Genomic DNA, 57,671 nt, shown 5'->3' with positions numbered 1-57,671 from the left:
GGTGCCGGCGACGCTGCACGTGGACGAGCCGTCCCCGCACATCGACTGGACCTCGGGCGCGGTGGAACTGGCGACGGAGTCGCGGCCGTGGCCGGCGGTGGACCGGCCGCGTCGGGCGGCGGTGTCGTCGTTCGGCATCTCCGGCACGAACGCCCACGTCATCATCGAGCAGGCCGACGAGCCGCAGGCCGTGGCCCCCGCCGAGCAGGGCCCCGGGCTCGTGGCCTTCGAGGCGGTGCTGTGGTCGCTGTCGGGACGGTCGAAGGGCGCCCTGACCGGCCAGGCGGCCCGCCTGGCGGAGTACGTGCGCCAGCACGGCGAGGTCGACCCGGCGGCGGTGGGTTGGTCCCTGGCCACGACCCGGTCGACGTTCGACCACCGCGCCGCCGTCGTCGGGTCGAGCACGGAGGACCTGCTGGCGGGGCTGGACGCGCTGGCGTCGGGGTCGCCGGCCGGCAACGTCGTCGCCGGCACGGCCTCGTCGCACGGTGCGGGCCCGGTGTTCGTGTTCCCGGGGCAGGGTGCGCAGTCGGCGCGGATGGCCGCCGGCCTGGTGGGTCGGACGCCGGTGTTCGACGCGCGGCTGGCCGAGTGCCAGCGGGCCCTGGCCCCGTATCTGGACGTCGACGTGGTGTCGGTGTTGACGGGTGAGGACGAGTCGTGGTTGGCGCGGGTCGAGGTCGTGCAGCCGGTGCTGTGGGCCGTCGGCATGGCCCTGGCGGCGGTGTGGCAGCACGCCGGTGTCACCCCGGCTGCCGTGATCGGTCACTCGCAGGGCGAGATCGGCGCCGCGTGTGTGGCCGGCATCCTGTCCCTGGAGGACGCGGCGAAGGCCGTGGCGTTGCGCTCGCGTGCCCTGACGGTGCTGCGGGGCACCGGGACTATGGCGTCGGTCGACCTTTCCGCCGAGGCGGTCGCCGGGCGGCTGTCGGCGTTCCCGGGTGTCGGGGTGGCGGCGGTCAACGGTCCGTCCACCGTGGTGGTCTCGGGTCCGCCGCAGCCGGTCGCGGACCTGGTGGAGGCGTGCCAGGCCGAGGGTGTGCGGGCGCGGTTGATCCCGGTGGACTACGCGTCCCATTCCGCCGCCGTGCAGGAGGTCGCCGAGCAGCTCCGCGCCGACCTGGCCGACGTGACTCCGCAGCCGGGACACACCCGGCTCGTCTCCACGCTGACCGGTCACTGGGTCGACCCGACGTCGATGACCGCCACCTACTGGTACGAGAACCTGCGGCAGACCGTGCGGTTCGACGCCGCCGTGCGGGTGGCCGTCGAAGCGGGTCACACGACGTTCGTGGAGATCAGCCCGCATCCGGTGCTGACGATGCCGGTGACGGCGATCCTCGACGACGCCGGCGCCAGCGGCCACACCCTCGGCAGTCTGCGCCGTGGTGACGACGACGCGGCGCGGCTGCTGACGAACCTCGCCACCGCCCACGCGATCGGCCTGCCCGTCGACCTGACGGCCGTGCTGGCCCCGACCGACACCGTCGCCCTGCCCACGTACGCCTTCGACCACCAGCGGTACTGGGTCGAGCCGCCGGTGCACCGGGCGCAGGACGTCAGCTCCGCCGGCCTCCAGGACGCCGGGCACCCGCTGCTCAGCGCCACGCTGACCTTCCCCGACAGCGAGCGGATGGTCTTCACCGGGCGGCTGTCGGTGCGTACCCACCCGTGGCTCGGCGAGCACCGGGTGATGGACAACATCCTGCTGCCCGGCACCGCCTTCGTGGAGCTGGCCACGTACGCCGGCGAGCAGGCCGGCTGCCCGACGGTGGAGGAGCTGACCCTGCTCGCCCCGCTCGTCCTGCCCGAACTCGGCGCGCTCCAGGTGCAGCTGATGGTCGGCGACCGGGACGACGACGGGCGGCGCACCGTCCAGCTCTACTCCCGGCCCTACCGGGACGGCTCCGACGAGATCCTGGCCGACGTCGCCTGGACCTGCCACGCCACCGGTCTGCTCGGCCCGCAGCCGGCCGACGCCGCGCCCGCCTTCGACCTGGGGGTGTGGCCGCCGCCCGGCGCGACGCGCGTCGAGGCAGACGACTTCTACTCCGGCATCGAGGCGACCGTCTTCGGGTACGGCCCGGCGTTCCGTGGTTTGCGCGCCGCGTGGACCCGCGACGACGAGGTCTTCGCCGAGGTCGAACTGCCCGCCGACCACCACGCCGAGGCCGGCCGCTTCGGCGTGCACCCGGCGCTGCTGGACGGCGCGTTGCAGGCCATGTCGATCGGCGGCTTCCTCGGCCGGATGGGCGACGGCGCCGACGCCAGCGTGCCCCGCCTCCCGTTCGCCTGGACCGGGGTCTCCCTGCTCGCCGCCGGGGCGACCGCCCTGCGCGTGCGCGTCGCCGCGGCCGGCGAGGTCGGCGTCTCCTTCCAGGTGGCCGACGCCACCGGCGCTCCGGTGCTGCACGTCGACTCGCTGATCATGCGCCGGGTCTCCGGCGACTCGCTCGGTGCGGCCCGCTCCGGCCGGCACGAGTCGCTGTTCCAGGTCGACTGGCCGGTGCTGCCGGTGCCCACCGGCCCCGTGCCGGCGGCGACCCGCTGGGTGGCGCTCGGCGACGACCTGTCCCTCAGCGCCGCCTGCGAGGCGGCCGGCGCCCGGGTGCGTACCGACGTCGACCTCGACTCGCTCGGCGACCTGCTCGCCGGGGGTGAGTCGGCCCCCGAGGCGGTGATCGTCCCGATCGGCGACGCCGGGGACCCGACGGACCCGGCGCTGGCCGGGCAGGCCCGGGCCACGACGCACCGTACCCTCGCCGCGTTGCGGACCTGGCTCGCCGACGACCGGTTCGCCGAGTCCAGGCTCGTGCTGGTCACCCGGAACGCGGTCGCGGCAGGGGAGCAGCAGGTGGTCGACCTGCGCCAGGCCCCGGTCTGGGGCCTGCTGCGCACCGCCCAGCTCGAACACCCGGGGCGGTGCCAGCTCGTCGACCTCGACGACACCCCGGACAGCGCCGCCGCGCTGGCCGCCGCGATCGCCTCCGGCGAGCCGCAGCTCGCCGTGCGGGCCGGGCAGGTCCGCACGCCACGGCTCGGGCGGGTCCCGGCCGGGGTGGAGCCGCTGCCCGGCGGGATCGACCCGGACGGCACCGTGCTGATCACCGGCGGGACGGGCGTGCTGGGCCGCATCCTGGCCCGTCACCTCGCCACCACCCACGGCGTGCGGCACCTGCTGCTGGCCGGGCGACGCGGCGGGGCGGCCGAGGGGATCGGCGACCTGGTCACCGAACTCGCCGGCACCGGTACGGAGGTGACCGTCGCCGCCTGTGACGCCGCCGACCCCGACGCGCTGGCGGCGCTGCTGGCCGGGGTGCCCGCCGCGCACCCGCTCACCGCCGTGGTGCACGCCGCCGGCGTCCTCGACGACGGCGTGCTGGAGTCGATGACCCCCGACCGGGTGGACGCGGTCGCGGTGCCGAAGATCGACGCGGCGTGGCACCTGCACCGCCTCACGGCCGACGCGGACCTCGCGGCCTTCGTCCTCTTCTCCTCGGCGGCGGCCACCCTGGGCAGTGCCGGCCAGTCCAACTACGCGGCGGCGAACGCCTTCCTCGACGCCCTCGCGGCGCACCGCCGGGCCCGCGGACTCGCCGGCATCTCGCTCGCGTGGGGCCTTTGGGAACAGGCCAGCGGCATGACCGGCCACCTCGGCGACGACGACGTGCGACGGATGGCCGAACAGGGCGCCGCCGGGCTCGCCACCGAGCAGGCGCTGAACCTCTTCGACGCCGCGTGGCGGCTCGACGCGGCGGCCGTCGTGCCGATGCGCCTGGACGTCGGGACGCTGCGGGGCCAGGCGGAGGCCGGCACCCTCGCGCCGATGCTCCGGGCCCTGGTCCGGGTGCCGATGCGGCGCTCGGCCGACGCCGCGGGCGCCCGCTCCGGCGGGGTGCAGCTCGGCCAGCGGCTCGCCGGCCTGGCCGGCCCGGAACGGCTCAAGGTGGTGCTCGACGTGGTACGGGCCAACATCGCCGCCGTCCTGGGCCACGCCGGCGCCGACGCCGTCGACCCGAACCGGCTCTTCACCGACCTGGGCTTCGACTCGCTCACCGCGGTCGACCTGCGCAACCGGCTCAACGGCCTGTCCGGGCTGCGGCTGCCGGCGACGCTGGTCTTCGACTACCCGACGCCGACCGCGCTCGCCGAGAAGCTGACCAGCGAGATCGCCGCCGACGCGGCGCCCTCCACACAACCCCTCTTCCAAGGCATCGACACGGTGGAGAGCCTGCTCAACGCCATCCCGCTCGACCCGGCGGCCCGGGCCCGGTTCACCGCCCGGATGCAGGACCTGCTCGCCAAGGCGTCCGACCTGGCAGCCGGGCCCGCCGCCGAGCCGGACCGGCCCGACCTCGACTCGGCCAGCGACGACGAGATCTTCGACTTCATCAGCAAAGAGTTTGGAATCTCCTGAGATGACCAACCTTCGGATCGAGGCAGGGGCCACCCGATGAGCGACGACAAGCTGCGGTACTTCCTCAAGCGGGTGACCGCGGACCTGCACGACACCAAGCGCAAGCTGCAGACCGTCGAGGCACGCGACCAGGAGCCGCTGGCCATCGTCTCGATGAGCTGCCGCTTCCCCGGTGGCGTCCGGTCACCGGAGGACCTGTGGGAGCTCGTCGCCGACGGTCGGGACGCGCTCACCGAGTTCCCCGACGACCGGGGGTGGGACCTGGAGGCGCTCTACGACCCCGACCCCAACAAGCCGGGCAAGAGCTACACCCGCATCGGCGGGTTCCTCGACGGCGCCGGTGACTTCGACCCGTCCCTGTTCGGGATCTCCCCGCGTGAGGCCCTCGCGATGGACCCGCAGCAGCGGCTGCTGCTGGAGACGTCCTGGGAGGCCGTCGAGCGGGCCGGCATCGACCCGCTGTCGCTACGCGGCAGTTCCACCGGTGTCTTCGTCGGGCTGAGCACCTCGAACTACGGCATGGGTCTGCCGCACGTGCCCGAGGGCGTCGACATGTACATCGGCACCGGCAACACGACCAGCGTCGCGTCCGGCCGGATCTCGTTCACCCTCGGCCTCAACGGCCCGGCCGTCACCGTCGACACCGCCTGCTCCTCCTCGCTGGTGGCCCTGCACCTCGCCGTGAACGCGCTGCGCCGCGGCGAGTGCGACCTGGCCATCGCCGGCGGCGTCACCGTCATGGTCACCCCCGGCGTCTTCGTCGTCTTCTCCCGGCAGCGCGGCATGTCCGTCGACGGCCGGTGCAGGGCCTTCGCGGCCGGCGCGGACGGCACCGGCTGGGGCGAGGGCGGCGGCGTGCTCGTCGTGGAGCGGCTGGCCGACGCCGAGCGCAACGGCCACCCGATCCTCGCCGTGATCCGGGGCAGCGCCCTCAACCAGGACGGCGCGTCCAACGGGCTCACCGCCCCGAACGGCCCCTCCCAGCAGCGGGTCATCCGGCAGGCCCTCGCGAACGCCCGGCTCGGCACCGCCGACGTCGACATGGTCGAGGCGCACGGCACCGGCACCACCCTCGGCGACCCCATCGAGGCGCAGGCGCTCATCGCCACGTACGGGCAGGACCGGCCCGCCGACCGGCCGCTCTGGCTGGGCTCGGTCAAGTCGAACATCGGCCACACCCAGAGCGCCGCCGGCGTCGCCGGGCTGGTCAAGATGGTCATGGCGCTGCGCAACGGCGTCATGCCGGAGACCCTGCACATCGACGAGCCCTCCCCGCACGTGGACTGGACCGCCGGGGCGGTGTCCCTGCTCACCGAGTCCAAGCCGTGGCCGGAGCTGGACCGCCCCCGCCGCGGCGGCGTCTCCTCGTTCGGCGTGAGCGGCACCAACGCGCACGTGATCCTGGAGGAGTACCGGCCGCGCGTCGCCGACCCGGCGGCCGTCGAGAGCGACGAGGCCGTCGAGGCCACCGCCGTCGCGCCCGCGCGACGCCCCGGCCTGGTCGCCTCGGACGTCACCGTCTGGCCGGTGTCTGCCCGGTCGAAGGCCGCCCTCGCCGGCCAGGCCGCCCGGCTCGCGCGGCACGTGCGCGAGCACGGCGACCTCGACCCGGCGGCGATCGGCTGGTCGCTCGCCACCACCCGCTCGACGTTCGACCACCGCGCCGCCGTGGCCGGCGTCGGCACCGACGAACTGCTCGCCGGGCTGGACGCCCTCGCCGCCGGCCACCCGGCCGGCAACCTCGTCACCGGTACGGTCACCAGCGCCGGCGCCGGCCCCGTCTTCGTCTTCCCGGGTCAGGGCGCCCAGTCGGCGCGGATGGCCGCCGGTCTGGTCGGGCGTACGCCGGTGTTCGACGCGAAGCTGGCCGAGTGCCAGCGGGCCCTGGTTCCGTATCTGGACGTGGACCTGGTGTCGGTGCTGACCGGCGACGACGAGTCGTGGCTGGAGCGGGTCGAGGTCGTGCAGCCGGTCCTGTGGGCCGTCGGCATCGCCCTCGCGGCCGTGTGGCGCGCGGCGGGCGTCGTCCCCGACGCGGTCGTCGGCCACTCGCAGGGCGAGATCGGCGCCGCCTGCGTGGCCGGCATCCTCACCCTGGAGGACGCCGCCCGGACCGTGGCGCTGCGCTCCCGCGCGCTCGCCGTGCTGCGCGGCACCGGCACGATGGCGTCGATCGACCTGTCCGCCGACGCCGTGGCCGAGCGGCTGCCGGCCTTCCCGGGCGTCGGCGTGGCTGCCGTCAACGGCCCGACCACCGTCGTGGTGTCCGGCCCGCCGCAGCCCGTCGCCGACCTGGTGGCGGCCTGCCAGGCCGAGGGCCTGCGTGCCCGGCTCATCCCGGTCGACTACGCCTCGCACTCCGAGGCCGTGCAGCAGGTCGCCGAGCAGCTCCGCGCCGACCTGGCCGACGTCACCCCGCAGGCCGGTCACACCCGGCTCGTCTCCACCCTGACCGGCGACTGGGCCGACCCGGCCTCGATGACCGCGGACTACTGGTACGACAACCTGCGCCGCACCGTGCGGTTCGACGCCGCCGTCCGGGTGGCGATCGCCGCCGGGCACACCACGTTCGTCGAGATCAGCCCGCACCCCGTGTTGACGATGCCGGTGACGGCCATCCTCGACGACAGCGGCGTCACCGGCCACACCCTGGGCAGCCTGCGTCGCGGCGACGACGACGCGACCCGGCTGCTGACCAACCTCGCCACCGCGCACGCCATCGGCCTGCCCGTCGACCTGGCGAACGTCCTCGCCGAGACCGAGGTCGCGCCGCTGCCCACGTACGCCTTCGACCACCAGCGGTTCTGGCTGGACGGCAGCGGCGGTCCCGACCTGGAGAGCCTGCTGGCGGGCGCGGGTGCGGGCGACCCGAGCGACGCGAGCTTCTGGGCCGCCGTGGAGCGCGGGGACGTCACCGCCCTCGCCGAGACCATCGCCACCGAGGACACCCCGGCGGACCAGGTTCTCGACGCGTTGCTCCCGGCTCTGCCGCTGCTCACCTCCTGGCGCCGGCAGCGGCGCCGGCAGTCCGACATCGACAGCTGGCGCTACCAGGACACCTGGAAGCCGCTGACCGGCGTCGCCAACCGGGGCATGACCGGCACCTGGGTCGTGGTCATGCCGACCGGCGACATCATCGAGCCCTGGCAGGACGCCTGCGTCGAGGCGTTCACGGCGGCCGGCGCGACCCTCGTCGAGGTGCCCGTCTCCACCCCCGACGTCGACCGCGACCAGTTCGGCAAGCTGCTCCAGGAGGCGCTCGCCGCCGCACCGGGCGGCGTCGACGCCGCCGCCGACGTGACCGGCGTGGTCTCGCTGCTCGCCTTCGACGAGCTGGCCCACCCGCTGCACCCCTCCGTGCCCGGCGGCTTCGCCGCCACCGTCGCGCTCTTCCAGGCCCTCGGCGACGTCGGCCTGCGCGCCCCGATGTGGAGCGTCACCTCCGGCGCCGCCTCCGTCGGCATGGCCGACCTGCTGCGCTCCCCGGTGCAGTCGCTGGTCTGGGGCTTCGGCCGGGTCGCCGCGCTGGAGCACCCGCAGCGCTGGGGCGGCCTCGTCGATCTGCCCGAGGCCGTCGACGAGCGCTGCGCCGACCTGCTGGTCGCGGCCCTCACCGCCGCCGGCGAGGAGGACCAGATCGCGGTACGTCCCGGCGGCCTGCTCGCCCGCCGGCTCACCCGGGTCCCGCTCGGCGACAGCCAGCCCGCCAACCCGTGGCAGCCGTACGGCACGGCGCTGGTCACCGGCGGCACCGGCGCGCTCGGTGGGCACGCCGCCCGCTGGCTGGCCCGCAGCGGGGTGGAGAACATCGTCGTCGTCAGCCGGCGGGGCATGGCCGCGCCGGGCGCGCAGCAGCTCGTCGACGACCTCACCGAGCTGGGGGCCCAGGCCACCGTGGTCGAGTGCGACGCCTCCGACCGCGACGCGCTGGCCGCCCTGATCGACGCGATCCCCGTCGAGTACCCGCTCACCACGGTCGTGCACGCCTCCGCCGTGCTCGACGACGCGATGATCAACGACATCCGGCCGGAGCAGATCGAGCGGGTGCTCCAGGCCAAGGTCGACGTCGCGTACAACCTGCACGAGCTGACCCTCGACCACGAGCTGTCCGCGTTCATCATGTTCTCGTCCTTCGCCGGCAGCGTGGCCAGCTCCGGCGTCGGCAACTACGCCCCGAGCAACGCGTTCCTCGACGCGCTCGCCCAGCACCGCCGTGGCCTCGGCCTGACCGCCACCTCCATCGCCTGGGGCGCGTGGGCCGGCGGCGGCATGGCCGACGGGCCGCTCGGCGAGCTGCTGCACCGCCACGGCGTACCCGAGATGACCCCCGACGCGGCCATCACCGCGCTGCACCAGGCCGTGGACCACGGCGAGGCGTTCCTCACCATCGCCGACATCGCCTGGGAACGGTTCTCCGTCGCCTTCACCGCCACCCGGCCCGGCCCGCTGATCAGCGACCTGCCGGACGTGCGGCGGCTCGCCACGGCCGAGAAGGTGGCCAGCGTGGAGGCCGGCGACGGCCCCGACTCGTTGCAGGACCGGCTCGCCGGGCTGCCCGCCGCCGACCGGCAGGCCGTGCTGCTCGGCCTGGTGCGCAGCCAGGTCGCCGCCGTGCTCAACTACCCCTCCGCCGAGTCGGTGGACGAGCACCGGGCGTTCCGGGAACTGGGCTTCGACTCCGTCACCGCCGTCGAGCTGCGCAACCGGCTCGGCTCGGCCACCGGCGTGGCCCTGCCGGTCACCCTGGTCTTCGACTACCCGACCCCGACGACCCTGGCGGAGTACCTCTTCGCCGAGGTCGCCCACGACGACGTGGTCACCCCGACCGCCCTCCTCGACGATCTGGACCGGATCGCCGACAGCCTCGACGTGGTGGCGCGGGACGAGGCGGCCCGGGTGCGGGCCACCGTACGCCTGCAGGCGATGCTCTCCCGGCTCGCCCAGGACAGCGGTGGCGCCGACATCGGCCGGCACCTCGACGACGCCACCGACGACGAACTGTTCGCGATGGTCGACAAGGACCTCGGCATCTCCTGACCTTCCAGCTCCAGCTCTCTCCCGTCCCTTTCGAGGAAGCGGCACTCCGATGGCCAACGAAGACAAGCTCCGCGACTACCTCAAGCGGGTCATGGCTGATCTCCACGACACCCGTCGCCGGCTCAGTGAGGCACAGTCCCAGGAACTGGAGCCGGTGGCGATCGTGGCGATGAGCTGCCGGTTGCCGGGCGGGGTGCGCAACCCCGACGACCTGTGGGAGCTGTTGCGGGACGGCCGGGACGCCGTTGCCCCCTTCCCGGACGACCGGGGCTGGGACCTGGAGCGCCTCTACCACCCCGACCCCGACCACCCGGGCACCTCGTACGCCCGGGAGGGCGGGTTCGTCGACGGGGCCGGGGACTTCGACTCCGCCTTCTTCGGCATCTCGCCCCGCGAGGCGCTGACCATGGACCCCCAGCAGCGGTTGCTGCTGGAGACGTCCTGGGAGGCCGTCGAGTCCGCCGGCATCGACCCCGCCTCGCTGCGCGGCAGCCGGACCGGGGTGTTCGTCGGCACCAACGGGCAGGACTACGGCACCCTGCTGATGGTGTCGCCGGACGGCGACGAGGGGCACTCGATGACCGGGGGCGCGGCGGCCGTCGCGTCGGGCCGGGTGTCGTACGCCCTCGGGCTGGAGGGGCCCGCCGTCTCCATCGACACGGCCTGCTCGTCGTCTCTGGTGGCGCTGCACCTCGCGGTGCAGGCGCTGCGGGCGGGGGAGTGCGACCTGGCGCTGGCCGGCGGGGTGACCGTGATGGCCACCCCGGGCCTCTACATCGGCTCCAGCCGGCAGCGCGCCCTCTCCCCGGACGGGCGGTGCAGGTCGTTCGCCGCCGCCGCCGACGGCGCCGGGTTCTCCGAGGGCGTCGGCTGGCTGCTGGTCGAGCGGCTGTCGGACGCCCGCCGCAACGGCCACCGCGTCCTCGCGGTGGTACGCGGCTCCGCCGTCAACCAGGACGGCGCGTCGAACGGGCTGACCGCCCCGAACGGGCCGGCGCAGCAGCGGGTGATCAGCCAGGCCCTCGCCTCCGCCCGGCTGTCCACCGCCGACGTCGACGTCGTGGAGGCGCACGGCACCGGCACCAAGTTGGGCGACCCGATCGAGGCGCAGGCGCTCATCGCCACGTACGGGCAGGACCGGGGGGAGGCCCCGCCGCTGCTGCTCGGCTCGGTGAAGTCGAACATCGGCCACGCCCAGGCCGCCGCCGGCGTGGCCGGCGTGATCAAGTTGGTGCTCGCCATCCGGCACGGCCTCGTCCCGGCGACGCTGCACGTCGACGCGCCGTCGCCGCACATCGACTGGACGGCCGGCGCGGTGGAACTGGCCACCGAGGCGCGGCCGTGGCCCGAGACGGGCCGGGTGCGGCGCGGTGCCGTCTCCTCGTTCGGCATCTCCGGCACCAACGCCCACGTGATCATCGAGCAGCCGGACGAGCCGACCGAGGGCCGCCCGTCCGACTCCGCCCCCGGTCTGGTCGCCGCCGACGCGTTCCTCTGGCCGGTGTCGGCCCGGTCGAAGGCCGCCCTGGCCGGGCAGGCCGCCCGGCTCGCGGCGTACCTGCGCAAGCGGGAGGGGACCGACCCGGCGGCGGTCGGCTGGTCCCTGGCGGCCACCCGGTCGACGTTCGACCACCGCGCCGCCGTGGTCGCCTCAACCGCCGAGGAGCTGCTGGCCGGGCTGGACGCGGTCGCCGCCGGTCTGCCGGCCGCGAACGTGGTCACCGGTGTGGCGTCGAATCCCGGCGCGGGCCCCGTCTTCGTGTTCCCGGGTCAGGGCGCCCAGTCGGCGCGGATGGCCGCCGGTCTGGTCGGGCGTACGCCGGTGTTCGACGCGAAGCTGGCCGAGTGCCAGCGGGCCCTGGCCCCGTATCTGGACGTCGACGTGGTGTCGGTGCTGACCGGCGACGACGAGTCGTGGCTGGAGCGGGTTGAGGTCGTGCAGCCGGTCCTGTGGGCCGTCGGCATCGCCCTCGCGGCCGTGTGGCAGCACGCGGGGGTGACCCCGCAGGCGGTGATCGGTCACTCGCAGGGCGAGATCGGCGCGGCGTGCGTGGCGGGCATCCTGTCCCTGGAGGACGCCGCGCGGACCGTGGCGCTGCGCTCCCGTGCGCTGGCGGTGCTGCGCGGCACCGGGACGATGGCGTCGGTGGACCTGTCGGCAGAGGCGGTCGCGGAGCGGCTGCCGGCCTTCCCGGGCGTCGGCGTGGCGGCGGTCAACGGCCCGACCACCGTCGTGGTGTCCGGCCCGCCGCAGCACGTCACCGACCTGGTGCAGGCGTGCCAGGCCGAGGGGGTCCGGGCGCGACTGATCCCCGTCGACTACGCGTCGCACTCGCCGGCCGTGCAGGAGGTCGCCGAGCAGCTGCGGGCGGACCTGGCCGACGTCACCCCGCAGGTCGGCCACACCCGCCTGGTCTCCACCCTGACCGGCGACTGGGTCGACCCGATCGCCATGGGCGCGGACTACTGGTACGACAACCTGCGCCGCACGGTGCTCTTCGACGCGGCCGTGCGGGTGGCGATCGCCGCCGGGCACACCACGTTCGTCGAGATCAGCCCGCACCCCGTGCTGACGATGCCGGTGACGGCCATCCTCGACGACAGCGGCGTCACCGGCCACACCCTGGGCAGCCTGCGCCGCGACGACGACGACGCGACCCGGCTGCTGACCAACCTCGCCATCGCGCACGCCATCGGCCTGCCCGTCGACCTGAGGAAGGTCCTGCCCACCGCGGCCGCCGTCGACCTGCCCACGTACGCCTTCGACCACCACCGGTACTGGCCCGCGCCGCCGGTCTTCCTCGCCGCCCCCGACGGCGCGCCGGACATCGACCGGTGGCGCTACCGGGTCACCTGGCGGGCCGTGCCCGACCTGCCGCTGACCTGGCTCGCCGGCAGCTGGCTCGTCCCGGTGCCCGCGGCGCTGGGCGACGACCCCCTGGTCGCCGACGTGCTGGCGGCGCTCGGCAACTTCGGCGCGGACGTCGTACCCGTGGCGCTGGACGCCACCGACGACCCGGCGGCGCTGGCCGACGCGCTGCGCGCCGCGCTTCCCGGCCCGGACGGGCCCGTCGCCGTGCTCTCGCTGCTGGGCCTGGACGAGCGGGCGCACCCGGAGCACCCGGCGACCTCGCTGGCCGTCTCCGGCACCGCCCTGCTGGTGCAGGCGCTCGGGGCGCTCGGCGTCGAGGCGCCGCTGTGGTGCGCGACCCGGGGAGCCGTCGCGGCCTGCGCCGACGACCCGGCGCCGAGCCCCGTCGCCGCCTCCGTCTGGGGGCTCGGCCGCGCGGTCGCCCTCGAACACCCCGCCCGCTGGGGCGGCCTGCTCGACCTGCCGGAGACCCTCGACGCGCAGGCCGGCGCCCTGCTCTGCGCGGCGCTCGGTGCCGCCGGCGGCGCGGACCAGTTCGACGACGGCGACGGCGCGGACCAGTTCGGCGACGGCGAGGACCAGCTCGCCGTGCGCGCGTCCGGGGTCTTCGTCCGCCGACTCGCCCGGATCACCGAGCCCGAGCCGACCGCGTCCGACGACACCTGGCGGATGCGCGGCACCGTGCTGATCACCGGCGGCACCGGCGGGCTGGGCGGGCACCTGGCCCGCTGGGCGGCCCGCTCCGGCGCCGCGCACGTCCTGCTGGCCAGCCGGCGCGGCCCGGACGCCCCGGGCGCCGCCGAGCTGGAGGCGGAGCTGACCGGCCTCGGCGTACGCGTCACCGTGGCCCGCTGCGACGTCGCCGACCGGGCACAGGTGGCCGACCTGCTCGCCGCCGTCCCCGCCGACGCCCCGGTGACCGCCGTGCTGCACACCGCCGCCGTCCTCGACGACGGGATCGTGGACACCGCCACCCCGCAGCGCCTGCACACCGTCGCCGCGCCCAAGTGCGCCGCCGCCGCTCACCTGGACGAGCTGACCCGGGACCTCGACCTGGACGCCTTCGTGCTGTTCTCCTCGGTCGCTGGCACCACCGGCAACGCAGGGCAGGGCGCGTACGGGGCGGCGAACGCGTTCCTCGACGCCCTCGCCGAGCGACGCCGGGCCGAGGGCCGGCCCGCCCTCTCGGTGGCCTGGGGCGCGTGGAGCGGGGCCGGCCTGCCCGCCGACAACGAACGCGCCCAGCAGCGGCTGCGCCGGGGCGGCATGGTCGGCATGGACCCGGACCTGGCCGTCGAGGCGCTCGCCTGGGCGCTGCGCCGCGGCGAGACCACCACCCTGATCGCCGACATCGACTGGGCCCGCTTCGCCCCCGCGTTCACCCTGGTCCGGCCCAGCCCGCTGATCGGTGACCTCGCCGAGGTGCGCGAGGCGACGCGGCCGGCCCCGCAGGAGACCGCCGAGGAGGAGCCGGACGTACCGTCGGCCCTGGCGCGGCGGCTCGCCGGGCTCGCCGCGGCGGAGCGCGCCGCGACGCTGCTGGAGCTGGTCCGCCAGTGCGCGGCGACCGCGCTCGGCTACGGCGCGGCCGACGACATCCCGGCCACGCTGCCCTTCCGCGACCTCGGCCTGGACTCGCTGACCGCCGTGGACATGCGCAACTTCCTGGCCACCGCCACCGACCTGCGGCTGCCCGCGACGCTCGCCTTCGACTACCCGAACCCGACGGCGCTCGCCGCGCACCTCGACGAACTGCTCACCGGGGCCGCCCCGGACGTGGCCACCCCCGCCCCGGCCGCGCCGGCCGACGACGACGAGCCGATCGCCATCGTGGCGATGAGCTGCCGCCTGCCGGGCGGGGCGGACACCCCGGAGCAGCTGTGGCAGCTCCTCGCCGCCGGCGGCGACGCGATCGGCGAGTTCCCCACCGACCGGGGCTGGGACCTCGACCGGCTCTTCGACTCCGACCCGGAGAAGGAGGGCACCAGCTACGCCCGCGAGGGCGGCTTCGTCGCCGGGGCCGCCGACTTCGACGCCGGGTTCTTCGGCATCAGCCCGCGCGAGGCCCTGGCCATGGACCCGCAGCAGCGGCTCCTGCTGGAGGCGTCCTGGGAGGCGATCGAGCGGGCCGGGATCGACCCGCACGCGCTGCGCGGCAGCCCCACCGGCGTCTTCGTCGGCACCAACTACCAGGACTACCGGAACCTGATGTTCAGCGCCGAGGGCGCCGAGGGGCACCTGATGACCGGCAACGCCGGCAGCGTGCTCTCCGGCCGGGTGTCCTACACCCTCGGGCTGGAGGGGCCCGCCGTCTCGGTGGACACCGCCTGCTCGTCGTCGCTGGTCGCGCTGCACTGGGCCTGCCAGGCGCTGCGCCGCTCGGAGTGCTCCCTCGCCCTCGTCGGCGGCGTCACCGTCATGTCCACCCCCGGGGTGTTCGTCGGCTTCAGCCGGCAGCGGGGCCTCGCCCCGGACAGCCGGGTCAAGGCGTTCGCCTCCGCCGCCGACGGCACCAGCTGGGGCGAGGGCCTCGGTCTGCTGCTCGTGGAGCGGCTCTCCGACGCCCGCCGCAACGGCCACCCCGTGCTCGCGGTGATCCGCGGCAGCGCCGTCAACCAGGACGGCGCCTCCAACGGCCTCACCGCGCCGAACGGGCCGTCGCAGCAGCGGGTGATCCGGCAGGCGCTCGCCAACGCCGGCCTCACCCCGGCCGACGTGGACGCCGTCGAGGCGCACGGCACCGGCACCAAGCTCGGCGACCCCATCGAGGCGCAGGCACTGCTCGCCACGTACGGCCGGGAGCGGCCCGCCGACCAGCCGCTCTGGCTCGGCTCGATCAAGTCCAACATCGGGCACACCCAGGCCGCCGCCGGCGTCGCCGGGATCATCAAGATGGTGCTGGCGCTGCGGCACGGCTACCTGCCGCAGACCCTGCACGTCGACGAGCCCACCGACCAGGTGGACTGGAGCGTCGGCGCGGTCGAGCTGCTCGGCGAGGGCCGCCCGTGGCCGGTCACCGGCCACCCGCGCCGGGCCGCCGTCTCCTCGTTCGGCATCAGCGGCACCAACGCGCACACCATCCTGGAGCAGGCCCCCGAGCCGTCCGCCGCCGAGCCGCCCACGGGGGACCCGGCCCGGCTGCCGGTGGTGCCGGTGCTGCTGTCGGGACGGACCGCGGTCGCGCTGGCCGCCCAGGCGGAGCGCTGGGCCGAGCAGCTCACCGGGCTGGAGGCCCCGCGGACGGTCGACGTCGGCTGGTCGTCGGCGACCTCCCGGGCCACCCTGGAGCACCGGGCCGTCGTCCTCGCCGCCGACCGGGTCGCCCTGGGCGCCGGGCTGCGCGCCCTCGGCGCCGGCGAGGACTCGCCGCTGGTGGTCACCGGCGTGGCCGCGTCCCGGCCGAAGGTGGCGTACCTCTTCTCCGGACAGGGGGCCCAGCGGGCCGGTATGGGTCGCGAGCTGGCCGAGGCGTTCCCGGTCTTCGCCGCCGCGCTGGACGAGGCCTGCGCCGCCCTCGACCCGCACCTGCCCCGCCCGCTGAAGCCGCTGCTCTTCGCCGAGCCCGACACCGCCGAGGCCGAGGCGCTGGACCGGACCGAGTTCACCCAGCCGGCGCTCTTCGCCGTGGAGGTGGCGCTGTTCCGGCTGCTCGAGGCGTGGGGCGTCCGCCCCGACGCCGTCGCCGGGCACTCCATCGGCGAGTTCGCCGCCGCCCACGCCGCCGGAGTGCTCTCCCTGGCCGACGCCGCCGAGCTGGTCGCCGCCCGGGGCCGGCTGATGCAGGCGCTGCCGGCCGGCGGGGCGATGCTCGCCATCGCCGCCACCGAGGCCGAGGTGACCGCCGGGCTCGGCGAGCGCGCCGACCGGGTCTCCGTCGCCGCCGTCAACGGTCCCGCCGCCGTCGTGGTGTCCGGGGCCGGCGACGCCGTCGAGGAACTGGCCGCCGAGTGGTCCGCCCGGGGTGTCCGGATCCGGCGGCTGGCGGTCAGCCACGCGTTCCACAGCCCGCTGATGGACCCGGTGCTCGACGACCTCGCCGCCGTCGCCGGACGGCTGCGGTACGAGGCCCCGACCATCCCGATGATCTCCACCGTCACCGGCACGCCCGTCGACGCGACGGAACTCGGCACGCCGGAGTACTGGGTGCGGCACGCCCGCGACGCCGTGCGCTTCGCCGACGCCGTCGCGGCGCTGCGGGAGCGCAACGTCACCGGCTACGTCGAGATCGGCCCGGACGGGGTGCTCACCGCCCTCGCCCAGGCGGTCCTGGCCGGGGACGCCCCGGCCGGCCGGGCCCCTCTGGTCGTGCCCGCCCTGCGTCGGGACCGTGCCGAGCCGACCACCCTGCTGCGGGCGGTCGCCGCGCTGCACACCCACGGCGTCTCGCCGGACTGGTCCACCCTCTACGAGGGCACCGGCGCGCAGCGGGTCGACCTGCCCACCTACGCCTTCGACCGGCAGCGTTACTGGCCGGAGCCGCCGCCCTGGGCCGCCCTGGCGGCCGAGGACGACCGCACCGAGGTCGAGCGCCGCTTCTGGGCGGCGGTCGAGGCCGAGGACCTCGAGTCGCTGACCCGCGATCTCGACGTGCACCGCGACCAGCCGTTCGGGACCGTGCTGCCCGCCCTGTCCGCCTGGCGGCGGCGGGGCCGGGAGCGGGCCCTGGTGGACGGCAGCCGGTACCGGGTCGTCTGGGAGCCCATCGCCCAGACCCCGGAGGAGCAGGATCCCGGCCGCTGGCTGGTGCTGCTGCCCGCCGACCGCGCGGACGACCCCGACCTGCACTCCTGCACCTGGGCCCTGGGCACCGAGGTGACCATCGTGCCCGTGGACACCGCCGCCGACTCCGACGAGCTGTGCGGCGGGTTCGCCGACGTCCTCACCGAGGCGCTCGGCGCGGGCGACGGACCACTGTCGATCCTCTCCTTCCTCGGCCTGGACGACACCCCGCACGGCGAGCACCCGGCCCTGCCCCGTGGCCTCGCCGCGACCGTGCACCTGCTCCAGCAGCTCGTCGACCTCGACGCCCCGGCCCGGCTCTGGTGCGTCACCCAGGGTGCCGTCGGCGTCGGCGACGGTGACGCCCCGGCCAACCCCCGGCAGGCGATGCTGTGGGGCCTGGGCCGGGTGGCCGCGCTGGAGCAGCCCGGCCGCTGGGCCGGGCTGGTCGACCTGCCCACCGACCTCGAGCCCTGGACGGCGATGCGGCTCGGCGGCATCCTGACCGGCGGCGGCGTGGAGGACCAGCTCGCCGTCCGCGAGTCCGGGGTGCTGGTGCGGCGGCTCGTCCCGGCCGTCACCGCCGGGGACCCCGCGCCGTGGCAGCCCCGGGGCACGGTGCTGATCACCGGCGGCACCGGCGCGCTCGGCGGGCACGTGGCCCGCTGGGTGGCTGGCGCCGGCGCGGAGCGGGTGGTGCTGACCAGCCGGCGGGGCACCGACACCCCGGGCGCCACCGACCTGCTCGCCGAGCTGACCGGCCTCGGGGTGGACTGCCGGGTCGCCCGGTGCGACGCCGCCGACCGGAACGCGGTGGCCGAGCTCCTCGCCGACCTCAGGCGGGAGGGACCGCCGCTGCGCGCGGTGGTGCACGCCGCGGGGGTCAGCGAGGTGGTGCCGCTGGCCGACACCACCCTGGAGGACCTGGCGTACGTCATCGCCCCGAAGCTGTCCGGCGCCGAGCACCTCGACGAGCTGCTCGACGGCGTCGAACTGGACGCGTTCGTGCTCTTCTCGTCCATCGCGGCGGTGTGGGGCAGCGGCGGGCAGGGCGCGTACGCCGCCGGCAACGCCTACCTCGACGCGCTCGCCGAGCGGCGGCGCGGCCGGGGCCTGCCGGCCACGTCCGTCGCGTGGGGGCCGTGGACGGAGTCGGGCATGTTCACCGAGGGCGCGGCGGAGCAGCTGCGCCGCCGGGGCCTGCGGGTGATGCCGCCGGGCGTGGCGATGGCCGGACTGCGGCACGCCCTGGCCGCCGGCGACACCTGCGTCACCGTCGCCGACGTCGACTGGGCGACCTTCGAGCCGCTGTTCACCTCGCTGCGGCCCAGCCCGCTGCTGGCCGACCTGCCGGCCGTACGCGCGCTGGCCGTCGCCCCCGCCGACGCGCCGGACGCGTCCGCGCCCGTCGCCCGGGACCTGCTCGCCGGGTTGCGGGCACTGCCCGGTGAGGAGCGCCGGGCCGCGCTGCTGGAGATGGTGCAGGAGGACGCGGCGAAGGTGCTCGGCCACTCCTCCGGCGACGTGATCGAGACCGACCGGGGCTTCCTGGACCTCGGCTTCGACTCGCTCACCGCCGTGGAGCTGCGCAACCTGCTCAGCGCGGCGACCGGGCACGACCTGCCCACCACGGTCGTCTTCGACTACCCGACCCCGGCCGGCCTGGCCGACCACCTCTACGAGGAGCTCTTCGGAGACGGGGACGGGGACGCCGGTGACGGCGGCGACGAGGAGTCGGTCCGCCGGGCCCTCGCCGCGATCCCGCTGGACGAGCTGCGTCAGGCGGGCCTGCTCGACCAGCTGCTCCAGCTGGCCCGTACGAGCGCCGGCTCGCCGGCCGTGGCGCCCGCCGCCCCGGCCGCGCCGCCCGCGCCCGAGGACCAGATCCGCGAACTCGACGTCGCCGGCCTGGTCCGGATGGCCCTGGAAGGCTCCGACTCGTGACCCGGCCCGCCCTGAGGAGCCCCCGATGAGTGTTTCACTGGACGAGGTCGTCGGCGCGCTGCGCGCGTCCCTGCTCGACAACCAGAAGCTCAAGCAGCAGAACCAGCAGCTCACCGCCGCGCTCAGCGAGCCGGTGGCGATCATCGGAATGAGCTGCCGGTTCCCCGGCGGCGTGGGGTCGCCGGAGCAGTTGTGGGACCTGGTGGCCGCCGGCACGGACGCGATGTCGGCGTTCCCCGACGACCGGGGCTGGGACCTGGGCGCGCTCTACGACCCCGACCCCGCCCGCGAGAGCCGGGGCACGTCGTACGTGCGGGAGGGCGGGTTCCTCTACTCCGCCGGGGACTTCGACCCCGCCTTCTTCGGCATCAGTCCCCGCGAGGCCCTCGCCATGGACCCGCAGCAGCGGCTGCTGCTGGAGACCGCCTGGGAGGCGTTCGAGCGGGCCGGCATCGACCCGACCACGCTGCGCGGCGCGCCCACCGGCGTGTACGCGGCGACCAGCAGTCAGGGCGACTACGCCGCGCTGCTCACCGGGGTCAGCGGCGGCGTCGAGGGCTACCTCGGCACCGGCAGCGCCGCCGCCGTGGCCAGCGGCCGGATCTCGTACGCCCTCGGGCTGGAGGGACCGGCGGTCACCGTCGACACGGCCTGCAGCTCGTCCCTGGTCGCGCTGCACCTCGCCTGCCAGGCGCTGCGGCTGGGGGAGTGCACCATGGCGTTGGTCGGCGGGGTGTCGGTGATGGCCACCCCGACCGTCTTCGTGGAGTTCTCCCGGCAGCGTGGCCTCTCCACCGACGGCCGGTGCAAGTCGTTCGCCGCCGCCGCCGACGGCACCGGCTGGTCCGAGGGGGCCGGCATGCTGCTGGTCGAGCGGCTTTCCGACGCCCGCCGCAACGGCCACCCGATCCTCGCCGTCGTGCGCGGCAGCGCCGTCAACCAGGACGGGGCGAGCAGCGGGCTGACCGCCCCGAACGGCCCGTCCCAGCGCCGGGTGATCCGGCAGGCCCTGACCAACGCGGGGCTGACCGCCGACCAGGTGGACGCCGTCGAGGCGCACGGCACGGGCACCACGCTCGGCGACCCGATCGAGGCGCAGGCGCTGCTGGCCACGTACGGCAAGGAGCGCCGCGCCGACCGGCCGTTGTGGCTGGGGTCGGTCAAGTCGAACATCGGGCACACCCAGGCGGCGGCGGGCGTGGCCGGGGTGATGAAGATGGTGCTCGCGATGCGGCACGGGGTGCTGCCGCCCACCCTGCACGTGGACGAGCCCACCCCGCACGTCGACTGGTCGGCGGGGGCGGTGTCCCTGCTGACCGGAGCGGAGCCCTGGCCGGAGACCGGGCAGCCGCGCCGGGCGGGGATCTCCGCGTTCGGGATCAGCGGCACCAACGCGCACGTGATCATCGAGCAGGCCGCCGAGGCGGACACCGCCAGCGCCCGGCCGGCCGGTACGCCCGCCCCGCCGGCCCCCTGGATCGTCTCCGCCCGGTCGGCGCCGGCCCTGGCCGGGCAGGCCCGGCGGCTGCTGGACCATCTGGCCGCCCACCCCGACCTGGCCCCGGCCGACGTCGCGTACTCGCTGGTCACCACCCGGGCGGCGCTGCCGCACCGGGCCGCGGTGATCGGCGACGACCCCGAGGGGCTGCTGGCCGGCCTGCGCGCGGTCGCCGAGGACCGCACCGCCTCCGGCGTGGTACGCGGGGTGGCCCGTCCGGCCGGCAGGGTCGCGTTCCTCTTCACCGGCCAGGGCGCCCAGCGCCTCGGCATGGGCGCCGAGCTCTGCCGCCGGTTCCCGGTGTTCGCCGCCGCCTTCGACGAGGTGGCCGGGGAGCTGGACCGGCACCTGGGGCGACCGCTGCGGGAGGTGGTCTTCGCGGACCCCGACTCGCCCGAGGCGGCGCTGCTGGACCGGACCGAGTTCACCCAGCCGGCACTGTTCGCCTACGAGGTCGCCGCCTTCCGGCTGGTCACCGCGTGGGGACTGCGCCCGCAGCACCTGCTCGGCCACTCGGTCGGCGAGCTGGCCGCGGCGCACGTCGCCGGCGTGCTGTCGCTGGCCGACGCGGCGAGCCTGGTGGCCGCCCGGGGCCGGCTGATGCAGCAACTGCCGGCCGGCGGGGCGATGCTGGCGGTGCGGGCGTCCGAGGCCGAGGTGATGCCGCTGCTCGACGAGCGGGTGGCGCTGGCCGCCGTGAACGGTCCCCGGTCGGTGGTGCTCTCCGGCGACGAGGAGGCCGTGCTCGCGGCCGGCGCACGGCTCGCCGCCCAGGGCCGGCGGTCCCGCCGGCTGCGGGTCAGCCACGCCTTCCACTCGGCCCGGATGGACGGCATGCTGGCCGACTTCCGGGTCGTCGCGGAGAAGGTCACCTGGCACCCGCCGACCCTGCCGGTCGTCTCCGACCGCACCGGCGAGCCGCTCACCGCCGCCCAGGCCACCGATCCGGGCTACTGGGTCGACCACGTCCGGGACACCGTCCGATTCCACGACGGGATCGCCACCCTGGCCGCCGCCGGCGTGGGGACCTTCCTGGAGCTCGGCCCCGACGGCGCCCTGACCGCGCTGGCCCGTGAGTGCCTGCCCGACGTCGAGCCGGCGGCCTTCGTGCCGCTCGGCCGCCGGGACCAGCCGGAGCCGGCCACCCTGCTCGCCGCGCTCGCCGCCGTCGACCTGCGCGGAGCCGGGGTGGACTGGCCGGCTCTCTTCGCCGGCAGCGACGCCGCCCGGATCGAGCTGCCCACCTACGCGTTCCACCACGAGCGGTACTGGCCGGACCCGCCCGTCGTCGACCTCGGCCAGCCCGCCGCACCCGGCGACGACGAGGAGTTCTGGGCCGCCGTGGCGGAGGACCAGCCGGCCGCGCTGGCCGCCGCGCTCGGCCTCGGCGCGGACCGGCACGAGGCGCTCGCCGAACTGCTGCCCGCCCTGGCGTCCTACCGGGACCGGCGGCGTCGCGGCTCCGAGCTGGACGGCCTGCGGTACCGCGCCGAGTGGACGCGCGTCGACGCGCCCTCCGCCGGCACCGCCCCGACGGGCGAGTGCCTGGTGGTGGCCGGGGCGGCGACCGACGCCACGGCCGTGCTGGCCGCACTGCGCGCCGAGGGCCTGACCCCGGTGCTCGTGACCGTGGCCGACGACCCGGACGAGATCGCCCGGGCCCTGCCCGCCGACGGCGCCCCGCCGGTCGTGCTCTCGCTGCTGGCGGCGGGGGAGCCGGCCCGGGCCACCGGGACGGCCGCGCTGGCCGCGACCGCCGCGCTCGTGCGGGCCCTGGGCGCCGCCGGCAGCACCGCGCCGGTGTGGACCGTGACCCGGGGCGCGGTGGCGGTCGGCGCGCACGACCCCGCGCCCGGCGTCGCCGGGGCGTACCTCTGGGGTCTGGGCCGGGTGCTGGCGCTGGAACAGCCGCGGCTCTGGGGCGGGCTGGTCGACCTGCCGGCGGAGCCGGACGAGGCCGCGCTCGCCGTGCTCGCCCGGCTCGTCGCGGCCGGCGGCGACGAGGACCAACTGGCGGTGCGCTCCGACGGGCTGTACGCGCGGCGGCTCTCCCGCGCGCCGGCCGGTGTCGCCGCCGACGCGGACTGGCGGCCCCGGGGCGCGGTCCTGGTGCACGGGGCCGCGGCGGTGCGCACCCCGCACCTGCTGCGGTGGCTCGCCGACCGCGGCGCGACCCACCTCGTCCTCGTCGGCCCCGTCGCGTCCGCCGGCACGACGGGCCGGGACGTCGCCGTCACCGCCGTCGACGACCTCGACGCGCTGCCCGAGGCGCTGGACCGGCTGGCCGCCGCCGGCACCGGAGTCCGCACCGTGCTGCACGTCGCCGACTCCGACGGGGCCGGCGACCCGGTCGCGACGCTGGACCCGCGCGACCTGGCCCATGCCGTGGCCGCCCGCACCGCCGAGGTGGAACTGCTCGACCGGATCTGCGCCGACCGGCCGATCGACGAGTTCGTCGTCTTCACCTCCACCGCCGCCGTCTGGGGCAGCGGGGGAGCGGCGGTCGCCGCCGCCGTCGGCGCCGGCCGTCCGGCCACCGTCGTCGCGTGGGTGCCCTGGGCGGACGAGGTCACCGACCCGGCGCAGCTGCGCCGCCGGGGGGTCCGTCCGCTTTCCACCGCACTGGCCGTGTCCGCGCTGCAGCAGGCCGTGGGGCGCGGCGACGACCAGCTCGCGGTCGCCGACCTCGACTGGCCCGCGTTCGTGCCGGCCTTCACCGCCGTACGGCCCAGTCCGCTGCTGCGCGGCGTGCCCGAGGCGGTGGCCGCCGCGGACCGCGACACCGGCTCCGGTGGCGAGGCGACCGACCCGGCCCGGGCGCTGCGGGACCGGCTGGCCGGCGTCCCGGCCGGTGATCGGCACCGGATCCTGCTGGACCTGGTCCGGGCGCGCGTGGCCACGGTGCTCGGGCACGCCTCGCCCGGGGCGGTCGAGGAGGACCGGGACTTCCTGGAACTCGGCTTCGACTCGCTGACCGCGCTGGAACTGCGGGACGCGCTGCGCCAGGAGACCGGGGCGGAGCTGTCGGCGACCCTGCTCTTCGACCACCCCACCCCGACGGCGCTGGCCCACCACCTGCACGGTCAGCTCGTCGGCGCGGACGAGGCCGGGGACTCCCCGGACGCCGCCGGGGGACCCGCCCCGCAGAGTGCCGGTGGCGGCCTGCTCGGCGGGCTGTTCAACCAGCCGAAGGCGCGCGAGGACCCCGCCGGGTACGCCGAACTCCTGGTCAAGCTCGCCCAGTTCCGGCCCAGCTTCAGCGAACCGGCGCAGCTCACCCGCCCGGCCGGCATCCTCCGGCTGGCCGAGGGGGGCGCCCCTGCGCAGTTGGTGTGCTGCTGCACCATGTCCCTGCTCTCCGGGGCCCACGAGTACGCCCGGCTCGCCGCCGGCTTCCGGGGGCTGCGCAACGTCTGGGCCCTGCCCAACCCCGGCTTCGGCGTGGGCGAGGAGCTGCCCGCCGACCTCGACGCCCTGCTGCGGGTGCACGCCGACACGGTGCTGCGCGCCGTCGGCGCCGGCCCGTTCGTGCTGGCCGGCCACTCGGGCGGCGCGATGGTGGCCAACCTGCTCGCCGGCGAGCTGGAGCGCCAGGGCCGGACGCCGGCCGCGGTGGTGCTCATGGACACCTACCCGGCGAACAGCGAGGTGCTCGGCGGGTGGGTGCCGCAGCTGCTCGACGGGATGATCGACCGGGACAGCGCGTACACGCCGATGGACGACTGGCGGACGACCGCGTGGGCCGGCTACCTGCCCCTGTTCCTGGACTGGCAGCCGACCGAGATGGCGGCGCCGACGCTGCTGGTCCGGGCCAGCGAGCCGTTGGGGGAGTGGGACGGCGAGGAGGACGGCTGGCGGTCGCGCTGGCCGTACCCGCACGAGGTGGCGGACGCGGCCGGCGACCACTTCAGCATGGTCGCCGACCGGGGGCCGGAACTCGCCGGCACGGTGCAGCGGTGGCTGACCGCGCGGGGCCTGTGACCGTTGCCGCCCCTGGTGTGCCCCTAGCGCCCCCTATCGGCACACGTACATCTATCGGACCGACGTTTCAGGACGGAGCATGACGACGTGGACGAGGCAGTGGTGGTCACGGAGCTGGTCAAGCGGTACCAGCCCAACATGCCACCGGCGGTGGACGGACTGAGTTTCTCCGTCGGCGCCGGTGAGGTCTTCGGCCTGCTCGGGCCGAACGGCGCCGGCAAGACGACGACGATCGGGGTGCTGACCACGCGGGTGCGCGCCACCTCGGGTCGGGCCCAGGTGTGCGGCGCCGACGTGATCGGCGCGCCGGCCGTCGCCCGGCAGTTGCTGGCGGTCGTACCGCAGCGGGTGAACCTCGACCGGGCGCTGACCGTCCGGCAGAACCTGCTGTTCCACGCGGCGTACCACCGCGTGCCCCGGGCGGAGCGCATCCGGCGGGCGGACGAGCTGCTGGATCAGATGGGGCTCAAGGACTTCGCGAACCACCGCACCGACTTCCTGTCCGGCGGCCTCGCCCAGCGCACGATGATCGCCCGTGCGCTGATGCACTCGCCCCGGGTGCTCTTCCTCGACGAGCCGTCCGCGGGCCTCGACCCGCAGTCCCGGCTCTTCGTGCACGACCGCATCGCCGAGCTGAAGCGGGCCGGGGTGACCGTGGTGGTCACCACGCACGACATGGACGAGGCGGAGAAGCTCTGCGACCGCGTCGGCATCGTCGACCACGGCAAGCTGCTCACGTTGGACACCCCGTCCGCGCTGACCCGTACGCTGCCGGGCAGCAGCACCCTGACCCTCGTGGTGACCCCCGGCGCCCCCGCCGAGGAGGTGCGGGCCGCGCTCGACGCGATCCCGGACGTGGAGCAGGTGGAACACTTCAAGGTGACCGCCCCGGCGCCTGCCGCCGCGCCGGCGTTCCCCGGCATGCCCGCGATGCCGATGCCCGCGCCGGCCCCCGACGCGCCCGTCGATCCGGACGCCCCGCTCTCCTTCCGGGTCTACACCAGCGGTCAGCCGGCCAACGCCATCCCGATGGCGATGAAGATCCTCGCCGACCTGGGCTGCGAGGTCCGTGACCTGAACATCGGCCAGCCCAGCCTGGAAGATGTCTTCATCCACCTGACCGGAAGGGAACTTCGGTGAGCGTCGCCGCCCCCGCCCCCCCGTCCGCGCCGTCGCCGGCCTCGTCGCCGCCGCCGGTGCGCGCGCTGGACCAGTTCGCCACGTTCCGGGCGGTGCTCTCGCGGGACCTGTTCGTCACCGGCCGGGAGCTGGTCGGCTTCCTGCTCCAGGTCTTCATCCAGCCGCTGTTCATGCTGCTGATCTTCGGCAAGGTGCTCAGCGACCTGGGCTACGCCAGCGACGACTTCAGCAACGTGCTGCTGCCCGGCGTCATCGCGCTGAACGCCTTCCTGATCGGGCTGGAGAACACCGCCCTGCCGATGATGATGGACTTCTCCTTCACCCGGGAGATCGAGGACCGCCTCCTGGCGCCCATGGCGATTCCGCTGGTGGCCCTGGAGAAGATCGTCTTCGGCGGCATCCGCGGCCTGATCGCCGGCGTGGTGCTGATCCCGGTCGGCATGCTCATGCTCGGTGTCACCTGGCCCTGGGCGGTCGTGCTCAAGGTGATCGGGGTACTGGCGATCGGCGCGCTGGTCGGCGCGGCGGTCGGCCTCGCCTTCGGCACGCTGGTGCCGACGCAGCACATCCAGATCATGTTCACCGTGGTGATGACCCCGCTCATGTTCACCGGCGCGACCCAGTTCCCGCTGCTCGGCCTGGACTCGCTGCGCTGGTACCAGGTGATCTGCGCGCTCAACCCGCTGACCTACATCAGCGAGGCGACCCGGTCGCTCGTCGGCCCGCCGGGGGTCGAGTCGCTGCCGCTCTGGCTGTGCATGTGCGTCCTCGCCGGGGTCTTCGTGGTGTTCTCGATGATCGGCATGCGTGGCTTCATGCGCCGCGCCATGGACTGACGGAACAGCGGCTGAACCCGACCACCTGAACAGTCCTCGACAGGCCGATGGCCCGAGCCGCTCCCGCGGCCCGGGCCATCGGCGTCCAGGTGACCGGTTCCGGCCCGCCTGGTCCGCCCCCACCGCTGGTTCCGCCGACGGGTGGCGTCGACCGAGCCGGGTCCGCCCCGGGGTGGCCGTCGCCGTCGCTGTCCGTCGAGCGTGCCGACTCGCGGAACGTCGAGGACGTGCGCCCGCCGAGCTCGAGCGACCTGCTGGGTGAGGAGACGTTCGCGTGGGCGGAGCTGTGGAGCCGGCGGATGCGTCAGGCCGGCGGGGTCACCGCCGCCGCCGACCTCGTGCTGCGGCACCGCGACGAGGCGGAGGCCCGTCGTACCGTCGGGCTGGCCGTCGGCTGATCTCCCGGCTGTCGTACGCGCCGAAGGGGCGCGGTGGGTCGCACCCACCGCGCCCCTTCGGCGTCTGTGTCAGGACGCGGCGCCCTGGGTCTCGTCGGCCAGCGCCTCCGCGTACGCGACGAGCCGGGACGGCAGGTCCGTGCGCCGCTTCACGTCCAGCTTGCGGTACACCCGGGTCAGGTGCTGCTCGACCGTGCTCACCGTGATGAAGAGCTTGCTGGAGATCTGCCGGTTGGTGTGCCCCTGGGCGGCCAGCGCGGCGACCCGGCGCTCGGCGTCGCTCAGCCCGTCGTCGGGCTCCTGCAACTCGGCGGCGGCCGGGTACGCCGGCAGCCCGCTGCCCGGCTCCCGGCGGATCAGCCGCTGGGCCAGCACCGACGCCCCGCAGTCCTGGGCGAGCTGGTAGGCCCGGCGGACGAGCAGCCGGGCGCGGGCGGAGTCCCCGGCACGTTGCAGCGTCTGACCGGTGTCGCCGAGGGCCCGGACGAGCTCCAGCCGGTCACCGCTGGACTGGAGCAGGTTGACCGCCTCGGAGAGCAGCTTGCGACGGTGGTCCTGGGCGGCGGTGGTGGCGAGCAGCCGGAGCGTACGGCCCCGGGTCCGGTCGTCGACCCCGTGCGGCACCCGCAGCTGCTCCTGGAGCAGCTGCGTGGCCTGAGCCTTGTTGCCGACGCTGAGCTGCACCCGGGCCAGCTCCAGCCGCCACGGCACCAGCCCGGCCGCGTCGATGCCCCAGGCGCGCATCAGCTCGCCGCACCGCCGCAGGTCGGTGGTGGCGGCGTGTGGCCGACGCACGGCCAGGTGGTGCCGGGCCCGGGCGGCCAGGTAGTGCAGGCCCAGCGGGGTGCGGAACATGCCGGGCGGGACCGGGTGGGCGAGCCACCGGTCGGCCTCGGAGAGCCGGCCCGACTCGGTCGCGCAGGCGACCAGCGTGGCCAGCGGGCCGGCGACCGCCACTCCCCAGGCCGGGGCGGGCATGTCCTCCAGGGCCGCCCGGGCGTGGTGCTCGGCGCCGGGCAGGTCGCCGACGCGCAACGCGGCCTCCGCCCGGACCGCCCGGATGACGGCCCGCCACACCGGGGCGTGCTGGGCCACCGGCCGGCCGAGCAGCACGTCCCCCCAGACCGCGGCCCGGTCGGACCGACCGGCCCAGAGCAGCGCCAGCAGGGGAGCGGTCAGCAGACCCAGCGCGCCGTCGTCCGTGTGGTGGCGCTGGAGCAGCTGCTCGGCGGTGGCCACGGTGTCGTTGTCCGCGGCCGGCGTCAGCGCGGTGCCGAGCACCGTCACCGCCTGGAGCAGCGGGCTGATCGTGGTCGGCGCGCTCGCCGCCCGGCTCCAGGTGCTCGGCGTCTCCCGCACAGTGGTCAGGTGGTCCGGGTGGGAGAGGGAGACCAGCAGCTGCATCATCCGCAGGCGACCGGCCAGGCCGCCCGAGCCCTGCTCCTCGTCCGAGGAGAAGGCGCTGACCGCCTCGGTGGCCTCGTCCACCCGGCCCTGCCAGAGCAGGTAGGGCACGGCCGACAGGCCCGCCTCGGTGGACCACCCGGCGGCCCGCGCCTTCTCCACCAGCTCGGTCAGCTGCCCGTTCACGGTCAGCGGGTTGATCTGCCAGCGGGCGTTCACCAGCATCTCGGTGGTGGCGGTCCGCTGCTGCTCGTCCACCGGCGCGCGGAAGACCAGGCGCAGACACGCGGCGGCCACGTCCGGCCGGCCCGACGCCAACGCGTGCCCGGCGGCGTCCTGGAGCACCGGCACCATCCAGGGCGCGCTCGTCGAGCCGGCGGCCACCAGATGCTCGGCGACCACGCTCGGCTCGGCGCCGTGGTCGTGCAGCACCTCGGCGGCCCGCTGGTGCAGGCTCCGCCGTTCGTCGGCCGACATGTCGCCCAGGATCGAGCGCAGGATGCGCGGGTGGCGCAGCTGGTCGGCCTCCATCAGGCCGGAGGTGCGCAGCACCCGTACCGCCGGGGCCGTGGACTCGGGCACCACGTCGAGGAGATGGCCGAGCAGCTCGGCCGGCGCGGGCCGGTCGAGCACCGCCAGCGCCTGGGCCACCCGGCGCACCCCCGGCTCGTGCCGGTAGAGGCAACCGAGCACGGCCTGGTCGAACGCGTCGCCGACGACCGGGCCGTAGTCGTCGCTCATCTCGCCGTCGGCCCGCTCCTCGAGCAGCGCCCGGGTGAGCAGCGGATTGCCGCCGGTCATGCGCACGCAGAGTTCGGCCGTCCTCCGGGCCTCGGCGTCGTCGGCTCCGCCGCCGACCAGCCGGGCGATGGCGTCGACGGTCAGCGGTGGCAGGCCGATCCGGGAGAAGTGCGGCTGGCTGAGCAGTTCGGCCCGGAACAGTGGGTGCGGCGGGCGCAGCGTCGACGCCTCCGCGAGCACGACCATGATCCGGGCGTGGCGCAGCCGGCGGGTCACGTAGAGGAGGCAGTGCAGCGAGGCCGGGTCCGCGTGGTGCACGTCGTCGACGGCGAGGACCAGGGGACCGGCGTTGGTCAGGTCGAGCAGGGTGGCGAAGAGGCCGTGCAGCAGGGGTGCCCAGGCCCGGTCGCCGTCGGCCGCCTCACCGCCGGGCTCGGGCAGCGGTACGGCGAAGGTGGCGTCCCGCATCAGCTTCTCGACCCGCGCCGTCGCCTCGGGCGTGAGCCGGGCGCTGTGGAACAGTTGCCCGATCACTCCCAGGTGCAGCCCGCGTTCGGCCCGGGAGCCGGCGGCGCTCATCACCTGCCCGCCGGCGCCCGCCGCCCACTCGCTGAACGACTCCAGCAGGCTGGTCTTGCCGCTCCCCACGGCGCCGGTGACCAGCGCGACGTGTCCGCGCTGCTGGTCCTCGCACGCGCGGAACGCGCGCCGGAGACGGGTCGTCTGTTCCTCTTGCTGCACCAACACCAGCGTGTCAGCCCTTCTCGTACGCGGCGCGGAACCGGGAACCCCGGTGTGACCTACGCCGCCTCCCCCTTGCCGGACAGCCGCCCCTCCACCCGCGTCTACCGGGTAGGGGTGGAGCGCACCGGGCCGCCGTGCCGGGTGGACCTGGAAATCTTCCGCCGGACCGGGGTTGTCGCCGTACGGTCCGCGTGTTGAGGCGAGTCTGGCACCGGCGCGGGTGTGCGACAACGGGCGCGAGACCCCATCGTTTCGCGCACAAACCTGCGGCTCTGAACCGCATTTAGGGGTTGCGCGATTCGCGGTGAGGGGTATCCGACCCGGCCTGGCGGGGGAGGTGACGACACGATGTGTGGCTGGTGTCGGGTGTGTGGCTCGATGGTGTCACATCAGGCGTCGCGGCGCATGCCCGCCGGCACGGAAAGTGGCCGCGAGCGGACTCGCGGCGACGGGCGGCGGCGGCGACCGGCCGGGCATCGCGGGGCTGTGCGGGGGAGAGGCCGACGACGAACGGCGGACGAGGGGTGGGTCCGCAGTGGACGGACCGCGACGATCGGCGCAGGGCAGGCGAGGTCCGCGTGGACGGCCACGACGACCGGCGGAGGCGAGGTCCGCGTGGACGCCGGCGACGCTCGGCGGAGGCGGAGATGGAGGCCACGGTAAACGGCCGGCGACGGTCGGCGGGAACCGGGTTCACCGGCCGGCGAACGATCGACGGTGGCGCGGGCCGAGGGGGGACGCCCGGACGGCCGGAACGGTCGCGACTGCCGGCGGCGGCCGGAACCCGGGTGGGCGGTGGGCCGGGTGGGCGGCCGGCGGCGGTCAGCGTAGCCGGGGTCCGTCAGGCCGGCGGCCCGGGTCGCCGGGGCCTCGCGACGGTGGGTCCAGGACCGTCGCGCCGGGTCGGTTCAGGCGCAGCCGGGCGGCCAGTTCGCTGCGCGAGTTGACGTCGAGCTTGCGGTAGATGCGGGTCAACCGCTGCTCGATCGCACTGACGGTCAGGAAGAGCTTCTCGGCGATCTCGCGGTTGGTGTGCCCCTGGGCGGCGAGGGTGGCGACACTGCACTCCGCGTCGGTCAGCCCGTGGACCACGGCCGTCGTGTCGGGGCGGCCCTCGGCGGCACCGTTCCTGGCGGTGGGGGCGCCGGGCCGCAGCGTCGGGATGCCGCACTCCTCGGCGAGCAGCCGGGCCGACCGCGACGCGACGCGGGCCTGCCGCCGGTCGCCGACCTGCTGGTAGGCGTGCCCGAGGTCGGCCAGGTTGTGCGCCAGCTCCATCCGGTCGCCGCACTGCCGCAGCAGCCGGACGGCGCTGCGCAGGTGCGGGATCCGGTCCGGCCCGTCCTCCGTGGCGGCCAGGACCCGCAGGGCGGCGGCCCGGTGCCGGACGTGGACGGGGCGCAGCCGGGCCAGCTCGTCGCGGACCAGCCTGCCGGCCTGCTGGCGGCGGCCCATCCGGAGCAACGCCCGCGCCGACTCGGTGCGCCACGGGACGAGACCCGAGAAGTCCAGCCGCCAGCGGCTCATCAGCTGTCCGCAGAGCTGGAAGTCGGCCAGTGCGGCCTCCGGGCTGCCCGCCGCGAGGGCGTGCATCCCACGGGCCTGGAGGTAGTGCAGCCCGATCGGGGTCTCGAACATCGCCGGGGGCACCGGCATCTGGATGCAGGCCGCCGCCGCGTCGAGCTGGTCCATGAAGGTGAGGGCCCGGATCCGGACGGCGAGCGGTATCCCGATCACCACGCCCCAGCCCTTCGGCGAGAGCTGACCCAGCGCCTCGTCCGCCAGCCTCTCGGCTCGGGGCAGGTCGCCGAGCCGTCCGGCGACGGTCGCCCGGAGGGCCGTGAGCAGCGCCGACGGGGTGGGGTAGCGCGGCGTCGCGGGATCGCGGCCCAGCCGGTCGCACCAGTCGCCGGCCAGGTCCAGCCGGTCGGCGTAGATCATGGCGATGAGGGCGCAGACGGCCGTCCACATGTTCGGCTCGTCGTCCAGCCCGGTGGTCGACAGCGCCCGCTCGGCCTGCTCGACCGCGCTGGCGTCGCCGCGGTCGAGCACGGCGGACAGCAGGGTGGCTCCCGCGATCCCGCGCTTGACCTTCGCCAGCGTGAGCGGGTCCCGGGCGGCCACGGTGGGCGCGGGGCGGTCGACCATCACCCCGGGGTAGAGGGTCGACATCCAGCTCGTGGTGACGAGCAGTTCGGCAGCGGACCTCGGATCGGCGCTGTCCGCCCGTTCGCTCAGGTGGCTGACGAGCTCGACGGCCTTGTCGATCTCACCGTGCCAGAGCAGGTACTGGATGGGACCGGCGGCCTGCTGGCTGCCGAGGTGCCCGGCGCGGATGGCGGTGACGACGCCGACCAGGTGGGGGATCGCGGCCTGCGGGTCGAGGCGCCACTCGGCGCGGACCAGCGCGGAACGGATCCGCGCGCGCAGGCACTCGCCGGCGCAGCCCCGGTGCGCGCGGCGCAGGTAGCGCAGCGCGGTCTCCACCTCGCCGTCGAGCAACGCCTGCTCCCCGGCCTCCAGCAGGGTCTGCGCCATCCAGGGCTCGGCGAGCTCGTCGATCCCGACCAGATGGGGCGCGATCCGGGCCGGGGCCGCTCCGTCCTCGTGCAGCAGGCAGGCCGCCTCCAGGTGCAGCCGTGCGCGTTCCTCGGCGGTCGTTCCGTCGATCACGGCCTGGCGCACCGCCGGATGGCGCAGCCCCTGCGCGGTGATCAACCCCGCGCTGGTCGAGTCGTCGATCGCGCCCAGCGCGGCCCGGGACCGTACGTCGACGAGCTGGGGCAGCAGGTTGCCGTGCAGCGGCTCGCCGGTCACGGCCAGCACCCGGGCGGCATTGAGCACCAGGTGGTCGCAGCGGTACAGGCAGCTCAGCACCGCCTCCCGGAAGGACTCCCCGGCCACCGGGCGGTCGGCGGGCCGGGGCGCGTCGGCCTGGTCCTCGGCGAGCGCCTGCACCAGCAACGGGTTGCCGCCGCTGATGCGCTGGCTCTCCTCGGCGATGGTCCGGGCGACCGGCACACCGAGTCGCTGGGCGAGCAGCTGGAACGTCCCCTCGGCGGTGAGCGGTGACAGCCGGATGCGCTGCAGCCTCGCCGGTTGCAGCAGTTCGGCGTGCACGTCGGGACGCCACGGCCGGGTGCGCGGCGCCTCCGTCAGGACGATCAGCACGGGCAGGGCGGAGATCCGTCGGGCCACGTAGTCGAGGCACCGCAGCGACGGCACGTCGGCGTGGTGGACGTCGTCGACCGCGATGACCAGCGGCCCCTGCGTGGTCATCTCCAGCAGCGCGCCGCCGATCGCGGCGGTGGCCAGGGCCGTCTCCTCGCGGTCCGTGTCGTCGGCGTCGGTCCAGGCGAGGGCACCCGCGTCCAGTAGCCGCTCGAGGCGGGCCAGGGTGTCCGGACTGCCGGCGCCACTCAACGGCGCCGCCCGGACGAGTTGCCGGATGACCTCGAGCGGGACGGTGCGTTCGGCGCGGGAGGCACTCGCGCCGAGGACACGCGCTCCGGTGCCGCAGGCCCGCCGGGCGAAGGCCTGCAACAGCGTGGTCTTGCCGGAGCCGACCGGACCGGTCAGCACGGTCACCGTCCGCTCGGTCGGGGAGGCGCCGTTTCGCCACAGGTCCGCCAGCCGGCTCTCCAGCAGGCTGAGCTGGCACGACCGTTCGATCAGCTCCATGGGCGTGGCCCCTGAGGGAGGGTGTGGTGCGCGGTCACCCGACGAGCCGTCCGCCCTGCACGGCCCTGGAGCTCGACGAAATCGGAGACCGGCAATTCTTGACCCATTCCATTATTAGCAAATATAGACGACCATCGAGAGAAGTCGGCGAAACATCGACCGACATGATCGGCTGGCGACCCCGGGTCGCCCCCTGCCAGCGTCGGCGATAATTCCCCACCCCTCCGGGTCGGTCTCCCCCTATCGACCACTGTGATGGTGGGAGTATGGCAGTCCGGCAATTGGGCGGCAAGCCGAGGTTTGTAAAGGATGGGCAAACATCGGGTCTATGTCGCCGCCGGTCCGGCCGGGCCTTCGATGCGCGTTTGACAGCGGAAAGTCGTCGCGTGATCTCGTAACGTGACAGGACGCATTTGTGGCCCATTGGTCCCGCCCTTTTCGGCCCGCTCGGCGATTGGCGGGCGCGATCTTGCGTGCTAGGGGCCCGGTTCCCGTCTGTGCCTCCGCCCCTCGGCGGGGCTCCGGTCCGCCGTCCGTCGGCGCCGGGACCGCCCCTGTCGCCGGTCCTGCGGGCGTCCCCCCGGACGTGGGGCGAAGTCCGGAGACCATTCGGGTAAGCGCTGCTCAACTCAGTGTCAGCATGGCCGGCTGCGGCCCGGTGGCCGCGCGCCACCGCGGCTCGGCGACGGGACCCCGCGCCCGGGGTGGACGGCGCGGCCGGCCCCGCCGGCCCGGGTTCTGGAGGGCTGGTCCGACCCCGGTGGGTGGGGAGGCAATGAGAAGGATTCCCGATTGTTGCTTGGTGAGACATCGCGTGGCCGAAGTGCGACCGCGGGCCGCCGAGGCCGGGCGGGGATCGGGACTCGGCGCCATCGTCCGGCCCGTGACCGATTCGGACCTTTGGGAAATTAAACGATTATGTTGTTAAAAAGAATTATGTGCCCAGGGTCTGTTGGTGGACGTCGGCGCCGCTGTGTGAATGACGGAATGCGATGCCGGAAAAGCGTGGCCCATGCCAATGTCCGTACGGCTTATCCGGGCTGATCGATAATTCGACCGCAAAAGTCATCTCCAATGTCCGTCACTCCCGTGGAGCCGTTGTCCATCCTGTGTGTCGGCCACGGGAAGGACGGTCGGGCCTGCTGTCGCCGGAGGAGGACCGAAATCCTGTCCTACCTGGCCTGTCAGCGTCGGCAGGGGACCCGGGGCGGGCAGCTAGGGGTTGTGCCGGGCCGATAGCCGGGCCTAATTTCGGGGCACCCGTTTCCAACGTCGGGATAGCCGGATATTGGGCCATGCGGGCCCATGACCTGAAGGGTTCTGTGGCCGTCGTGATGTCCCAGCTGCCGCCGCGACTCGTCGACGCCCTGCGCAGGGGATAGCACAGATGACACTGCTGCCGGCGCTGCGGGGATTTGGCGTGGACCGGGCCGATGCGGTCAGGGTGGCCGGTGACACGCTCTCCAGCGAGGCCCTGCTCGGCTGCGTCACCGCGGTGGCCGACCGGATCAGGGGCGCGGGCGCGGTAGCGGTCGACGGCACGCCGACCCTGGAGACGGTGGTCGGAATGCTCGGCGCCGTCCACGCGGGTGTCCCGCTCGTGCCGCTGCCCCCCGACGCCGACGAGTGCGAACGCGGCCGCATCCTGCGGCAGTCCGGGGCGACGGTGCTGCTCGGCCGGAACCCCTCCGGCACCCACCGGCTGCCCACCGTCCCGGTCGACCTGCGCCAGCGCTCCTCGACGCCGCACCCCGAGCCGGCGCCCGGCGCCGACGCGGTCATCCTCTACACGGGCGGCGCGGGCGGGCCGCCGCGCGGGGTGCGCATCTCGCGTCGCGCCATCGCCGCCGACCTCGACCTGCTCGCCGACGCGTGGCGGTGGAGCGAGGAGGACGTCGTGGTCCAGGGCGCGCCGCTGTTCCGGGCGTACGGCCTCGTCGTCGGCCTGCTCGGTGCGTTGCGGGTCGGCAGCCGCTTCGTCCACCTCGACCGGAACGCCGCCGCCGGACCGATCGGCACCATGTACCTGGCGGTGCCCGAACAGTGGTCCAGGATCGCGCTGGACGCCCGGTGGGCCCGGTCGCTGTCCGCGGCGCGGATGCTGGTCTCCGCGGACGCCCCACTGGCCCGCGCCGTGGCCGAACGGCTCCGGCTGCTCACCTCGCACGCACCGGTGCAGGCGTACGCCACCACCGAGACGCTCGTCGCGCTGACCGGGCGGGCCGACGACCGCACGGTCGCCGGTGCCGTCGGCACCCCCCTGCCCGGCGTGGAGACCCGGGTGCTGGACCGCGAAGCCCGGCCGGTGCCGGCCGACGGCGAATCGGTCGGCGAGCTGAGCATCTGCGGGCCGACGCTGTTCAGTGGCTACGTCGAGGGCGGGCGAAGCGTCGCCGCCGGTCGTTGGCACGCCACCGGGGACCTGGTCACCGTCGCCGAGGACGGCTCGTACCGGATCATCGGGCGGCGCGGACTCGACGTGCTGCACAGTCGGGGACGACGGATGCACGCCGGGCAGATCGAGGAGGCGCTGCTGAGTCACCCCGGCGTCCGGGACGCCGCCGTCGTCGGCACGCCGCACCACGCGCTCGGCGAGCAGGTCACCGCGTACGTCGTCGCCGAGGGGTTGACCGCGCAGGTGCTCATCGACCACGTGGGCCGGTACCTCTCGGCCGGTCAACGTCCCCGGCGGGTGCACTTCGTCGACGAACTGCCGCGCAGCGCGCTCGGCCGGATCAGGAAGTCCGAGCTGGTCGCCGCCGGTTGAACCGGCCGGGGCCGGTCCACCGACTCCCACGCCGCGCGGTCAGCCCTCCACCCAGCCGTGCCGCCGGGCCAGGTCCAGCATCCGGGCGCGAACCGCCACGATCTGCGCCCCCGTCAGGTCCGACACGGAGGTCACCAGCGCCTCGGTGGTCTCCGCGCAGAAGGCGCGCTCGGAGAGCACGTCGCAGAGGCCCTCGTCGTCCTCCGCGCCGCCCGCGGCCTGCCCGCCGTCCCGGCTGCGCCCGGCGGTGACCGTCGCGGCGGCCCGGGCCGCCGCGACGGGGCCGGACGCCCCGTTCCGCTCCGCTCCGGCGGCAGCGCCGACCACCCGCACCAGCACGGCCTTGGGGCCACGGTCGGTCTGCACCGCGTCGTACTCCACCGGGACACCGGGCGCCAACGCCCACTTGTCACCGTCCAGCATGTTCGCGTGCACGAACACGTCGTCGCTGCCGTCGTCCGGGGCGATGAACCCGTAGCCCCGCACCTCGTCGAACCGCACCACCTTGCCAGTGAGCATCCGCTTCCCGCATCCATCCGACCCAAGATCCGCGTGCCCCGCCCGTGGGATCGGGGCCCGCCCCCAGACTGGCAGCCGCCCGCGTGGCCCGGCACCCGTACCCGACCCCTATGGTGCAGGGTACCGGCGGCCCCGGGGCGGCGAGGGTCGCCACAGCGCCTAGCATCGGCGAACGTGATCGAGCAGATCCTGCCCTCCGCCGTGGCGGTGGCCGAGTCCTTCACCGACCCCACCGGCCTGACCCTGTTCCCCGAGGAAGAGGCGCTCGTGGCCCGGTCGGTGGAGAAGCGGCGCCGGGAGTTCACCACCGTGCGGCACTGTGCCCGCCTGGCCCTCGGCGAGCTGGGCCTCGCCCCGGCGCCGATCGTCTCCGGCGTGCGGGGCGCCCCGGTCTGGCCCGCCGGGGTGGTCGGCAGCATGACGCACTGCGAGGGTTACCGGGCGGCGGTCCTCGGCCGTACGACGGCGTTCGCCACCCTCGGGGTCGACGCCGAGCCGCACGCGCCGCTGCCCGACGGGGTGCTCGACGCGATCGCCCTGCCGGCGGAGCGCACGCGCACCGCCACGCTGAGCGCGGCCCACCCCGCTGTCTGCTGGGACCGCCTGCTGTTCAGCGCGAAGGAGTCGGTGTACAAGGCGTGGTTCCCGCTCACCGGCCGGTGGCTGGACTTCTCCGAGGCCGACATCGCGATCGATCCGGCCGGCACGTTCGAGGCCCGGCTGCTGGTGCCCGGCCCGGTCCTCGGCGGGGCGAGGGTGACGGCCTTCGCCGGCAGGTTCCTGGTCGACCGGGGACTGGTGGCCACCGCGATCAGCATCCCCGCCGTCCAGCCCTAGTCCGCGGTCAGCCTGGTCTTCTGCACCTTGCCGAGGGCGTTGCGGGGCAGCGCGTCGACCAGGCGTACCTCGCGTGGCCGCTTGTGCGCCGACAGGTGCCGGGCCACGAAGTCGATCAGTTCGGCCCCGTCCACCCCGTCGCCCACCACGTACGCGGTGACCTGCTGGCCGAGGTCGGGGTGCGGGGTACCCACCACGGCGGCCTCGCGCACCCCCGGGTGCGCCAGCAGGGCGTCCTCCACCTCGCCGGCGCCGATCCGGTAGCCGCCGCTCTTGATGAGGTCGGTGGAGGCCCGGCCGACGATGCGGTGCCAGCCGTCCGGGTCGACGGTGGCGACGTCCCCCGTGCGGAACCAGCCGTCCGGGGTGCGGCTCGCCGCGTCGGCGTCCGGACGGTTCAGGTAACCGTCGAAGAGGGTGGGGCCGTCGACCTGGAGCTCGCCCATCGCCGTCCCGTCGGCGGGGAGTGCCGCGCCGTTCTCGTCGACCAGCCGCGTACGCACCCCGGGCAGAGGCAGCCCGACGGTGCCCGGCCGACGCGGGCCGTCCGCCCGGGCGCTCACCGTGATCAGGGTCTCGGTCATCCCGTACCGCTCGACGGCCCGGTGACCGGTGAGGGCGACGAGGTCCGCGAAGACCGCCGCCGGCAGCGCCGCGCTGCCCGAGACGAGCAGCCGCGCCGGACGCAGTGCCCGTGCCGCGTCCGGGTCGGCGGCGATCCGGGACCACACGGTCGGCACGCCGAAGTACATCGAGCCCTTGGCGGCCGCGTACCGCTCGGGGCGCGGCCGGCCCACGTGGTGCAGCCGGCTGCCCAGCCGCAGCGGCCCGAGCACGCCGAGCACCAGTCCGTGCACGTGGAACAGCGGCAGGCCGTGCACCAGCAGGTCGTCCGGCGTCCACGCCCAGGCGTCGGCCAGCCCGTCCAGGCACGCGGCGACCGCCCGGCGGGAGATCACGGCGCCCTTCGGGGCGCCGGTGGTGCCGCTGGTGTAGAGGATGACCGCGGCACGGGCCGGGTCGGGCTCGGGGTGCACGGTGTCCGACCGCCGCGTCAGGTCGACCGGCACGACGGTGCGGCCCGCGCCGTCGGCGGTGCGGGGCGCGCCGGCCGGGGCCAGCAGCGCCGTCGCCCCCGAGTCGCGCAGGATGTGGTCGCGCTCCATCGGCCCGGCGTCCGGCGGGACCGGCACGACCGCCGCGCCGGCGGTCAGCGCGCCGACCACGCCGACCACCGTCTCCAGGGTCGCGGTGGCCTCGATCGCCACCCGGTCGACCCCGTGCAGCTCGTCGGCCACCGCCGCGGCCAGGCGACGCAGCTCCACCCAGGACACCGACCGGTCGTCGACCCGGATCGCGTCCGGACGCTCGTCGGCGCCCTGCGAGAGCCAGCTCAGCAGCGGCATGGTGCGACCCCTCTCCAGCGGCTCGGACCCGGGCCGACCCGGCCGGGCGCGCCGGCACCGGGCGACGGGCACCCGTGCCGCCGGTATGGTCGGTGGGGTGCCGGCGGGTCCCGGCAGGTGGGCGCGGTGCGCCGCGCCGGCGGGCCCGGGACGACGGTCCTGACCGTAGTCGGGGGTCCCCGGGGCCTGCCACCCCTACCGGCGGGCGTGGGCCGGGTCGGACGGGCGGGAGGTGGCCTCGGTGGACGCGGACGCGACGGCGTGGACGGCGGCACCCGACGGTGTCCGGGCGGTGGTGCTCGACCTCGACGGGGTGCTGGTCGACAGCCTCGCCGTGGCCAGGGAGGCGTTCGCCCTCGCGTACGCCGAGGTGGTCGGCGGCGGCGTGGCCCCGGTGGAGGAGTACTGCCGCCACCCGGGCCGGTACCTGCCGGAGGTGCTGGAGCTGATGGGCCTGCCGGCGGCGCTGGCCGGGCCGTTCGTCCGGGAGAGCAACCGCCTCGCGCACCGGGTCACCCCGGTCGACGGGGCGCCGGAGCTGCTCGGCACGCTGCGCCGGCGGGGGATCGGGCTGGCCGTCGCCACCGGCCGCAGCGGGGTCCGCGCCCGGGACCTGCTCGGCCGGCTCGACCTGCTGCCGCTCGTCGACCACGTGGTGGGCTCGGACGAGGTTCCGCGCCCGAAGCCGGCCCCCGACATCGTGCGGCGGGCGCTGCGCCTGCTCGGCGTCGGACCCCGGGAGGCGCTGATGGTCGGCGACGCGCCCAGCGACCTGGCCAGCGCGCGGGCGGCCGGGGTGGTGGCGGTGGCCGCGCTGTGGGGCGAGTCCGACGAGGAGACCCTGCGCGCCGCCGGCCCGGACGTCGTCCTGCGCCGGCTCGACGAACTGCTGTCGCTCTGCCCGGCCCGGCGGTGACCGGTTTCGGCCCGATGGTGGCCGGTCCCGGCCCGGCGGTGACCGCTGCGCGTCGACGGACACCTGCGGTGACCGGTCGGCACCCCTGCCCCTGAGCCGCGTTTCCGGCCGGCACCCCTGTCCCGGGTCGATTCCGGGTTCGCTACCCCCGATTCGTCAGCTGATCAGTTGATCGGCGTATCGGTTGGCCGGATGATGTCGGGCGTCGGTCGGCCTGGCTCCGGCCGGCACCGGCCCGTTCCCGTAAGCCGACGCCGCGATCAGCCGAGGGGTCCCGCCCTTCTCGACGGCAACCCGCACGTGAAGGAGGACCACCCCCCATGCCGGTCATCGAAGTCGATCATCTGCAGAAACGGTACGGCGAGAAGATCGCGGTCGACGACGTCTCCTTCACGGTGGAACAGGGCGAGATCTTCGGCGTGCTCGGCCCGAACGGGGCCGGCAAGACGACCACCGTCGAGTGCGTGCAGGGGCTGCGCCGCGCCGACGGCGGCACGATCCGGGTGCTCGGGCTCGACCCGATCCGCGACCGCACCGAGGTGCGGCAGCGCGTCGGCGCCCAGCTCCAGGAGAGCCAGCTGCCGGACAAGGTGCGGGTGTGGGAGGCGCTGGACCTGTACCGGTCCTTCTACCGCAACCGCGCCGACATCGACGAGCTGCTGACCGACCTCGGCCTGGCCGAGCAGCGCAACACCTACTTCCAGAAGCTGTCCGGCGGGCAGAAGCAGCGGTTGTCGGTGGCCCTGGCGCTGGTCGGCAGGCCGGAGGTCGCCATCCTCGACGAGCTGACCACCGGCCTCGACCCGCAGGGCCGCCGGGACACCTGGGACCTGGTCGAGCGGATCCGCGACCGGGGCGTCACCGTCGTGCTGGTCACCCACTTCATGGAGGAGGCGCAACGCCTCTGCGACCGGCTCGCGATCATCGACAAGGGGCGGGTGGTGGCCATCGACAGCCCCGCCGGCCTGCTCACCCGCGTCGGCAGCGAGCACCGGGTGTACTTCCGTCCCGCCCAGCCGGTCGAGGACGCCCTGCTGCTCGCGGCGCCCGACGTGACGGGGGTGTCCCGCCACGGCGACGAGGTGACGGTGACCGGCACGAAGGACGTGCTCCAGTCGGTCATGTCCGTGCTCAACGGGCGCGGGATCGACTACACGGCGCTCCGCGTCGAGCAGCCCACCCTCGACGACGCGTTCGTCTCCCTCACCGGCCGTTCGGGCCGGACCGCCGCGCAGTCCCCGACCGACGGGAGGTCGTCGTGAGCGCCCTGTCCAAGCTGATCGCCGTCGAGACGAAGCTGTTCCTCCGGGAGCCGGTGTCGTTGTTCTTCGTCTTCGCCCTGCCGATCGGCCTGATGCTCGTCTTCGGGTTGCCGCAGCGCGCCGGTACGGCCGCCGACACCGGGCAGCACGCCGAGCAGACCTTCCTGCCGTCCCTGGCGCTGGCCCTCACCATCGGCATGCTCGCGCTCTTCACCCTGCCGATGGCGCTCGGCATCTACCGGGAACGTCGCGTGCTGCGCCGCCTGGCGACCACCCCGGTGCAGCCCGGCCTCCTGCTGGTGGCCCAGGTGGTGGTCAACCTCGTGATGGGCGTCCTCGGCGCGGTGGTCACCGCGACCGCCGTACGGTTCCTGCTGGACCAGCCGGCACCGGCCAACGTCCCCGGGTTCGTGCTGGCCTTCCTGCTCGGGGTGGCGTGCCTCTTCGCCGTCGGCCTGCTGATCGCGGCGCTGGCGCCGTCCGCCAGGGCGGCGCAGTCGATCGGCCCCGCGCTGTTCTTCCCGCTGCTCTTCCTGGCCGGCGCCTGGTTGCCGCGCGACCGGATGCCGGCCGCCCTGGCCGCCATCGCCGAGTACTCGCCGCTGGGTGCCACGGTGGACACGCTCGGTGCGGCGTGGGCGGGCGCCAACCCCGAGCTGCCGCAGCTGATCGCCCTGGCCGTGACGGCCGTCGTCGGCTCCGTGGCGGCCACCCGGTTCTTCCGGTGGGAGTGACCCTCCCCACGTACGTGGTCGGTGCGGGGGGCGTCGTTGCTGCCCAGGGCCGTTCCTAGGGGTGCCCTAAGGGTGTCGGCCGGATGTGATCTGAATTACGTTCGGAGCAGAACGGGCGGCCGGTCACCGACAAGGGCGTTCGACCGCGCGGCGTCCGTTCACCCGGCAACGGGTGTCGTCAGGCCTGTGTGGACGCGTCCGCCGCCCCGCGGCGGCTCGTCCGAGGTGTGCGAATGCGACGGAGGTCGTGTCATGAAGGACGTTTCGCAAGCTGATCTGGTCACCCGGGACGCGGTCGGCGTCATCGACGTCGTCCTGGAGGGCGGCCCGGTCGATCTGCCGGCCGACCTGCGCAGCCGCCGGGTGGCGCAGGCGGAGGAGAAGATCAAGGTCCTGCACTACGGCGGGTACGAGCACTTCGAACGCGGCGCCACCCCGGGGGCGGTCGACCTCCCGGTGGTCTTCCGCTGGACCGGTCGGACCCGGATCGCCGAGTAGGGGAAGGGCGGCACCAGTCTCATGAGGGCACAGAACCACCGGCCGGGGCACTACCTGACGGTCAGCGACACGAACGAGGCCATCGCCTTCTACACGGACGTCTTCGACGCCGTCGCGATCGAACGGGAGTGCCTGCTCGACGGGCACGTCCTGCACGCGGAGCTGGCCGTCGGCGGCCACCGCCTGACCGTGAGCGAGTGGTACGAGGCGGGCGCGCCGTCGGCGGCCGAGGGCGGGGACGACGTGTTGACCATCGAGCGGACGGACCCCGAGTCGGTGCTGCGGCGGGCGGTGGCCGCCGGTGCCCGCGTCGAGACGCCGGCGGACCCGTCGCGTCGGGTGACGCTGCGCGATCCCGCCGGCCTGTGCTGGGCCGTCGTCGGCCCGCAGCGGGCGGCGTAGGCGAGCCTCGCGCCCACCGCTGCGTCGGATCACGTGGAAGGGCCCGCGCTCACCGAGCGCGGGCCCTTCGCCACGGTGTCGCCGCCCGGACCAGCCGAGTAGCCGCCGGCCCCCGCCGGTCGCCGGCGCCACCGCCCCTGACGCACCGCCCGCCGGTCAGCCCTCCGCCCGGACCCGGTGGGCGTTGCGGGTGCGTACGGCGAAGAAGAGCGCCGCCGCCCGGCGGACGTCTCCCGGCCGCCCCGGATCCGTGGCGATCTCGTGCAGCAGGTCCCGGTCGGCCCGGTCCGCCGCCAGCGTCGTCAACAGCGAGAAGCACTCCCGCGCGGCGTCCCGGCCGGCGGGGCCGCCCGGGCCGCCGGACCAGTGGGTGAGCAGCGCCGCCAGCACGTCCGCCCGGAACGACGGCGTGCCGGCCCCGGTCGTGCCCCGGCCGGCGAGCAGGTGACCGGCGGCGATCGCCCCGTCCGGCTCCGCCAGCCGGGCGCGCAGGAAGGCCGGCGTGACGGCGGCCCGGCTGATCGCCTGCAACGCGACGAACCGCGTCGAGCCGGTGTTCATCAGCGTCACCCACTCGTCCGGCCGCCAGTCGCGGGCGAGCGGCCCCGCCGCCAGGTACTCCACCAGGCTGGGCCAGACCGAGGCCAGCGCGTGCCGGTCGGCCCGGAAGAGGTCGGTGGCGAGCAGGATCCGCCGTACGTGCGCGGGCCAGTCGGGCAGCACCGCCGCCGGGGGAGCCGGGGCGTGCGCCGCCGACCAGTCGACGACCGCCGCCACCGGGTCGCCGCCGGCGACGGCGGCGGTCGCCGCCACCTCGACGAGGTCGGTGTGCCGGGTGTCGAGCCAGGCGGCGACGGACCCGCCGTCGGGCGGGCGGCGCCGCAGCGCCTCGCAGGCGGTGTCGAGGCTGGCGCGGCCCCCGCGCAGCAGGGCGCGGACGAACTCGTCGAGCAGGGCGGCCGGGCCGGGCCCCGTGGCCGCTTCCGCCTGCCCGCCCTCCCAGACCAGCGCCGCGACGGTGGCGGTGAGCGGATTGTGCACCGGCTCGGTGATGCGCTGCGCGTGGGTCCAGTCCAGGAACCGGCGGGCGGTGGCGCCGTCGGGGAACCAGCGGGCCGCCAGCAGTGCCACGTCCGCGTCGGTGAAGTGCGCCAGGTGGTACGCCGGGTAGCCGTCGCCCAGCACGGCCAGCTCGTCCTCCGCCAGGTGCCGCGTGGTCACCAGGACCCGCCAGGGCCTCGGCGTGCCGGCCGGGCCGGGGGAGCGGGCCAGCTCCGCGAGGCGGTTGAGGACGACGGCCCGCTCGTCCGGGTCGGCGACGGCGTCGAGCGCGTCGACGCAGACCAGCCACCGCCGGCCGGGGGCGGGGACCTGCTCGACGTCGAGCGGGGCGCCCTCGCCCGGGTACGCCTCGGCGAGCGCGGCGGGCAGCGGCTGGTGCACCAGGGCGGCGGCCGGCAGGCTCACCAGCACCGGCCCGGGCGGGGAGCGCCGGCGCCGGCCGCGCCCGGCGAGCCACCGCCGCGCCGACCGGGCGCTCTCGTAGCGTACGAGCGCCGTCTTCCCGCTGCCCGGCTCCCCGATCAGCAGCACGTTGCCGGCGCCGGTGAGCAGGTCCGCCACGTCGACGCCGTCGCCGGACGGGGCGAGTCGCGGCACCGCGCGGCGCGGCACGTACACCTCCGACAGCGGCTTGACGTAGCCCCCGAAGCGGCGCGGATGGACGATGCCGGCATCCGCCTCCCGCTGCCAGACGGGGCGCAGCGAGGTCCACCAGCCGCGCCGGCCCCGGGTGTGACGGCGGACGGCGACGACCGCGGTGGCGAGGGCCAACGTGCCGCTGACGACGCTGGCGACCTTGTCCGAGACGTCCAGGTCCATCGGCGGTCAGGACCGGTCGGCGCCGGGCCGGTCCGCCGACAGGTGGTGGGCCCCGCACCCCTCGCAGTACGCGCCGCCCTGCTCCTCGCCGCAGTGCCGCCACGGCGCGGTCGGCCCGGCCGGCGCGGCCCGCTGTGCCGGCGGCTCCTGCGGACCCCACCGGGAGGTGTGGTGGGCCACGACCAGGGAGGACTGCGTGAGCCGCGCGTCGACGTCGGGCTTGAGGCGGACCCGGCCGCCGGCGGCGTCCAGGACGTCCACGACGCGGGCGAGCAGGGCGACGTCGTCGTCGCGGCCCGTGGCGTGGGCGAGCGCCACGGCGTGCCCGAGGTGCTCCTCCGCCTCGGCGACCCGCCCCGCCCGGGCGGCCGCCAGCCCTCGCTGGACCGCCGCCGCGTAGTCCTGCTGGCGGGTGTAGTACGCGACGCTCTCGTTGATCTCCGAGTACCGCAGGGCGTCCTCGGTCCACTCCACGGTGAGCGGCGCCTCGACCGGCGCGGCGTCCGCCCCGGCGTGCACGCTCAGCCAGCCGATGCGCCGCCGCGCCCCGGGCGCCATCGCGTCGACCTCCAGGGCGACGTGGTAGTCCCGCTGGTCGTGCGGGCTCCACGCGCCGACCGGGTAGTCGGTGGCCAGCTCGCCGGCCGGCTCGCCGCGCCCGCTCAGGTCGGCCAGCGCCGGGTGCACCTGCTTGACGAAGCGGACCCGGGCCAGGCCGGTGGTGCGCACCCGGAGCCGGACGTCGGGGACCCGCCGGGACATCGCGCGGGCCAGCACCGCCCGGAACTCGTCGGCGAGCCCGGTGAGGTCCTCGACCGGTACGACGGGGTTGGCGCCCAACGCCTCCGCGATGCCGAGCAGCTCCGCCGCGTCCCAGTCGTGCACGCCGTCGGAGGAACCGATGGCGCGGCAGTCGACGGTGAACCGGCCCACGCAGTCGTCCACCGCCGCCCGCAGGTCGGCGGGGCGCTGGGACTCGTTGCGCCCGTCGGTGAGCAGGATGACGTGCCCGATCGCGTCCGGTCGCGTGGCCAGCAGCTGGCGGGCCAGCAGCAGCCAGGTGCCGATGGCCGTGCCGCCGTGCGGCGTCACGTGCCGCAGGGCGTTGCGGGCGGCGGCGCGGGTGGTCTCGTCGGCGACCGCGAGGCGCCGCTCGCCCGGGTAGACCATCGTGGCGTGGGCGGTGCCGGACACGACCGCGAACGCGACCCCGTCGGGCAGCGCGTCGATGGCCGCGGCGGTGGCCAGGCGGGCGGCGCGCATCTTGGCCTGGGGCGCCCCCATCGAGCCCGACGAGTCGAGCAGGATCACCTCCGCGAGGTCGTCGTGCCGGACGTCCGCGTGGGCCGGTTCCTCGCCCCGGACGGTGGCGACCACGTCGAGGACCGCCCCGTCGGCGGAGACGCACTCGGTGTGGTGCACGCGCAGCCGCAGCGGCAGATCGTTGGCGGGGGACACGGGTGACCTCTTTCCGTCGGGGCCGGCGGCCGGGATCACCACCACGTCACCGGCCGGTACGCGTTGGCCAGTTCGACGAGCGCGATCCGCTCGCGCCGGTCGGCGGTGCGCCGGGCGCGGGACCGGCACCGGCGCTCGAACGCGCGGCGCAGGGCGTCCTCGTCGAGCCGGTGACCGAACAGCCGCCGGCCGTCGTGGCGCCCCTCGGCCAGATCGCAGTCGAGCGCGATCCGCAGGATGTGCGCCTCCACCTCCTCGCGTTCGCCGAACGGGGGCAGCTTGTCGACGATCGCGGCGGCGTCGAGCGCCGCGTCGAGCCGGTGCCCGTCGTCCGGCGCGTCGAGCAGGATCCGCACCGCGCAGGTCACCGCCACCGTCGAGGCGCGGGAGGACTCCGGCACCCTCAGCAGGGCGTCCGCCGCGCTGCGCGCGTCGGCCGTCGCCAGCAGGCAGCGGGCCAGCCCGAACGCCGCGCCCACCACGCCCGGGTCGGCGTCCCACACCCCCCGGTAGTGGTCGGCCGCCGTGCGCGGGTCGCCGTCGAGTTCGCAGGCCACCGCGTACGCCAGCCGCGTGGACACCTCGCCGGGCAGCCAGCCGTAGACCTGTTCGAAGTGGCGTCGGGCGGTGGCGGCGTCCCGGGCCACCAGGGCCACCAGGGCGCGGTGCCACCACAGCGACCAGTCCCGCAGCTCCTCGGGGAAGTCGGCGAGCAGCGGGCCCGCCTCGTCCACCCGCCCGGCGGCGAGGTGGGCCCGGACGGCGCGGTAGGTCACCTGCGCGGTGCGCTGCGGAGCGGTCCGCAGCAGCTCGATGAGCTCGGCGGGGTCGGCGGGGCCGAGTGAGGCGAGGAACCCGGCGGCCGGGTCGGCGCCGTCGACCAGGGGCACGGGCAGGCCGAGCATGATCTCCACGACGTCGAGGGCGTCGCGGTCGGTGTGCAGGGCGAAGGCGCACGCGGACGGGCTGAACAGGGTGGAGCGGGTCGGCCGGGGCACGCCGTCGGTCGCCGAGCCGACCTGCCGTCGTACCCCTCGGACCTGTTCGCGCATCTCGGCCGCGGAGGCGAACCGGTCCTCCGGCTCGGTGGCGGTGGCGCGGGCGAGCAGCCGCAGGAACGGGTCGAGCCGCGCGGGCACGGGCAGCCGCAGCACGTCCTGCCCCGGCGGGATCCGGGTCACCTCGGTGGAGCGGGGCACCAGGGTCAGCGCGGCGAGGGTCCGGCCGACGGTGTAGAGGTCCGACCGCACGCTCGGACCGGCGGGCCCGAGCCGCTCCACCTCCGGCGCGGTGTAGCCCACGGTGCCCCACGCCGGGCTCACCGTGTTGTCGATCCGGCGGGCCGCGCCGAAGTCGACCAGCTTGATGGGATCGTTGGTGCCCTGGCCGCCGACCCGCATCACGTTCTCCGGCTTCAGGTCGCAGTACAGCCAGCCCTGGTCGTGCAGGTACTCGAAGGCGTCGAGGATCTGCACGGCGTACCCCAGCGCCTGCGCCACGTCCACGGCGCAGGACCCGCCGCCCGGGCCGGCCGCGCTGCGGGCCTCCTCCAGCGTGCCGCCGTTGACGTACTCCATCACCAGGTAACCGGCGTCCCGGTCGGACTCGGGCCGCAGGGCGTGGGTGATGGTGACGATCCGCGGGTGGTTCAGCGCGATCAGCGCCTGCCGTTCGGCGACGAACGCCGCGATGGCCTCCCGGTCCTCCGGGTTGCGCTGCCCCTTCAGCACCCGCCAGGCGCCGTCCATGTCCTCGTCCCGGGCGAGGAACACCCAGCCGACCCCGCCGTTGCCCAGGCAGCCCTCGATCCGGTAGCGCCCGGCGCGCAGGTCGCCGTCGGCCAGGGGCGGGGTGAAGGAGTACCGGGTGCCGCAGTCCGGGCAGAACCCGGCGACCCGGGGCAGCCGAGGGCCGCGGTGGCGGTGGCACCTCGTGTTGCCGCAGTAGCGGGAGTGTTCGGGAACGACCGGCTGCGACACCACCGCCGTCAGGGGATCGTGCGGCCGGGCGGTCGGCAGCACGGCCGGTCGCTCCCACGGCCGGGACGTCGTCCGCAGCGGCCGCGGGTCGGGGTCCGCAGCCCGGGCCGGTCCGGCAGCCGCGTCCGGCCCGGCGCCCGCGCCGACCCCGACGCACTCGTGCCCCCACAGCCGGCAGAACCCGTCCTGGTCGACGGTGCCGGGGCAGTTGCGTTCCGCGCAGCCGCGGCTCGCCGTCATCGCGTACCCCCGTTCACGGCCTGCTGGTAGGCCCGCACCGCCCGGCTCGCGGCGGTCACGGCGAAGGCGTCGGGGCGCAGCGCGGCCAGCGCCTCCCGGTAGGCCCGCTCGACCGCCGGGTGCTCGGCCCGGCCCTCGTCGGCGGCCTTCTGCCGGTACGCCTCCAGCCGCCCGGTCAGCTCCACGTGGCAGCTTCGGCGCAGCCGGCGTCGCGCGGTGTCGGTCCGCTCGACCGCCCGGTCCACGGCGGCCCCCAGGGACCCGTCGTCGCGTGCCGGCCCGACGTCGCCGCGCCACCACTGCCCACGGCCCGCCGCCTCGGCGGCGGCGAGCCGGTCCAGCAGCCCGTCGACCGCGAGCGCCGCCAGCGGATCCGTCCCGTCGCCCAGCCCTTCGCCGACGGCCTCCGCCGCGAGCCGCCGGAGCCGCTCGACCGAGGAACGCAGCCGCTGCGCCCGGACCGCCAGCCGGTCCCGCCCGTACGCCTCCACGATCCGGCGGATCCGGGCCACGTGCTCGCGGGCCGCGACCAGGATCTCCTGGACGCTCATCGCCTCCACGTGCACCGGTTCGCCGGTGGCCGCGGTGAACCGGACCTGGCACGGGTCGGCCAGCAGCCGGGCCAGGGCCTCCTCGCCCGCGCCCGTCGACTCCTCGATGCCGTCGAGGTCGTCGACCAGCCGGTCGAGGGCCAGCGACAGGCAGCCGAGGCGGTGCAGCAGGTCCCGGGCCTCCCGCGCGGGCGCGGCGGCCGGGCCGTCGGGCTGCCGGAAGGCGTCCGTGACGAGCTGCTGCACGTCGAGCAGGTGCTCGCAGACCCAGGTGTGCGCGGCCCGGGTGGCGTCGAGGCGTTCCCGCACGGCCATTCACCCACCGCCCATCAGTCGGCCGGCCGGGGGGTGGCCGGCGCGGGGTCGGGGGGCGGCCACACGGTCGTGACCGGTCCCGGTGACGGCATGCCCCGGTCCCGGTGCCCGGCGAGCCACCGGTCGTGGGCCTGCTGCCACACCGTCGCGGTACGCGGCTGCGCCAGCACGTGGTTGACGAACGCGACCAGCTCCCGGCCGTCGGTCAGGCGGAACGCGAAGGCGTGCGGCTCGTCGGTGAACCAGGTGCAGTTCTCGTCCCGGTGGTGGTCGCAGGAGCGCCGCTCCGGCCGGGGCGCCTCGGTCACCAGCGTCGTGTCCGGGGCCATCCGGGCGAAGCCCAGCAGGATGTTGTCGTCGGTGCTGACCCCGTCGACCTGGCCCTGACGCAGCATGACCAGGCAGTCGATCGGGTGGGGGGCGTGCACCGGGACCGGCCGCAGGCCTCCCGTGGTGCGGTAGCCGGCGATCATCGCCAGCGAGGTGGTGTTGGCGGCGGCGCAGACCCGCCGGCCGCCGAGCTGCTCCATGCCCGCGTACTCGGGCGTGCCGTCGGGGCGTCTGCGGACCAGCACCGTCTGCCCGGAGTCGAGGTAGTCGTTGGAGAACAGCACCCGCCGGGCCCGCTCGCAGGACGCCGTCAGCGAGGTGGCGACGACGTCGATCTCGCCGTTCTCCAGCATGGTGAAGGCGCCCTGGCCGGGCGGCACCGCCTTGAAGGTGAGCCGGCCGCGTGGGTCGTCGGCGGGCCAGAGGGCTCGGGCCACCGCCAGCATCAGCTCGATGTTGAAGCCCTCGAACCGCTGGGTGCGGGCGTCCCAGTGGCTCATCGTGGCGTCCGACGGGTCCACGCCCGCGACCAGTTCGCCCCGGTCGAGGATCCGGCGTGGGGGCGTCGGGTCGGGTGGGAGGCTGCGGCGCACGGGGCAGACCCCGCCGGTCGCGTCGGTGGTCGGCGCCGTCGCCACCCCCGGTGGCCGCGCCGGGGGTGCGGGAGCGGGTGGCGCGGGCGCGGCGCACCCGCCCAGGCCCGCCAGGAGCGCGGCGAGCGCGGCGGCCCGCCGTCGGGTCCGCGTCGAGGCACGCCGGGGTGCGGTCACTGGTAGTCCAGGTAACGCTGGCGCAGCCCGGCGACCACGCCGGCGGCGGCGAGCAGGGTGACCCAGGCGGCCGCGCCACCCAGGTGGCGGCGCGCCTCGGGCAGGTCGGCGACCATCCGGGAGACCTCCTCGTTGCGGGTGGTCAGTTCGGTCAGCAGGTGCCCCTCGGCGGCGACGAAGGCCCGGCCCGCCGACCCCTCGGCGAGCACGGTGTCCACCGCGCCGCGGAAGGCGTTCGGCGTCTTGCTCTGCCGGGCCGGCCAGACCGTCTCCTCCAGGGCGGTGCAGTCGATCCGGTCCCCGGGCGGCGCCGGCCCCGCGGCCGGGGCGAGGCAGAGGTCCCGGCCGTCGAAGTCGGCCTTGTGCCCGGCCGGGTCGACGCTCGCGCCGAGCCCCAGGTAGACGTCGGCCCGGCCGGCGAGCAGGGCGCCGAGCCGCTGTTGGGTGGCGCTCTGCGCGTCGACCGCCCGCTCCAGTTTTGGGAACCGCCGGTCGGCATCCGGCCAGTGCGACCACGACGAGACCAGCATGGCCAGGACGGCCGCGGTGCCCACCGAGGCCAGCAGCAGCCCCGCGTTCAGCCGCCGCCGGGTCCGCCGGCGCAGCCACACCTGCACGACCACCAGGGCGGCGAGGGTGCCCAGCGGCACCAGGACGGACGCGGCCAGCCAGGGCCGGGCGTCGGCGCGGGCGTCGAGCAGCAGCCTGGTGTCGTAGTTCCACAGGCCCTGGGCCGCGGTGAGCAGCTCGGTGGACATGTAGTGCGACGCCTCCCGGGCGTAGGCCGAGGCGAGCACCGCGCGGGCCGCCGGGCTGCCCGTCGCGGTCTGCTCCGCCGCCCCCGCCGGCGGGCATGGCTGCCGGTTCCCGGTGGCCGCCGCCGGGAGCGGACCGGCCACCCGCAGGGCGGCGCACACCACGTCGCGGTAGACCTTCAGCCGGGCGGCGATCGTCGCGAGCCGGGTGAGGCGGTCCGGGTCGCCGGCGGCGTTGCCCATCGAGTCGGTCAGCGTGCGCTCGACCTCGTGGACGGACGCGTCGTAGGCGGCCACCAGCGACGCCCGCCGGTCCTCGGCCGGCGGGAGCAGGAAGACGGCGCTGGCGGCGACGTCCGCGTCGGCGAGACCCTGGTAGATCTCCCGGGCGGTCGTGCTGGTGGCCACGGCGGTCGCCGCGGAGCGCTCGCCCAGCGTGGTGGCCGACGTGCGGGACTGCACGGCGACGGCGGCGGTGGCGGCCAGCGCGGCCACCAGCACGGCGCCGCTGAGCACGATCAGCGCCGGGGTCGTCCGGAGCGCGTCGCGGAGCCGGTTGGTGTGACCGGGGCGCGCCGGCCTGGTGGCCGGAGCCGGCCGGTCGGCCCCGGGCTCGTCCCCCGTGTGCGACGCCATGCCCGTCCTTCCGCTCGCCGGGCCCGTCCGGCGGCCCCCTGGCGGAAGGCGTCGCGGTACCGGAGGCGGCCCCGTCGCCCCGCCGGGCGACCCGCCGGTGGCCTGCGGCGGAGGCCGGTGGCCGGGCGGATGATCGCGGGCGGGGGAGGACCAGGGTGGCACTTCCCGTGCACGGCCGGCACCCGTATGTCCGGTATCTGACCTCGGCGGGTCACCGTCCGACCACGGTGGGGAGGGCTGGTCCGGTCAGGGCGGCGGGTCGTCGGCCCCGCCCCGGGGCGGGAAGGCCAGGGCGAGGGTGAGGTCGAGGACGGTCGCCGGGTCGGTCAGGCGCTCCCCGTACAACTCGCGGAGCTTGCCCATCCGGTAGCGGACGGTCTGCGCGTGCACGTAGAGGTCGGCGGCGACGTCGTCGCGCCGGCCCTGGTGCAGCAGCCAGGAGCGCAGGGTCTCGGCGAGCCGGTCGGCGGTGCCGGGCGGCAGTGACGCGAGCGGCGCCAGGACCCGGGCGCGCAGGTCGGCGAGCCCTTCTGGATCGGTGCTCAGCACCAGCTCGGCGAGGTGCTCCTCGGTGTCGAGCGCCGGCCCGTCGTCGGCCGGGCGGAGGCCGAGGGACAGGGCCCGGACGGCGCGCTGGTAGGAGGAGGCGACCCGGGTCCAGGGTCGGGCGGGGCCGAGCACGGCGCGGCGTCCGTGCAGCACCCGGGCGAGCTGCCGGCGCCGTTCGCCGTGCGTGTCGGGCACCAGCAGCACCGCCAGGTCCTCGCCCGCGCCGCCCGCCGGCGGGTCGTCGCCGCTCTCCAGGGTGTGCGGGTGCAGCCGCGCGAGGGCGGCCCGGAGGTTGGCCCGGGGCAGCAGGACGACGGTGAGGGTCTGCGGTGGCGGCCAGTCGGCCCGCTCCGCGCTGCGCAGCAGCGCCTCCTCGGGCTCCCCGGCGAGCAGCCGCTGGGTGAGCCGCTCCAGGTTGCGTCGCCGGGCCCGCCCGGCGCTGGCCAGTTCGTCGGCGTGGCCGGCCACGCTGGCGGCGGAGAGCTCGTCGATGTACGCGAACATCAGTTCCGCGAACTCGGCGACGGTGCCGGCGGACGACCCGCCCTGCACGGTGGTGGTGGACATCTCCCGCCAGGAGACCCGGGCGCCGACGCGGTACGCGGCGAGCAGGGCGTCCATGCTCCGCCCGGAGCGCGCCTCGCCGCTGCCGAGGGCGTACGCGGCCTCCAGCGCGCCGACGAGCGGGGTGCTCGGGTCGCTGCCCTCGGAGCGCCCGATGAGCTGGAGGAACGTGCCGAGCGCGATCTGCACCGCCGTCTCGATCTTCTCGCGCATCTGGCCGGTCAGGGTGCCGGAGTAGCTGGGCACCTCGGCGGTGATGGCGGTGACGGTGCGCTCGGCGAGCAGGGGCAGCCGGTCGTGCAGCGCGCCGGCCACCCGGGCGTCCAGCTCGAGGCGGGCCGCGCGCCGCGTGGCCTCCGAGCGTTCGGACACGTTTGTTCCCTCCGCACAAAAAGGCTCGTTCGGTTCACCTTCGCAGGTCAAGATTTTATGCCATTCTGCCGCGACGATCGAATCATGACCACCACCGTCCCGAACCCCTCCGGGAAGGCGGCCCTGCGGGGCCGGATCCTTCGGCTGGCCGCGTCGGTCACCACCCCGCTGCTGCCCGACGACTACCTCGACATGGTCGCCCCGCTACGCTCCGGCGCCGACCTGCGCGGCCGGATCCTCGCCGTACGCCCCGAGACGGCCGACGCGGCGACGCTGGTGATCCGGCCCGGCCGCGACTGGCGCGGGCACACCCCCGGGCAGTACGTCCGCCTCGGCGTCGACGTCGACGGCGTACGCCAGTGGCGGGCCTACTCCGTCACCTCGCCCCCGGCCCGCCGGGGCGGGCCGATCTCGGTCACCGTGAAGGCGATCCCCGACGGCGTCGTCAGCAACCACCTCGTGCGCCGGACCCGTCCCGGCACGCTGGTCCGGCTCGACCAGGCGCAGGGCGACTTCGTGCTGCCGGCCCGGCCGCCGGCCCGGGTGCTCTTCGTGACCGCGGGCAGCGGCGTCACCCCGGTGATGGGGATGCTGCGCGCCGACGTGCTGGCCGGCGCCGACGTCGTCATGGTGCACTCGGCGCCCACCCCCGCCGACGTGATCTTCGGCGCCGAGCTGCGGGACCTCGCCGCGCGGGGCGTGCTCCGGCTGGTGGAGCGGCACACCGGGACCGACGGGCTGCTCACCGTGGACGACCTCGACCGCCTCGTGCCCGACCACCTCGACCGGGAGACCTGGGCCTGCGGCCCGATCGGCCTGCTCGACGCCCTCGAGGAGCACTGGACGGCCCAGGGGCGCGGCGACCGGCTGCACACCGAGCGGTTCCGGCCGACCGTGATCTCGCCCGGGGAGGGCGGCACCGTCACCTTCGCCCGCTCGGGCGTCACGGTCGACGCCGACGGCGCCACCCCGCTGCTCGACGCCGGCGAGAACGCCGGGGTGCTGATGCCCTCGGGCTGCCGGATGGGCATCTGCTTCGGCTGCGTCCTGCCGCTGCGCCAGGGCGCGGTTCGGGACCTGCGAAACGGGGAACTGACCACGGCGGTGCCCGGCGACGGCGTCCGCATCCAGACGTGCGTGTCGGCCGCGGCCGGCCCCTGCGACATCGACCACTGACCGGAGTACCTGACGTGACCGTGATCCAGAACAAGCCCGTCAACCCGATCGCCCACCTCAGCGCCGAGGACATCGAGATCATCGGCAAGGAACTCGACGCGATCCGCGACCGGGTGGTCGCCGACCGGGGCGAGCGGGACGCCGCGTACATCCGCCGGGTCATCTCCACGCAGCGCAAGCTGGAACTGGGCAGCCGGGTCGTGCTGCTGTTCTCCCTCTTCCCGCCCGCCTGGATCGTGGGCACGGCCGGCCTGACCGTGGCCAAGATCCTGGAGAACATGGAGGTCGGCCACAACGTCCTGCACGGCCAGTGGGACTGGATGCGCGACCCGAAGATCCACTCCACCACCTGGGAGTGGGACCACGTCTCGCCCGCCGACCAGTGGAAGCACTCGCACAACGAGCTGCACCACACGTACACGAACGTGCTCGGCAAGGACAACGACCTCGGCTACGGCATCATGCGGGTCGACGAGGACCAGCGGTGGCACCCGTTCCACCTCGGCCAGCCGCTGTGGAACTTCATCAACGCCTGCTTCTTCGAGTACGGCATCGCCGCGTACGACCTGGAGCTGGGGCGCAACCTGCGCAGGGGGCGGCACAAGGACCCGGAGTTCCGGGCCCGCGCCCGGGCGGTGGGCCGCAAGATCCGCCGGCAGGTGCTCAAGGACTACGTGCTGCACCCGCTGCTCTCCGGGCCCTCGTTCCTGCACACGCTGGCCGCCACCTTCACCGCCAACCTCCTGCGCAACCTGTGGAGCCACTCGGTGATCATGTGCGGGCACTTCCCGGAGGGCGTGGAGACCTTCTCCCGGCGCTCGATCGAGGGCGAGACCCGTGGCGAGTGGTACCTGCGGCAGATGCTCGGCTCGGCCAACATCAGCGGCAGCCGGCTGATGCACATCATGACCGGCAACCTGTCGTTCCAGATCGAGCACCACCTCTTCCCGGACCTGCCCAGCAACCGCTACCAGGAGATCGCCCCCGAGGTGCGGGCCCTGTTCGACCGCTACGGGCTGAAGTACACCACCGGCTCCCTGCCCCGGCAGGTCCTCTCCGCCTGGAAGAAGGTCGTCCGGCTGTCGCTGCCGAACCGGAAGGCGCCCCGCCGGGTCGACGACCGCCCCGCGCCGGCCCTCGCCGCGTCCGGGGTCTGACCCGCCGCCGCGCCGCCGCCCGCCGCGAAACGCGCTGGGCGGCGGCGCGGCGTCCACGTACAGTCGGGGCATGGAGATCAGGCGCCCCTTCGCCGCCGCGGCCGCGCGAGCTTCGCGCTCGTCGGTCGCCGCCGCCTGACCTCACCAACTCCCGCCGGCGACCGGAAACGGTCCGCCGGCTTCTTCGTACCCGTCGGCCCGCCCGGTCGCCGGCGGCGGACCCCTTTCCGGTCGTCACACCCGGAAAGGCCACCGCCATGACGTACGACCCGATCAGCCGCACCTTCCTCGACTTCTTCCGCGAGCGCGGCCACGAACTCGTGCCCGACGGCTCCCTGATCCCACCGCCGGGGGACCCGGTGCTCTTCACCACCTCGGGGATGCACCCCCTGACCCCCTACCTGGAGGGTCGGCCCCACCCGTCGGGCCGGCGGCTGGTGAACGTGCAGCGCTGCCTGCGCACCACCGACCTGGACGAGGTGGGCGACTCCACCCACCTGACCCTGTTCCGGATGCTGGGCTCCTGGTCGCTCGGCGACTACGACCTGCCCACCAGCCTCCGGTGGGGCTACGAGCTGCTGCGCGACGGCTTCGGCGTGCCGCACGACCGGATGCACGTGACGGTCTTCGGCGGCGACGACCGGGTCGGCCCGGACGAGCCGTCGCTGCGCACCTGGGGCGAGCTGGGCCTGCCGGTGGAGCTGACCGGGGAGGAGAACTGGTGGTCCAACGGCCCGACCGGGCCCTGCGGGCCCGACACCGAGATCTTCGTCTGGACCGGCGACGACCCGCCCCACGGCACCCCCGGCACCGACGAGCGGTGGATGGAGGTCTGGAACCACGTGGGGATGCGCTACCACCGCCACCCCGACGGTCGACTGTCGCCGCTGCGGCAGCCCAACGTGGACACCGGGATGGGCCTCGAACGGCTGGAGATGGTGCTGCGCGGGCACCGCTCGGTCCACGAGGGCGAGGGCCTCGTGCCGTGGACGCGCGGCGTGCGCGACGTGTGGGGCCTGCGGGACGGCTCCCTGCGCCTGGTCGGCGACCACCTGCGCACAAGCGTGGTGGTGGTCGGCGACGGCGTACGACCCTCGAACACCGGCCGCGGCTACGTGCTGCGCCGGCTGTTGCGCCGGGTCCTCACGACGCTGTGGCGCGACGACGCGTCCAGGACCCTGCCGGATCTGCCGACCGGGCCGGTGCGGCACGCCCTCGACGGGTTCCGGCAGAGCGTCACCGTCGACGAGGTGCGGGACGTGTTCACCGGCGAGGAGCGGCGCTTCCGGGAGCTGCTGCGGCGCGGGCGGCCGGTGGTCTCCCGCCGCCGGTCCCGCGGGCCGCTGACCGACGCGGACTACCGGGACCTGCACAACACCCACGGGCTGCCGCGCGACCTCGTCGACAGCCTGCTCGCCGAGGCGGGCTGACCTCGTCGCACCCACGAGCGAAAGCCGCCGGGAGGTACGCGCCGGTCCTCGACGGGATCGATTCGACCGTCCCGGCGGACGCCACGGGTCGCCGTCGGCCGCGCCGCTCGCGCCGCTGCGGGCCGTCTCCCGCCCGTGGGGTGGGTCTCGCGCCGTGCGGGCAGGTCTCCCGCCGGTGCGCGGGCTGGAAAACGGGCCGGGGGCGAGGGCGTCGTGTCCGACGCCCCCGCCCCCGCGCCCGTCCCGGGTGGGAGACGGGCCCGCGGCACCGCGCGGGTTGTCGCTGCCGCCCGGGGCCGCGCTCCGCCGTCCCGGGCGGACGGCCGATCGTGCTATGCGGCGTAGGTCTCGAACTCGGCGACCTTCGGCGCGCCCGCCGAGCTGGTGATCCTGAAGGTGATCTTGGTCAGGGACGTCGCGGGGAAGCTGATGACGCCCGCCCCGCTGCCGGAGGCCAGGACGGCGCCGGTGGCGTGGTTGACGAGCTGCCAGGACCCGATGCTGCCCTGGGTGCCCGACGGCTCACGGATGACGACCCGGGACACCGTGGTGGCGGAGCCCCACTTGATCGAGATCTCCCCGGTCGCGCCGACCGGCGACCAGTAGGTGCTCAGGCTGCCGTCGCGCACGTTGCCGTAGCTGGTGTCGCCGTCCTTGCTGGAGCCGTCGGAGCCGGCCCCGATGCTGAGGTTCGTCCCGCCGGGCTGGGTCGGGCCCGGCGTGGGGGTGGTCGGCGCCGGCGTGGGGGTGGTGGG

General features: G+C 75.5%; 27 protein-coding genes and 2 pseudogenes (1 of these 29 running past the window's edge). 17 read left to right on the top strand and 12 right to left on the bottom strand.

All coding sequences use genetic code 11. From position 1 onward, the window contains the following. The 7 genes and pseudogenes from ACSNN9_RS00755 to ACSNN9_RS00725 all read left to right on the top strand — a co-directional run. Positions 1 to 4,417: the end of an SDR family NAD(P)-dependent oxidoreductase gene (locus ACSNN9_RS00755; RefSeq protein ID WP_436670682.1), read on the top strand. The gene continues 6,539 nt to the left of window position 1, outside the view; only the last 4,417 of its 10,956 coding nucleotides appear in the window; its start codon lies beyond the left edge, outside the window; it ends in the stop codon at positions 4,415 to 4,417. Positions 4,418 to 4,453: 36 nt separating this feature from the next. After that, positions 4,454 to 9,454, top strand: a complete 5,001-nt coding sequence (locus tag ACSNN9_RS00750) for a type I polyketide synthase (RefSeq protein WP_436670681.1) — start codon at positions 4,454 to 4,456, stop codon at positions 9,452 to 9,454. A gap of 49 nt (positions 9,455 to 9,503) precedes the next feature. Further along, positions 9,504 to 18,989 (top strand): type I polyketide synthase, encoded by a 9,486-nt coding sequence (locus ACSNN9_RS00745; protein ID WP_436670680.1) that lies wholly within the window; start codon positions 9,504 to 9,506, stop codon positions 18,987 to 18,989. A 25-nt stretch (positions 18,990 to 19,014) separates the two neighbouring features. Then, positions 19,015 to 24,468: pseudogene (locus ACSNN9_RS00740) on the top strand (type I polyketide synthase); the annotation flags it as partial. A gap of 87 nt (positions 24,469 to 24,555) precedes the next feature. Further along, positions 24,556 to 25,608 (top strand): ABC transporter ATP-binding protein, encoded by a 1,053-nt coding sequence (locus ACSNN9_RS00735; protein WP_436670679.1) that lies wholly within the window; start codon positions 24,556 to 24,558, stop codon positions 25,606 to 25,608. Continuing rightward, positions 25,605 to 26,444 (top strand): ABC transporter permease, encoded by an 840-nt coding sequence (locus ACSNN9_RS00730; protein WP_436670678.1) that lies wholly within the window; start codon positions 25,605 to 25,607, stop codon positions 26,442 to 26,444. The genes ACSNN9_RS00735 and ACSNN9_RS00730 overlap by 4 nt, the downstream gene beginning before the upstream one ends. Positions 26,445 to 26,671: 227 nt before the next feature. After that, complete coding sequence (locus tag ACSNN9_RS00725; RefSeq protein ID WP_436670677.1) at positions 26,672 to 26,842, top strand: hypothetical protein; 171 nt, start codon at positions 26,672 to 26,674, stop codon at positions 26,840 to 26,842. A gap of 69 nt (positions 26,843 to 26,911) precedes the next feature. On the opposite strand, the gene ACSNN9_RS00720 is transcribed toward ACSNN9_RS00725, so the two are convergent. Then, entirely contained in the window at positions 26,912 to 29,728 is a 2,817-nt protein-coding gene (locus ACSNN9_RS00720; RefSeq protein WP_436670676.1) for an AAA family ATPase, read from the bottom strand. An 825-nt stretch (positions 29,729 to 30,553) separates the two neighbouring features. Next, on the bottom strand, positions 30,554 to 33,412 hold the full coding sequence (locus ACSNN9_RS00715) for an AAA family ATPase (RefSeq protein WP_436670675.1): 2,859 nt from the start codon (positions 33,410 to 33,412) through the stop codon (positions 30,554 to 30,556). A gap of 1,387 nt (positions 33,413 to 34,799) precedes the next feature. Here ACSNN9_RS00715 and ACSNN9_RS00710 point away from each other — a divergent pair. Beyond that, positions 34,800 to 36,179, top strand: a complete 1,380-nt coding sequence (locus ACSNN9_RS00710; RefSeq protein ID WP_436670674.1) for an AMP-binding protein — start codon at positions 34,800 to 34,802, stop codon at positions 36,177 to 36,179. Positions 36,180 to 36,218: 39 nt separating this feature from the next. On the opposite strand, the gene ACSNN9_RS00705 is transcribed toward ACSNN9_RS00710, so the two are convergent. Next, positions 36,219 to 36,698 carry a cold-shock protein gene (locus ACSNN9_RS00705; RefSeq protein ID WP_436670673.1) on the bottom strand — a complete coding sequence of 160 codons (480 nt, stop codon included), beginning with the start codon at positions 36,696 to 36,698 and terminating at the stop codon, positions 36,219 to 36,221. A gap of 174 nt (positions 36,699 to 36,872) precedes the next feature. Between ACSNN9_RS00705 and ACSNN9_RS00700 the strand changes: the two genes are divergently transcribed. Next, positions 36,873 to 37,535, top strand: a complete 663-nt coding sequence (locus tag ACSNN9_RS00700) for a 4'-phosphopantetheinyl transferase family protein (protein ID WP_436670672.1) — start codon at positions 36,873 to 36,875, stop codon at positions 37,533 to 37,535. Here the strand turns inward: ACSNN9_RS00700 and ACSNN9_RS00695 are convergent. Continuing rightward, a complete protein-coding gene (locus ACSNN9_RS00695) occupies positions 37,532 to 38,941 on the bottom strand; it encodes an acyl-CoA synthetase (protein WP_436670671.1) in 1,410 nt (469 codons plus the stop codon). The genes ACSNN9_RS00700 and ACSNN9_RS00695 overlap by 4 nt on opposite strands. 232 nt (positions 38,942 to 39,173) lie before the next feature. Here ACSNN9_RS00695 and ACSNN9_RS00690 point away from each other — a divergent pair, with 232 nt between their 5' ends. The 5 genes from ACSNN9_RS00690 (at position 39,174) to ACSNN9_RS00670 (ending at position 42,753) form a co-directional block, all read left to right on the top strand. Continuing rightward, on the top strand, positions 39,174 to 39,857 hold the full coding sequence (locus tag ACSNN9_RS00690; protein ID WP_436670670.1) for an HAD-IA family hydrolase: 684 nt from the start codon (positions 39,174 to 39,176) through the stop codon (positions 39,855 to 39,857). Positions 39,858 to 40,177: 320 nt separating this feature from the next. Next, positions 40,178 to 41,119 (top strand): ABC transporter ATP-binding protein, encoded by a 942-nt coding sequence (locus tag ACSNN9_RS00685; RefSeq protein WP_357873364.1) that lies wholly within the window; start codon positions 40,178 to 40,180, stop codon positions 41,117 to 41,119. Further along, entirely contained in the window at positions 41,116 to 41,853 is a 738-nt protein-coding gene (locus tag ACSNN9_RS00680) for an ABC transporter permease (protein ID WP_357873362.1), read from the top strand. The genes ACSNN9_RS00685 and ACSNN9_RS00680 overlap by 4 nt, the downstream gene beginning before the upstream one ends. A 252-nt stretch (positions 41,854 to 42,105) precedes the next feature. Further along, entirely contained in the window at positions 42,106 to 42,351 is a 246-nt protein-coding gene (locus ACSNN9_RS00675) for a DUF5988 family protein (RefSeq protein ID WP_357873360.1), read from the top strand. 21 nt (positions 42,352 to 42,372) lie between these two features. Next, entirely contained in the window at positions 42,373 to 42,753 is a 381-nt protein-coding gene (locus tag ACSNN9_RS00670; protein WP_436670669.1) for a VOC family protein, read from the top strand. A 156-nt stretch (positions 42,754 to 42,909) separates the two neighbouring features. Here the strand turns inward: ACSNN9_RS00670 and ACSNN9_RS00665 are convergent, their stop codons facing one another. The 7 genes from ACSNN9_RS00665 to ACSNN9_RS00635 form a co-directional block, all read right to left on the bottom strand. Beyond that, entirely contained in the window at positions 42,910 to 44,634 is a 1,725-nt protein-coding gene (locus tag ACSNN9_RS00665) for a hypothetical protein (RefSeq protein ID WP_436670668.1), read from the bottom strand. Between the two features lie 6 nt (positions 44,635 to 44,640). Further along, the gene (locus ACSNN9_RS00660; RefSeq protein WP_436670667.1) at positions 44,641 to 46,092 is read right to left on the bottom strand and encodes a VWA domain-containing protein; all 1,452 of its coding nucleotides are present in this window, start codon (positions 46,090 to 46,092) and stop codon (positions 44,641 to 44,643) included. A 35-nt stretch (positions 46,093 to 46,127) separates the two neighbouring features. After that, the gene (locus tag ACSNN9_RS00655; RefSeq protein WP_436670666.1) at positions 46,128 to 48,311 is read right to left on the bottom strand and encodes a tetratricopeptide repeat protein; all 2,184 of its coding nucleotides are present in this window, start codon (positions 48,309 to 48,311) and stop codon (positions 46,128 to 46,130) included. Further along, positions 48,308 to 49,177, bottom strand: coding sequence for a hypothetical protein (locus ACSNN9_RS00650; RefSeq protein WP_436670665.1), 870 nt, complete (start codon positions 49,175 to 49,177; stop codon positions 48,308 to 48,310). Before ACSNN9_RS00650 ends, ACSNN9_RS00655 begins: the two co-directional genes overlap by 4 nt. A 14-nt stretch (positions 49,178 to 49,191) precedes the next feature. Beyond that, positions 49,192 to 50,100, bottom strand: a complete 909-nt coding sequence (locus ACSNN9_RS00645) for a transporter substrate-binding domain-containing protein (RefSeq protein ID WP_436670664.1) — start codon at positions 50,098 to 50,100, stop codon at positions 49,192 to 49,194. Positions 50,101 to 50,273: 173 nt separating this feature from the next. Then, positions 50,274 to 51,668 carry a hypothetical protein gene (locus ACSNN9_RS00640; protein WP_436670663.1) on the bottom strand — a complete coding sequence of 465 codons (1,395 nt, stop codon included), beginning with the start codon at positions 51,666 to 51,668 and terminating at the stop codon, positions 50,274 to 50,276. 246 nt (positions 51,669 to 51,914) lie between these two features. Then, the gene (locus tag ACSNN9_RS00635; RefSeq protein WP_436670662.1) at positions 51,915 to 53,153 is read right to left on the bottom strand and encodes a PucR family transcriptional regulator; all 1,239 of its coding nucleotides are present in this window, start codon (positions 53,151 to 53,153) and stop codon (positions 51,915 to 51,917) included. An 84-nt stretch (positions 53,154 to 53,237) separates the two neighbouring features. On the opposite strand from ACSNN9_RS00635, the gene ACSNN9_RS00630 reads away from it, so the two are divergent. The 3 genes from ACSNN9_RS00630 to ACSNN9_RS00620 all read left to right on the top strand — a co-directional run bounded on the left by ACSNN9_RS00630 (position 53,238) and on the right by ACSNN9_RS00620 (position 56,916). Beyond that, the gene (locus tag ACSNN9_RS00630; RefSeq protein ID WP_436670661.1) at positions 53,238 to 54,329 is read left to right on the top strand and encodes a ferredoxin reductase; all 1,092 of its coding nucleotides are present in this window, start codon (positions 53,238 to 53,240) and stop codon (positions 54,327 to 54,329) included. 14 nt (positions 54,330 to 54,343) lie between these two features. Continuing rightward, a complete protein-coding gene (locus tag ACSNN9_RS00625; protein ID WP_436670660.1) occupies positions 54,344 to 55,486 on the top strand; it encodes a fatty acid desaturase family protein in 1,143 nt (380 codons plus the stop codon). A 257-nt stretch (positions 55,487 to 55,743) separates the two neighbouring features. Next, positions 55,744 to 56,916: an alanine--tRNA ligase-related protein gene (locus ACSNN9_RS00620; RefSeq protein WP_436670659.1), complete on the top strand. Its 1,173-nt coding sequence runs from the start codon at positions 55,744 to 55,746 to the stop codon at positions 56,914 to 56,916. A gap of 332 nt (positions 56,917 to 57,248) precedes the next feature. Here the strand turns inward: ACSNN9_RS00620 and ACSNN9_RS00615 are convergent. Then, a pseudogene (locus tag ACSNN9_RS00615) lies at positions 57,249 to 57,671 on the bottom strand (pectate lyase); the annotation flags it as partial.

This window comes from Micromonospora sp. URMC 107 (assembly GCF_051386315.1).
Taxonomy (GTDB): Bacteria; Actinomycetota; Actinomycetes; order Mycobacteriales; family Micromonosporaceae; genus Micromonospora.
Note: the sequence above shows the minus strand (reverse complement) of the source record. Positions and strands in the feature narration are given on the sequence as shown.

Excerpts from the sequence above, each read along its gene's own strand:
- ACSNN9_RS00705 (WP_436670673.1), bottom strand. The coding sequence starts at position 36,698 with ATGCTCACTGGCAAGGTGGTGCGGTTCGACGAGGTGCGGGGCTACGGG.
- ACSNN9_RS00715 (WP_436670675.1), bottom strand. The coding sequence starts at position 33,412 with ATGGAGCTGATCGAACGGTCGTGCCAGCTCAGCCTGCTGGAGAGCCGG.
- ACSNN9_RS00630 (WP_436670661.1), top strand. The coding sequence starts at position 53,238 with ATGACCACCACCGTCCCGAACCCCTCCGGGAAGGCGGCCCTGCGGGGC.
- ACSNN9_RS00655 (WP_436670666.1), bottom strand. The coding sequence starts at position 48,311 with ATGACGGCGAGCCGCGGCTGCGCGGAACGCAACTGCCCCGGCACCGTC.
- ACSNN9_RS00685 (WP_357873364.1), top strand. The coding sequence starts at position 40,178 with ATGCCGGTCATCGAAGTCGATCATCTGCAGAAACGGTACGGCGAGAAG.
- ACSNN9_RS00640 (WP_436670663.1), bottom strand. The coding sequence starts at position 51,668 with ATGGCGTCGCACACGGGGGACGAGCCCGGGGCCGACCGGCCGGCTCCG.
- ACSNN9_RS00665 (WP_436670668.1), bottom strand. The coding sequence starts at position 44,634 with ATGGACCTGGACGTCTCGGACAAGGTCGCCAGCGTCGTCAGCGGCACG.
- ACSNN9_RS00745 (WP_436670680.1), top strand. The coding sequence starts at position 9,504 with ATGGCCAACGAAGACAAGCTCCGCGACTACCTCAAGCGGGTCATGGCT.
- ACSNN9_RS00675 (WP_357873360.1), top strand. The coding sequence starts at position 42,106 with ATGAAGGACGTTTCGCAAGCTGATCTGGTCACCCGGGACGCGGTCGGC.
- ACSNN9_RS00710 (WP_436670674.1), top strand. The coding sequence starts at position 34,800 with ATGACACTGCTGCCGGCGCTGCGGGGATTTGGCGTGGACCGGGCCGAT.
- ACSNN9_RS00750 (WP_436670681.1), top strand. The coding sequence starts at position 4,454 with ATGAGCGACGACAAGCTGCGGTACTTCCTCAAGCGGGTGACCGCGGAC.
- ACSNN9_RS00695 (WP_436670671.1), bottom strand. The coding sequence starts at position 38,941 with ATGCCGCTGCTGAGCTGGCTCTCGCAGGGCGCCGACGAGCGTCCGGAC.
- ACSNN9_RS00650 (WP_436670665.1), bottom strand. The coding sequence starts at position 49,177 with ATGGCCGTGCGGGAACGCCTCGACGCCACCCGGGCCGCGCACACCTGG.
- ACSNN9_RS00620 (WP_436670659.1), top strand. The coding sequence starts at position 55,744 with ATGACGTACGACCCGATCAGCCGCACCTTCCTCGACTTCTTCCGCGAG.
- ACSNN9_RS00670 (WP_436670669.1), top strand. The coding sequence starts at position 42,373 with ATGAGGGCACAGAACCACCGGCCGGGGCACTACCTGACGGTCAGCGAC.